General features: G+C 66.0%; 55 protein-coding genes (2 of these 55 only partly in view). 27 read left to right on the top strand and 28 right to left on the bottom strand.

Translation table 11 applies throughout. From position 1 onward, the window contains the following. The 4 genes from thiS to T31B1_RS05005 all read left to right on the top strand — a co-directional run. Nucleotides 1-755: the 3' portion of a sulfur carrier protein ThiS gene (gene thiS, locus T31B1_RS05020; protein ID WP_353248349.1), read on the top strand. The gene continues 244 nt to the left of window position 1, outside the view; the window shows 755 of its 999 coding nt (coding positions 245-999); its start codon lies beyond the left edge, outside the window; its stop codon occupies nt 753-755. Between the two features lie 52 nt (nt 756-807). Beyond that, nucleotides 808-1,491: a tRNA (guanosine(46)-N7)-methyltransferase TrmB gene (gene trmB, locus T31B1_RS05015; RefSeq protein ID WP_353248348.1), complete on the top strand. Its 684-nt coding sequence runs from the start codon at nt 808-810 to the stop codon at nt 1,489-1,491. A 273-nt stretch (nt 1,492-1,764) separates the two neighbouring features. Then, a complete protein-coding gene (locus tag T31B1_RS05010; RefSeq protein ID WP_353248347.1) occupies nt 1,765-2,394 on the top strand; it encodes a TRAP transporter small permease in 630 nt (209 codons plus the stop codon). Nucleotides 2,395-2,433: 39 nt separating this feature from the next. Next, a complete protein-coding gene (locus tag T31B1_RS05005; RefSeq protein ID WP_353248346.1) occupies nt 2,434-3,717 on the top strand; it encodes a TRAP transporter large permease in 1,284 nt (427 codons plus the stop codon). Between the two features lie 704 nt (nt 3,718-4,421). Here the strand turns inward: T31B1_RS05005 and dctP are convergent. The 4 genes from dctP to T31B1_RS04985 form a co-directional block, all read right to left on the bottom strand. Next, on the bottom strand, nt 4,422-5,525 hold the full coding sequence (gene dctP / locus T31B1_RS05000) for a TRAP transporter substrate-binding protein DctP (protein ID WP_353248345.1): 1,104 nt from the start codon (nt 5,523-5,525) through the stop codon (nt 4,422-4,424). A 111-nt stretch (nt 5,526-5,636) separates the two neighbouring features. Then, nucleotides 5,637-5,783: a hypothetical protein gene (locus T31B1_RS04995; RefSeq protein ID WP_353248344.1), complete on the bottom strand. Its 147-nt coding sequence runs from the start codon at nt 5,781-5,783 to the stop codon at nt 5,637-5,639. A 104-nt stretch (nt 5,784-5,887) separates the two neighbouring features. Continuing rightward, nucleotides 5,888-6,301, bottom strand: coding sequence for a M24 family metallopeptidase (locus tag T31B1_RS04990; protein ID WP_353248752.1), 414 nt, complete (start codon nt 6,299-6,301; stop codon nt 5,888-5,890). 99 nt (nt 6,302-6,400) lie between these two features. Further along, nucleotides 6,401-6,619, bottom strand: coding sequence for a hypothetical protein (locus T31B1_RS04985; RefSeq protein WP_353248343.1), 219 nt, complete (start codon nt 6,617-6,619; stop codon nt 6,401-6,403). Between the two features lie 330 nt (nt 6,620-6,949). Between T31B1_RS04985 and T31B1_RS04980 the strand changes: the two genes are divergently transcribed. Both T31B1_RS04980 and T31B1_RS04975 read left to right on the top strand, forming a co-directional pair. Then, the gene (locus tag T31B1_RS04980; RefSeq protein ID WP_353248751.1) at nt 6,950-7,840 is read left to right on the top strand and encodes a phosphoribulokinase; all 891 of its coding nucleotides are present in this window, start codon (nt 6,950-6,952) and stop codon (nt 7,838-7,840) included. A gap of 84 nt (nt 7,841-7,924) precedes the next feature. Continuing rightward, complete coding sequence (locus tag T31B1_RS04975; protein WP_353248342.1) at nt 7,925-8,965, top strand: NADP(H)-dependent aldo-keto reductase; 1,041 nt, start codon at nt 7,925-7,927, stop codon at nt 8,963-8,965. A 44-nt stretch (nt 8,966-9,009) separates the two neighbouring features. On the opposite strand, the gene T31B1_RS04970 is transcribed toward T31B1_RS04975, so the two are convergent. Continuing rightward, on the bottom strand, nt 9,010-10,515 hold the full coding sequence (locus T31B1_RS04970; protein ID WP_353248341.1) for a hydroxymethylglutaryl-CoA synthase: 1,506 nt from the start codon (nt 10,513-10,515) through the stop codon (nt 9,010-9,012). Nucleotides 10,516-10,671: 156 nt separating this feature from the next. On the opposite strand from T31B1_RS04970, the gene mvaD reads away from it, so the two are divergent. From mvaD to idi, 4 genes are all read left to right on the top strand, one after another. Further along, nucleotides 10,672-11,655, top strand: a complete 984-nt coding sequence (mvaD, locus tag T31B1_RS04965) for a diphosphomevalonate decarboxylase (RefSeq protein ID WP_353248340.1) — start codon at nt 10,672-10,674, stop codon at nt 11,653-11,655. A gap of 3 nt (nt 11,656-11,658) precedes the next feature. After that, a complete protein-coding gene (locus T31B1_RS04960) occupies nt 11,659-12,672 on the top strand; it encodes a mevalonate kinase family protein (protein ID WP_353248339.1) in 1,014 nt (337 codons plus the stop codon). A 98-nt stretch (nt 12,673-12,770) separates the two neighbouring features. Then, nucleotides 12,771-15,056 (top strand): hydroxymethylglutaryl-CoA reductase, degradative, encoded by a 2,286-nt coding sequence (locus T31B1_RS04955; protein WP_353248338.1) that lies wholly within the window; start codon nt 12,771-12,773, stop codon nt 15,054-15,056. Nucleotides 15,057-15,081: 25 nt separating this feature from the next. Next, a complete protein-coding gene (gene idi, locus T31B1_RS04950) occupies nt 15,082-15,660 on the top strand; it encodes an isopentenyl-diphosphate Delta-isomerase (protein WP_353248337.1) in 579 nt (192 codons plus the stop codon). 40 nt (nt 15,661-15,700) lie between these two features. Here idi and T31B1_RS04945 read toward each other — a convergent pair whose 3' ends face one another. The 16 genes from T31B1_RS04945 to shc form a co-directional block, all read right to left on the bottom strand. Then, nucleotides 15,701-16,342: an ABC transporter substrate-binding protein gene (locus T31B1_RS04945; protein WP_353248336.1), complete on the bottom strand. Its 642-nt coding sequence runs from the start codon at nt 16,340-16,342 to the stop codon at nt 15,701-15,703. 67 nt (nt 16,343-16,409) lie between these two features. Then, nucleotides 16,410-17,540, bottom strand: coding sequence for a glycosyltransferase (locus T31B1_RS04940; RefSeq protein ID WP_353248335.1), 1,131 nt, complete (start codon nt 17,538-17,540; stop codon nt 16,410-16,412). Nucleotides 17,541-17,603: 63 nt separating this feature from the next. Then, nucleotides 17,604-18,746, bottom strand: a complete 1,143-nt coding sequence (hpnH, locus tag T31B1_RS04935) for an adenosyl-hopene transferase HpnH (RefSeq protein ID WP_353248334.1) — start codon at nt 18,744-18,746, stop codon at nt 17,604-17,606. A gap of 135 nt (nt 18,747-18,881) precedes the next feature. Further along, nucleotides 18,882-19,946: a 2-aminoethylphosphonate aminotransferase gene (locus T31B1_RS04930; protein ID WP_353248750.1), complete on the bottom strand. Its 1,065-nt coding sequence runs from the start codon at nt 19,944-19,946 to the stop codon at nt 18,882-18,884. 11 nt (nt 19,947-19,957) lie between these two features. After that, nucleotides 19,958-21,118 carry a phosphonopyruvate decarboxylase gene (aepY, locus tag T31B1_RS04925; RefSeq protein WP_353248333.1) on the bottom strand — a complete coding sequence of 387 codons (1,161 nt, stop codon included), beginning with the start codon at nt 21,116-21,118 and terminating at the stop codon, nt 19,958-19,960. 111 nt (nt 21,119-21,229) lie between these two features. Beyond that, the gene (aepX, locus tag T31B1_RS04920) at nt 21,230-22,864 is read right to left on the bottom strand and encodes a phosphoenolpyruvate mutase (protein ID WP_353248332.1); all 1,635 of its coding nucleotides are present in this window, start codon (nt 22,862-22,864) and stop codon (nt 21,230-21,232) included. After that, on the bottom strand, nt 22,861-23,622 hold the full coding sequence (locus T31B1_RS04915; protein ID WP_353248331.1) for a phosphocholine cytidylyltransferase family protein: 762 nt from the start codon (nt 23,620-23,622) through the stop codon (nt 22,861-22,863). The genes aepX and T31B1_RS04915 overlap by 4 nt, the downstream gene beginning before the upstream one ends. Beyond that, complete coding sequence (locus tag T31B1_RS04910) at nt 23,623-24,618, bottom strand: lysylphosphatidylglycerol synthase domain-containing protein (RefSeq protein WP_353248330.1); 996 nt, start codon at nt 24,616-24,618, stop codon at nt 23,623-23,625. Next, the gene (locus tag T31B1_RS04905; RefSeq protein ID WP_353248329.1) at nt 24,615-25,385 is read right to left on the bottom strand and encodes a HalD/BesD family halogenase; all 771 of its coding nucleotides are present in this window, start codon (nt 25,383-25,385) and stop codon (nt 24,615-24,617) included. The genes T31B1_RS04910 and T31B1_RS04905 overlap by 4 nt, the downstream gene beginning before the upstream one ends. An 11-nt stretch (nt 25,386-25,396) precedes the next feature. Further along, a complete protein-coding gene (locus T31B1_RS04900) occupies nt 25,397-26,449 on the bottom strand; it encodes a catalase family protein (RefSeq protein ID WP_353248328.1) in 1,053 nt (350 codons plus the stop codon). After that, nucleotides 26,446-26,973, bottom strand: coding sequence for a DUF2147 domain-containing protein (locus T31B1_RS04895; protein WP_353248327.1), 528 nt, complete (start codon nt 26,971-26,973; stop codon nt 26,446-26,448). Before T31B1_RS04895 ends, T31B1_RS04900 begins: the two co-directional genes overlap by 4 nt. Next, nucleotides 26,970-27,977 (bottom strand): hopanoid-associated sugar epimerase, encoded by a 1,008-nt coding sequence (gene hpnA, locus T31B1_RS04890; RefSeq protein WP_353248326.1) that lies wholly within the window; start codon nt 27,975-27,977, stop codon nt 26,970-26,972. Before hpnA ends, T31B1_RS04895 begins: the two co-directional genes overlap by 4 nt. A gap of 2 nt (nt 27,978-27,979) precedes the next feature. Next, nucleotides 27,980-28,624, bottom strand: a complete 645-nt coding sequence (locus T31B1_RS04885; protein ID WP_353248325.1) for a CDP-alcohol phosphatidyltransferase family protein — start codon at nt 28,622-28,624, stop codon at nt 27,980-27,982. 64 nt (nt 28,625-28,688) lie between these two features. Continuing rightward, nucleotides 28,689-31,328 carry an MMPL family transporter gene (locus tag T31B1_RS04880; RefSeq protein WP_353248324.1) on the bottom strand — a complete coding sequence of 880 codons (2,640 nt, stop codon included), beginning with the start codon at nt 31,326-31,328 and terminating at the stop codon, nt 28,689-28,691. Continuing rightward, complete coding sequence (locus T31B1_RS04875) at nt 31,325-32,038, bottom strand: phosphorylase family protein (RefSeq protein ID WP_353248323.1); 714 nt, start codon at nt 32,036-32,038, stop codon at nt 31,325-31,327. The genes T31B1_RS04880 and T31B1_RS04875 overlap by 4 nt, the downstream gene beginning before the upstream one ends. 40 nt (nt 32,039-32,078) lie before the next feature. After that, nucleotides 32,079-35,111, bottom strand: a complete 3,033-nt coding sequence (shc, locus tag T31B1_RS04870; protein WP_353248322.1) for a squalene--hopene cyclase — start codon at nt 35,109-35,111, stop codon at nt 32,079-32,081. 185 nt (nt 35,112-35,296) lie between these two features. On the opposite strand from shc, the gene T31B1_RS04865 reads away from it, so the two are divergent. Beyond that, entirely contained in the window at nt 35,297-36,184 is an 888-nt protein-coding gene (locus T31B1_RS04865) for a polyprenyl synthetase family protein (RefSeq protein WP_353248321.1), read from the top strand. Between the two features lie 9 nt (nt 36,185-36,193). Here the strand turns inward: T31B1_RS04865 and T31B1_RS04860 are convergent, their stop codons facing one another. From T31B1_RS04860 to T31B1_RS04850, 3 genes are read right to left on the bottom strand one after another with little or no spacing between them, the layout of a single operon-like run. After that, complete coding sequence (locus T31B1_RS04860) at nt 36,194-37,579, bottom strand: DUF4139 domain-containing protein (RefSeq protein WP_353248320.1); 1,386 nt, start codon at nt 37,577-37,579, stop codon at nt 36,194-36,196. Between the two features lie 40 nt (nt 37,580-37,619). After that, nucleotides 37,620-39,119, bottom strand: a complete 1,500-nt coding sequence (locus tag T31B1_RS04855) for an AmpG family muropeptide MFS transporter (protein ID WP_353248319.1) — start codon at nt 39,117-39,119, stop codon at nt 37,620-37,622. Further along, the gene (locus T31B1_RS04850; RefSeq protein ID WP_353248318.1) at nt 39,103-39,894 is read right to left on the bottom strand and encodes an exodeoxyribonuclease III; all 792 of its coding nucleotides are present in this window, start codon (nt 39,892-39,894) and stop codon (nt 39,103-39,105) included. The genes T31B1_RS04855 and T31B1_RS04850 overlap by 17 nt, the downstream gene beginning before the upstream one ends. 81 nt (nt 39,895-39,975) lie before the next feature. Here T31B1_RS04850 and pyrE point away from each other — a divergent pair, with 81 nt between their 5' ends. Both pyrE and T31B1_RS04840 read left to right on the top strand, forming a co-directional pair. After that, on the top strand, nt 39,976-40,620 hold the full coding sequence (pyrE, locus tag T31B1_RS04845; protein ID WP_353248317.1) for an orotate phosphoribosyltransferase: 645 nt from the start codon (nt 39,976-39,978) through the stop codon (nt 40,618-40,620). A 180-nt stretch (nt 40,621-40,800) separates the two neighbouring features. After that, a complete protein-coding gene (locus tag T31B1_RS04840) occupies nt 40,801-41,046 on the top strand; it encodes a hypothetical protein (protein ID WP_353248316.1) in 246 nt (81 codons plus the stop codon). Between the two features lie 23 nt (nt 41,047-41,069). On the opposite strand, the gene argB is transcribed toward T31B1_RS04840, so the two are convergent. From argB to coaBC, 3 genes are read right to left on the bottom strand one after another with little or no spacing between them, the layout of a single operon-like run. After that, complete coding sequence (gene argB / locus T31B1_RS04835; RefSeq protein ID WP_353248315.1) at nt 41,070-41,978, bottom strand: acetylglutamate kinase; 909 nt, start codon at nt 41,976-41,978, stop codon at nt 41,070-41,072. 26 nt (nt 41,979-42,004) lie between these two features. Beyond that, nucleotides 42,005-42,460 carry a dUTP diphosphatase gene (dut, locus tag T31B1_RS04830; protein ID WP_353248314.1) on the bottom strand — a complete coding sequence of 152 codons (456 nt, stop codon included), beginning with the start codon at nt 42,458-42,460 and terminating at the stop codon, nt 42,005-42,007. A 43-nt stretch (nt 42,461-42,503) separates the two neighbouring features. Continuing rightward, nucleotides 42,504-43,715: a bifunctional phosphopantothenoylcysteine decarboxylase/phosphopantothenate--cysteine ligase CoaBC gene (gene coaBC / locus T31B1_RS04825; protein ID WP_353248749.1), complete on the bottom strand. Its 1,212-nt coding sequence runs from the start codon at nt 43,713-43,715 to the stop codon at nt 42,504-42,506. A gap of 119 nt (nt 43,716-43,834) precedes the next feature. Between coaBC and radC the strand changes: the two genes are divergently transcribed. The 4 genes from radC to rpmG all read left to right on the top strand — a co-directional run bounded on the left by radC (nt 43,835) and on the right by rpmG (nt 45,917). Then, on the top strand, nt 43,835-44,509 hold the full coding sequence (gene radC, locus T31B1_RS04820; protein ID WP_353248313.1) for a RadC family protein: 675 nt from the start codon (nt 43,835-43,837) through the stop codon (nt 44,507-44,509). A gap of 126 nt (nt 44,510-44,635) precedes the next feature. Beyond that, complete coding sequence (locus T31B1_RS04815; RefSeq protein ID WP_353248312.1) at nt 44,636-45,298, top strand: outer membrane beta-barrel protein; 663 nt, start codon at nt 44,636-44,638, stop codon at nt 45,296-45,298. Between the two features lie 230 nt (nt 45,299-45,528). Next, a complete protein-coding gene (gene rpmB / locus T31B1_RS04810) occupies nt 45,529-45,762 on the top strand; it encodes a 50S ribosomal protein L28 (protein ID WP_353248311.1) in 234 nt (77 codons plus the stop codon). Next, nucleotides 45,762-45,917 carry a 50S ribosomal protein L33 gene (gene rpmG / locus T31B1_RS04805; protein ID WP_293623709.1) on the top strand — a complete coding sequence of 52 codons (156 nt, stop codon included), beginning with the start codon at nt 45,762-45,764 and terminating at the stop codon, nt 45,915-45,917. The genes rpmB and rpmG overlap by 1 nt, the downstream gene beginning before the upstream one ends. A gap of 192 nt (nt 45,918-46,109) precedes the next feature. Here rpmG and T31B1_RS04800 read toward each other — a convergent pair whose 3' ends face one another. Beyond that, the gene (locus T31B1_RS04800; RefSeq protein ID WP_353248310.1) at nt 46,110-48,095 is read right to left on the bottom strand and encodes a hydantoinase/oxoprolinase family protein; all 1,986 of its coding nucleotides are present in this window, start codon (nt 48,093-48,095) and stop codon (nt 46,110-46,112) included. Nucleotides 48,096-48,132: 37 nt separating this feature from the next. Here T31B1_RS04800 and T31B1_RS04795 point away from each other — a divergent pair, with 37 nt between their 5' ends. From T31B1_RS04795 to T31B1_RS04750, 10 genes are all read left to right on the top strand, one after another. Continuing rightward, complete coding sequence (locus T31B1_RS04795) at nt 48,133-49,155, top strand: ABC transporter ATP-binding protein (RefSeq protein WP_353248309.1); 1,023 nt, start codon at nt 48,133-48,135, stop codon at nt 49,153-49,155. Next, on the top strand, nt 49,152-49,925 hold the full coding sequence (locus tag T31B1_RS04790) for an ABC transporter permease (protein ID WP_353248308.1): 774 nt from the start codon (nt 49,152-49,154) through the stop codon (nt 49,923-49,925). The genes T31B1_RS04795 and T31B1_RS04790 overlap by 4 nt, the downstream gene beginning before the upstream one ends. Further along, on the top strand, nt 49,922-51,274 hold the full coding sequence (locus tag T31B1_RS04785; protein ID WP_353248307.1) for a GldG family protein: 1,353 nt from the start codon (nt 49,922-49,924) through the stop codon (nt 51,272-51,274). The genes T31B1_RS04790 and T31B1_RS04785 overlap by 4 nt, the downstream gene beginning before the upstream one ends. A gap of 12 nt (nt 51,275-51,286) precedes the next feature. Continuing rightward, nucleotides 51,287-52,243, top strand: a complete 957-nt coding sequence (locus tag T31B1_RS04780) for a hypothetical protein (protein WP_353248306.1) — start codon at nt 51,287-51,289, stop codon at nt 52,241-52,243. Nucleotides 52,244-52,276: 33 nt separating this feature from the next. Beyond that, nucleotides 52,277-53,092 (top strand): bifunctional DNA-formamidopyrimidine glycosylase/DNA-(apurinic or apyrimidinic site) lyase, encoded by an 816-nt coding sequence (gene mutM, locus T31B1_RS04775; RefSeq protein ID WP_353248305.1) that lies wholly within the window; start codon nt 52,277-52,279, stop codon nt 53,090-53,092. A gap of 90 nt (nt 53,093-53,182) precedes the next feature. Further along, nucleotides 53,183-54,790 (top strand): FMN-binding glutamate synthase family protein, encoded by a 1,608-nt coding sequence (locus tag T31B1_RS04770; protein WP_353248304.1) that lies wholly within the window; start codon nt 53,183-53,185, stop codon nt 54,788-54,790. A gap of 79 nt (nt 54,791-54,869) precedes the next feature. Further along, nucleotides 54,870-55,292, top strand: a complete 423-nt coding sequence (locus tag T31B1_RS04765; protein ID WP_353248303.1) for a YkvA family protein — start codon at nt 54,870-54,872, stop codon at nt 55,290-55,292. Nucleotide 55,293: 1 nt separating this feature from the next. Further along, a complete protein-coding gene (locus tag T31B1_RS04760) occupies nt 55,294-56,103 on the top strand; it encodes an SDR family NAD(P)-dependent oxidoreductase (protein WP_353248302.1) in 810 nt (269 codons plus the stop codon). A 72-nt stretch (nt 56,104-56,175) separates the two neighbouring features. Next, nucleotides 56,176-56,427 (top strand): GlsB/YeaQ/YmgE family stress response membrane protein, encoded by a 252-nt coding sequence (locus tag T31B1_RS04755; protein WP_353248301.1) that lies wholly within the window; start codon nt 56,176-56,178, stop codon nt 56,425-56,427. A gap of 256 nt (nt 56,428-56,683) precedes the next feature. Further along, nucleotides 56,684-56,982, top strand: partial view of a hypothetical protein gene (locus T31B1_RS04750; protein ID WP_353248300.1) — the start only. It continues 355 nt past the right edge of the window; the window shows 299 of its 654 coding nt (coding positions 1-299); its start codon is at nt 56,684-56,686; its stop codon lies off the right edge, out of view.

The raw sequence follows: 56,982 nt of genomic DNA, 5'->3' as shown, positions 1-56,982 counted from the left end.
TCGAATCGCGGCTGCTGGTGGGTACCGGCAAGTACGCCGATCTGGACGAAACCGAAGCCGCTATCGGCGCCTCCGGTGCCGAAATCGTCACGCTGGCCATTCGACGCACCCCGGCACTGACCGATCCCGAAGCGGCCAAGCAGCGCAATCTCCTGGACGTCATTCCGCCGACGAAATACACCCTGCTGCCCAATACCGCCGGTTGTTACACCGCCGACGAGGCAGTGCGCACGTGCCGCATGGCGCGCGAGCTGCTCGACGGCCACAACCTGGTCAAACTCGAGGTGCTCGGCGACAAGAAAACGCTATATCCCGACATGGCCGAAACGCTGGTGGCCGCCCGTCAGCTGGTCGACGACGGCTTCGAGGTGATGGTCTATACCAGCGACGACCCGATTGCCGCGCGGCGGCTCGAGGAAATCGGCTGCGTGGCCATCATGCCCCTGGCCGGGCCGATCGGCTCCGGCCTGGGTATCCAGAATCGCTATAACGTGATCGAGATCGTCGAACACGCCAACGTACCCGTGATCGTGGATGCCGGGGTGGGAACCGCCTCCGATGCGGCCATCGCCATGGAGCTGGGATGCGACGGTGTGCTCATGAATACGGCGATTGCCCAGGCCGGCAAACCGGTACTCATGGCTCAGGCAATGCGCCACGCGGTAATCGCCGGTCGCCAGGCGTTTCTGGCCGGCCGCATGCCTCGCCGCCGCTATGCGTCCGCGTCGTCGCCGATGAGCGGGCTGCCGTTCTGATGCACGGACCCCATATCTTGGCCGCCTCTCACGACACCCCCGGCTGATCGTCATGGCCGAGGCTCACACGCGTCGTATCCGCAGCTTCGTCAAGCGGGAAGGCCGTCTCACTCCCGGACAGCAGAAGAACCTGGATCGGCTGTGGCCGATCTATGGGCTGGAGCTGCCGCCCGCGCCGCTGAACTGGCCCGACGTGTTCGGACGAGACGCACCGCGCACGCTCGAGATCGGTTTCGGTGCCGGCGAGGTGCTGGCCGAACTCGCAGAACGGCATCCTGAGCAAGACTTCATCGGGATCGAGGTCTATCGGGCCGGTGTCGGCCGATTGCTGGGCCGGCTCGACGAGGTCGGTGCAACCAACGCGCGCGTGTTCGATACCGACGCGGTCGACGTGCTGGCACGTGCATTCGGCCCGGCCAGCCTGGATACCGTCCTGTTGTATTTTGCCGATCCCTGGCCCAAGAAGCGTCATCACAAGCGCCGGATCGTCCAGCCGGCGTTTGCAGACGAGATCGCGCGTGTGCTCAAGCCGGGCGGCATCTGGCGACTGGCCACCGACTGGGCCAACTACGGCGACCATATTCGCGAAGTGCTCGATCGGCATCCGAAGTTCGACAACATCGGCGATGACAACGGCTATGTCAGCGCCCCGCCCCGTCCCGGCACACGGTTCGAGCACCGCGGTCTGCGCAGGGGCCACGCCGTGTTCGACATGGCCTACCGCCGCCCTGTCTGAATACCCGTTCCAGCACCCCGCCTGTCCGGGCACCGATCTTGCATCCGCTCTAGACAGCCGTCCGGCGGCGGGTTCGCGGCTGCCGGCATACCACGTAGGTCGAACTGGCGAGCCCAGGGAAAAGGTTGTACGGTCAAAAAAGGGGTTCCGGGCACACCGGTGGCAGGCCGTCGCTGCGACTGACTCGGATTCATCGACGCACGATCAGGGCCGTAAGCCACAGATTCGGGCCAGCGGATCGAGCGCGATCTGACGCCACGCGAGGCTGATCACATGGCAGAACACGATACGACGCATTCCGGCGAAGCACGCCGGCACAGTGCTTTTCTGGGTTTTCTAGGCGCACTCGACCGAGGCCTCGGCTGGATCGAGCGCGTGATCATCGCCGGCAGCGTTCTGATCATGGCCCTGCTCATGAGCGCCCATGTCGTGGGCAATCTGCTCTTCGATCGCGGTATACCCGGTACCTACGAGGTCACCGAGATGCTGATCGTGGTGATGACCTTCATCGGCGTCGGCTACGCCGCCCGCTGTGCGCGTCATATCAGCATGTCGGCAATCTACGACCAGCTCAGCGGCCGGCTGCGCAAGGCGCTGCTGATTGTCATCTGTCTGGGTACGGCGGTGCTGATGTTCTATTTCGCCTACAAATCGGCCGAGTACGTGATTGTCACGCAGAGCCGCGGTCGCGTGAGCTCTTCACTACATGTGCCGATGTGGATGGTCTATGCAGCCGTGCCGATCGGCTTCGGTCTGGCCGGCGTGCAGTACGTGTTGACCACGATACGGAATCTCGTGAGCGAGGATATCTATCGCTCGTTCACCGAGAAGGAAGAGTATTCCGATGTGCCGATCGACGACAGCGGCCAGACGCACGTCGAGGACGAAACCTATGGCGTCTGATCGGATCGAGACGGCAACCATGAACCGGGGGACATGCACATGCTGATGTGGCTTGGAATAACCATGCTCGTGCTGTTGATGCTCGGGTTTCCGATGATGGTGCCGCTGGCGGCCGGCACCTTATACATGATGTTCACGGGGATGACCTTCTTCGGGCCCGATCAGGCTGTCAGCTGGATGATTTCCGGGGTCGGCAGCTGGGTTCTAGCGGCCGTGCCGATGTTCATCTTCGCCGCCGACATCCTCACCAAGGGCCACACCGCCAACCGGCTTCTGGATCTGGTGGATTCATTCACCCGTCATATCCGCGGCGGGCTGCCGATCACGACGGCCGCCTCCTGTGCGCTGTTCGGCGCCGTTTCCGGCTCTACCCAGGCCACCGTGGTAGCGATGGGCGGGCCGATGCGCCCACGGCTGCTGGCCAAGGGCTACCCGGACAAGTTCGCCCTGGCCTTGATCATCAACGCCTCCGATATTGCGCTGCTGATTCCGCCGAGCATCGGTTTCATCGTCTACGGCGTGGTCATGAAGACCTCCATCGGCGATCTGTTCCTGGCCGGCATCCTGCCCGGCTTGCTGATCCTGCTGATGTTTTCGATCTACTGTTATATCGGCGCCCGTATCAAGGGCATAGAACCCGAGCCCAAGGCGCCCTGGAGCGAACGGCTGGTCGCGGTACGCAAGGCCCTGTTGCCACTGGGATTCCCGGTCATCGTCGTGGGCGGGATCTACGGCGGCTATTTCAGCGCGGTCGAAGCCTCGGCGATCGCGGTCGCCTATGCGCTACTGCTCGAAGTGGTGATCTACCGCAAGGTATCCGTTCGCGACCTGGGCAGTCTCGCTCTGTCCACGGGCATGATCACCGCGGTGGTGTTCATCCTGGTGGCGGTCGGCGCGGCATTCTCGCAGGCGCTGGGCACGGCCGGCGTGCCGGAGCAGATTCTCGGCCCGGCCATCGATAGCATCGGCGACAATCAGATCCTGGCGCTGCTGCTCATCGCCGCTGCGTTCTTCGTCGGCTGCATGTTCGTCGACCCGATCGTGGTCATTCTGATCCTGGTGCCGATCTTCAAGCCGCTCGTCCAATCCGCCGGGCTGGATCCGGTTCACGTCGGCGTGATCGTGACCCTGCAGGCGGCCATCGGTTCGGCCACCCCGCCGTTCGGCTGCGATATATTCACCGCCATTGCCGTGTTCCGGCGGCCCTATATGGATGTCATCCGCGGCACTCCGCCGTTCATCGGCATACTGCTGCTGGCCACCTTCATCCTGATTCTGTTTCCGCAGATCTCGCTGTTCCTGCCCTCACTCGGCGCCCAGTAGATCGCCACCCGTCGGTGCGCGTCCATCGCGTATCGACGGTCTCGGTTGCGGTTTCGCATGGGTCGCTTTGCGAACCGATCGAGCACAGCTTGGTCATGCGCTGGTTGATTGCTGTGCGCGCGTTGTGGCCCAGGCGCGATAGGCGCGCGTGTTGGGCCTCGCCAACCGGTTAGTGGGCGCTCGGACAGGTCGTTTCTGGCCCCGGCATGCGCAACGGCGCCGGTGAGCCGGCTCATTTAGTCCGACGGCCTGACTCGCGGCCAGGGACGGGGCCTGCCGCGCCCCATCCTGCGAAACGGTCCGTCGGCCAGGGCGCCGCCTCACCCACTAGCAACGACCTCTAGGGTGTCCGTTGCCGTGAACAGCCTGGCTTGAAACGCCAGCCACGTGTGCAACACGGCGACTGGATGGGGATCACCCATCGGCGCACGTTGGACCGACGCGTACCCGCAGGTGTCCTGCCCGCTGCAAGGCACCCGACTCCGTATCGACGCGCCGATCGGGGGCGCCACAGCGCGACCCGTCTTTCCGGTAGAGACCGTTTTCAGCCCGACAGCGAACGGATCGATGCAAGGGATGGCGGCATCCCGACCGCGGCATACGAGGCGCCCGCCCAAAAAAAACCCGGCGACGGTATGCACACCACATACCGAACGCCGGGCGGTCGCGAAGCGCGGGCGCTTCGTCAGGCCGTCGAAGACGCGCTATTGCGCCTTCTTCTTGTCGTCGCCGCCGCCGGATTCGTCCACGGCCTTGAGCAGGGCATCGAGCGAATTCTTGGCGCCCTCGCCAACGTCGTCGATGAACGTCTGCCGCACGGGCTTGGCCATCTCGCGGAACTGCGCCCGCTGGTCGTCGTTAAGCTCGACGATATTGATATCGCTCTTGGACTTGATGGTGTCCAGGCGCTCGGAGTTGAACTTCTCCTGGATGTCGTAGCCCGTCTTGACCAGCTTGGTGGTGACGTCCTTGACCATCTTCTTCTGGTCATCGGTCAGCCCGTCGAACCAGTCCTTATTGCCCATCAGCGTGGCCACGAACTGCGACTGCTTGGCGAAGATCATGTTCGACTGGACTTCATAGAAGCCCATTTCCTCGTGCGCGAACACCGGCTGGATATTGCCCTCGGCCTGGCCCTGCTGCAGCGCGCTGTAGAGCTCGCCGTAGGCGATGGTGATCGGCGAAGCGCCATAGGCCTTGTAGGTCGAGCGCAGCAGGCTGTTGTCCATGACTCGGATATGAAGATTCTTCATATCGGCCGGGGTTTCGATCGGCTTGTTGGCCGTCCACACCTGATAGCCCTCGGTGAGCTCGGCCAGCGGTACCAGGCCGCGATCGGCGAACGCCTTCTGCCAGGCGTCACTCTGCAGGAACGTATCGGAGTTGAGCGCCTGCGCGGTCTGCCACTGATCGGACGGCATCACGAAATTCAGGCTGAGCAACTGGCTTTCCGGCACGGTACCGCCCAGCGCGCCGGACCCGAACCCGATCTGGATCGCGCCGTTCTGGATCGCGTCGTACAGCGCCGAATAGCTCGAGCCCCACTTGCCGTAGGGCAGCAGTTCGACGGAGATGTTGCCGTCGCTCTGCTTTTCGATCATCTTCTTGAAATCGGCGGCGTACTGATACTGAACGCTGCCTTCGATTTCCTCGAGACCGAATTTCCAGGTCTGCTTCGGCTGGCTTTGATCGCTGTTCTGGGCGCTCTCGGACGCATCCGAACTGTCCGAGGACTGGCCGCAGCCTGCGACCGCCAGTGCCGTGAGCGTCACGGCACAGAACGTAGAGAAGGTTTTCATCAGGCGCATGGTTCCCCCCTGTTGAGTAGCTTTGTGAAAAATGTCACCCCTTTTAAACTGACATAGGCAGCCGGCGTGTCAACCCGCACGCCTATTCCGGCCCGCACCGCAGGCTCGCGATCAGTAGGCCGCACGCGTTAGATCGTTGGCGGTGTTGCGCCGGGCGTCGGCCGACATCACCGGCACCGTTTCACTGAAACCGACAGCAAACTTGCCGGAGGTGCGCAGACAGACCGGCAGGTGAAAGCCCATGTCGTCGGCGACCATGGACTGACAATCGGCCGCGATGAACCTGGGGCTACCCGTGAGGCCGAAAGCTGGACACCTACCGGATCACCGAACGCGCCCGAAAAGAACGCGCGCTCGGCGATCTACGCGCCCGCCGCATGCCCGACCCGTACGGCGCGGGCAAAGGTAGCGCCGCCGCACGCAACATCCATGACTGCTGCCAACGCCGACAGGCAGATGTCATGGCACCGGCGGACTTCATCGCCGGACGCACCGACCACGGCCGTACGCAACATCGGTGCGGCATAGCGTCGGCGCACCGCTTCGAGCCGGTGGAAGACTACATCCCCGACCGCGCTATGGCCGGCGTGCTGGGTGGGGATGATGACGCTGCAAAAGCCGGTGGTCACGATCGGCTGCATGCTCAGGGACCCGCCACGGCGCCCGATCATCGCCGCCGCGCCGGCCTGAATGATGCGGTGACCGATCAGGCGTGCGGCGATGACGTTCGTCGCGGCATCCATACCGGCGCCGGCGAAGACCGCGCTCTGTTCCAGCCAGCCCAGTTCCGTCGACGATTCGACTAGCCGACTTCCCTAGAGCAGATCGCCCAGTTCGACGAAGCCGCCACGCTCGCGCCCGGTTTACCGGACCGATCAGTCGGGCTCGATGGAATTGCTCCACAGATCGAGCGCAACCATCGGCCGCACAGTATCGGCCAGACCGTCGGTACGGCGGCTGGGCAGGGCCGCACCCGGCGCCGGCGATTCCGACAGATCGCCCACGACCTCGTCGGTACGACTCACACAGACCACCAGACCGATCTCGATCACGGGCACGAACAGCGCGGTTGCCTCGGCCGAGACGAACCGCACGCACCGGACGGAGTCTTCGAAAATCGTACAACCGGTCAGATAGCGCGGCGCCGCAGCCTAGCCGAGCATGGGCGCATCGAAGCCGGCCAAGGCCATGCCATGCCGGGCGGTCAACGCGCACGAGTCGTATTCGTTGCCGGAAGAAGCCAGTGCCGGCGCCCCGATGCGTTTTCCAGTGGCATCCGGTCGTCGGCGTAACCCATGGCACTCACCGCGGGCGTACGGGGCACGCCGGGCGCAACGAACCACCAGGAGGCACGTCGGGGCTCGGCGCGTGGAGGCCCGCCGGTCTTGCGCGATCGACACATTACCGCCACATTGGGCGCCATCATGTCCGTGCTCCACCCCATCGTTGCGGTAACCGGTTCCTCCGGCGCCGGCACCTCGACTGCGCGCGTCGCTTTCGAGCATATCTTTCATCGACAGCGCATCCGTGCGGCGTTCATCGACGGCGACGCCTACCATGCCTATAGCCGCCGGGAAATGGCCGACGCGGTTCGTCGTGCGACCATTCGCGGCGAGAACTTCAGCCATTTCGGGCCGGCCGCCAATCGGCTCGACCGCCTCGAGGCGCTGTTCGCCGATTACGGAGAAACCGGCGGCGGTCAGACACGACGCTATCTTCACGACGAAATCGAAGCCGCCGAATTCGGCCGGGAGCCGGGCACCTTCACCGACTGGGCACCGATCGAAGCCCATACCGACGTGTTGCTCTATGAAGGCTTGCACGGCGGTGCGGTCACCGACCAGATCGATCTGGCGCGCCATGTAGACCTCATGGTGGGCGTGGTGCCGACCATCAATCTGGAGTGGATACAGAAGATCCGACGCGATATCGATGTGCGCGGCTACGCGCCCGAAGATGTCGCCAAGGTGATCCTGCGGCGCATGCCGGACTACGTGCGCTATATCACGCCGCAGTTCTCGCGAACCGATGTCAACTTCCAGCGGGTCCCGCTGGTCGATACTTCCAATCCGTTCGTGGCGCGCGATGTGCCCAACGCCGACGAATCCATGGTAGTGATCCGTTTTCGCGATCCCGAGCGCTGGCAGGTGGATTTTCCCTATCTGCTGACCATGATCCACGGCGCTTTCATGTCCCGCCCCAACACGCTGGTCGTACCCGGAACGAAGATGCGCATGGCCATCGAGATTATCGTCGGCCCCCTTGTCCAGCGCCTGGTCGATCGTCGTCGCGACATGATCGGCGGACGCAGCTGAACGGTCGGCCGCCTGAACGACCTCCGATAGAATTCCACCGCCCGACCGGACTCAGGCCGGGCCACCCACAGTACGAGAGCCTGCATGCAGTATCGAAAACTCGGCCGCAGCGATATCGACGTCAGCCGGATCTGTCTCGGCACGATGACCTTCGGCGAGCAGAACAGTGAGGACGAAGCCCACGCACAGCTCGACTATGCACTGGACCATGGCATCAATTTCATCGATACCGCAGAAATGTATCCGGTGCCACCCAAGGCCGATACCCACGGACGTACCGAGGAGTACATCGGCTCCTGGCTGGCGGCTACCGGCAAGCGCGACGACGTGGTGCTGGCCAGCAAGGTAGTCGGCCGCTCGGACATGGATTATCTGCGGGGCGGCTTCGAGACGCGCCTGACGCCGCGCCAGATTCGCGGCGCCCTGGAAGCCAGCCTGGAGCGCCTGCATACCGATTATCTCGATCTGTATCAGCTGCACTGGCCGGACCGACGAACCAATACCTTCGGCAAGCGCGGCTACGTGCACAATCCCGAGGACGATGCCGTACCGATCGAAGATACGCTCGGCGAGCTCGGCCGGCTCGTCACCGAAGGCAAAATCCGCTGTATCGGCCTGTCCAACGAAACACCGTGGGGACTGATGCGTTTTCTGCGTGCGGCGGAATCGATGGATCTGCCGCGGGTCGTCTCGATCCAGAACCCCTATTCCCTGCTCAACCGCACCTTCGAGATCGGGCTGGCCGAATGCGCCGAACGGGAGGATGTGCGTCTGCTGGCGTATTCGCCGCTAGCCTTCGGTGTACTCAGCGGCAAGTATCTGGATGGCGCCCGGCCCGAGGGCGCACGACTGACGCGCTGGGAGCGGTTTTCGCGCTACACCAACGAACGCGGCAGCCAGGCGGCGGCCGAGTATGTGGCACTCGCCCATCGCCATGGCGTGGATCCGGCCCAGATGGCGCTGGCCTACGTGAACAGCCGCAGCTTCGTGACCGCCAACATCATCGGCGCAACCGATCTGACCCAACTGGCCGCCAATATCGACAGCGCCGAAGTCGAGCTGTCAGACGAGCTCATCGGCGCCATCGAGGCGATTCACGCCGACAATCCCAACCCCTGCCCCTGAACGCGGCCGCGGGTACCGCACAACGGCTCGCGGTGCGGGGCCCCTTAGCGGTCGTCGGTGGCGGTCTTGCGGCGAACCAGGCGCACGCCCGGCACGTAGCGATAGTATTCGATACCGATATCGCGAAAGCCGGGGGTGTCCTGACGCCCGATATGATCGACGACGAACTCGTCACGCGCCGGTACCGGATCCAGTGAGGCGGGATGGCCATCGTGGAGTGCAGCGTACTGGTGCGCGTTCAGATCCAGCGGGGTGCCGAGTGCTTGGCTGAAATTGATCCGTTCCGCGGCCGCTTCCCAACCGTCGACTACCGTCATCGGCAAAGCTTCGGCCGCGTCTCCGCTGCCGTAGCCCAGCGCCAGCCAGCGCTGACCGGCCATCGATAGGCCATCGCAGTTGGCCTGGACAAAACCGGCTGCCAACCAGGCTGGCAGCGCGGCGGTATACAGATTGCCCAGATCCCGCATCATTTCGCTGCCCAGCGAGAGTTTTTCGTCGACCAGGCGGCGGTACTCATCGGTATGCCGCATGCGCCGCAGCAGTTCGGCGGCCAGCGGGAAGGCATCCTCGCCGCTGGCCCCGTCCGCCACGCGGGCACGCATATCGGGCGCGGCGCCGGCGATTTCGGCGACCAACGCATCGGCATCGATCTCGGCCCGTGCGCAATGGTCGCGCAGCTCGTCGATCGACGTCTGATCGCCATCGGCGAGCGCGAACAGATAGGCCATCGCCCAGCCGGCGGCGGGCATCCTGTGATACGGCCGATGCATGAACACGGCGTCCACACTGTGGAAATAGTCGACATGGCGGTCGCTCTGCTTGGCCAGCATCGCGTTCATCGCATGACGGGTGGCATCCACGTAGCAGCTGGTCGAATAGCGGCCGTTGAAGACCGGCAGATCCTGCATCTGGCCGTCGTGACGCTGCGGCTGGCCGCGAAAACGCGCAAACGGCTTGCGGAAATCGACCATGCGGTAATCCGAGGCACTGCCCGACCCGGCCAGATCGACCTCCAGCAGCCTCGGCTCGGCTTCGAGCAGCATTGCGACCGCCCCGGCCCCCTGGGTCGGCTCACCGGACGAGCCACGTTCGTACTCGGCAATGTCCGAACACACCACGATCGCCTTGCGCGCACGCCCATCGGTGGCCAGATAACGTAGTGCGCCCTTGAGCGCGTAGACGCCGCCCAGACAGGCATGCTTGTATTCGGGCACTTCGCATTCGCGCGACACGCGCGATTGGCCGTGTACGGCCAGCGCATCGTCGATCATGCCCTTGACGATGACCGCGCCCGCCGAGTTGTCGCTGCTCGATTCGGTCCCCAGTGCCAGATAACCGATGTCGGCGGGATCGATGTCGTAGGCCTGAATGAGTCGCCAGACCGCATTTGCCGCCAGCGTGTAGACACTCTGTTCGGGCCCGCGCATGCGAAAACTGCGCCCGACGACGTTCTTGATCTTGTCCCAGGGCTGATCGTTCCACTTGCACCAATCGGCCAGTTGAACGCGGTAGGGCGGAAGATAAAGGGCCAGTCCACTGATTCCGGGCATCGGCTTTCTCGTCATGTTTGCGGCGCTCACAAAGCGCACCTTGTTTACTCGTATGCTAGCAAATGCTGCACCTTGTCACGTAGACCGTCCATGGGCGCTCCAGCTGCGATCGGGTATCCTTACGCGCACTCACGCCCCCAGGAACGCCGCCGCCGCATGCGCCACGGACCCAATGCAGCCACCGCCCGTGCCTATAGCAACATTGCCCTGATCAAGTACTGGGGCAAACGAGACAGCGCACTGAATCTGCCGGCGGTGGGATCGATATCGATCACGCTGGATGCGTTATACACCGATACCCGTGTGACGTTCGTTTCCGGCCTCGAACAGGACAAGATCGAAATCGGCGGACGCACCACCGATCCGGCCCGTTTCACCGGCTTTCTCGACCGGATTCGCCAGCACGCCGACATCACCGCGCGGGCTCGGGTGGAATCCTGGAACAACTTTCCGACCGGCGCAGGCCTGGCATCGTCGGCGTCGGGCTTTGCAGCCTTGGCGCTGGCCGCTACGCAGGCTGCCGGACTGAATCTCTCGCCGCGCGAGCTGTCGATACTGGCCCGCCAGGGCTCCGGCTCGGCGGCACGCTCGATCTTCGGCGGCTATGCCGAAATGCATCGCGGCGAGCGCGACGACGGCACCGACGCGTTCGCCGAACCGCTGCTCGATGCCGACGCCTGGCCGCTCGACGTGGTCGTAGCGATCACGGCCACCACCAGCAAGTCCGTGAACTCGACGACGGGCATGCAGGATCTTGATCAGCGCTCGGACTACTACGACGCCTGGGTAGGGCACGCCGAGACCGACCTCGCGGCCATGCGCGAGGCCATCGAAGACCGCGATTTCGCGCGACTGGGCGCGCTGTCGGAGATGAGCTGTCTCAAGCTGCACGGGCTGATGCTCTCGACCCGTCCCGGCCTGATCTACTGGAATGCGGCCACCGTTGCGGCCATGCATGCCGTGCGGCAACTGCGTGCCGACGGTGTGGGCGTGTATTTCACGATCGACGCCGGACCGCAGGTCAAGGCCGTATGTCAGCCGGCCGATACCGATCGCGTGGTCGCTGCACTGGAGCAGGTGCCGGGCGTGCTCGAAGCACGCCGCAGCGGTCTGGGGCCGGCGGCACACCGGCTGGACTGAGGCATGCAGCGGATCGAAGTCAGCGCGCCGGGCAAGCTTTTCCTGGTCGGCGAATATGCCGTGATCGATGGCGCACCCGCACTGCTCACCGCCGTGGACCGGCGGGTACGCGTAGGCCTGACGCCGGCCGAGGACGGCCACTGGCGTCTGCACGCGGCCAATCTGGATATCGTCGATCTCGATCTCGGCCCGCACGGTGTGGCCGACGATTCGCTGACCGCCGAACAGGCCCATAAGCTGCGCGTATTTGCTGCGGTTCGCCAGGTGCTGTTCGACCAGCTCGAGACGCCATTGGCCCCCCAGCGGGTGGAGATCGATAGCAGTGATTTCGCCCGCGACGGCTACAAGCTCGGCCTGGGCTCGAGCGCGGCCGTGGCGGCCGCGCTCATGCAGGCGCTGGCGATCGCAGCGAACCTGCCGCTGTCCCGACCGCGCCTGTGCGCACTGGCGATACGTGCACATCGGCAGGCCCAGGACGGGGCCGGCAGCGGCGGCGATGTCGCCGCCTCGGTCTACGGCGGCGTGATCCGCTATGTCCGCGACCATGCCCCGCAACCGTTGACGTGGCCCGGCTCGCTCGAGGGCATGGCCGTAGTCACCGGCACCGGTGCCAGCACGGCCGACCTGGTCGCACGGGTGAAGGCCTACGGTCGGCTCGATCCAAACGGCTATGCGGCGGATCTGGCGCGCCTGGCGTGGCTGGCCGACACGGCGCAGCATGCGCTGAGTCAGACCAGCCGTTTTCTGCAGCTGGCCAAGGAATACTACGAAGCGTTGCTGGCTCTCGACCATCACGCCGGTGCCGGGATCATCGTCCAGCGTCACCGCACGCTGCATGCGCTGGCGGCCCGTCATCGCGGCGTGTTCAAGACCTCCGGGGCTGGGGGCGGCGATGTCGGCCTGGCGTTCGCGCGTCGCGGCACGGATGCGGACCAGCTGCGGGCCGCGCTCGAAAACGCCGGTGCCCACGTCGTGGCGCTCGCGTTCGGCGCAGAAGGCGTACGTTTAGAGTCCTGACTTGCCGTCCGGCCCGCCGACCGGGCGTTTGCGATAAAATAATGCATTTGGCAGCGACCGTATCGTCATCGCTGCCTCTCCAGCCGACACCCTTGCCCATGAGTCATTCCCGGATTCCCGAGTTCTACAAGTTTTCGGTGGCCGATCGGCTGCGTGTGCTGCTCGAGCGCGAAGTCATCGGCGAGAGCGAGTACGAGATGCTGATCGACGGCGGTCAGCTGCTGGATGCCGACAAGGCCGATCGCCTGATCGAGAACGTGATCGGGGCGTTCGGCCTGCCCATGGGCCTGGGGCTGAATTTCCAGGTCAACGGGCGCGATTATCTTGTGCCCATGGTCGTCGAGGAGCCCTCGATCATCGCGGCGGTGAGTTCCGCGGCCAAGCTCATCCGGCACGCCGGCGGCTTCACGGTCACCGCCGAACGCCCCCTGCTGATCGGCCAGATCCAGGTTGTAAACGTGCCGCATGCCGCGCATGCCAAGCAGGCTTTGCTGCAGGCGCGCGAAGAGATCCTCAACCTGGCCAACAGCCTGCACCCGAACATGGTCGCCCGTGGCGGCGGCGCCCGCGATATCGAAGTGATCACTCACGGCACGACCGCCAGCCACGGCGAAATGCTGGTCGTGCATCTGCTGGTCGATACGCGCGATGCGATGGGTGCGAACCTGGTGAACACCATGTGCGAGGGCGCCGCCCCGCTCATAGAGAAGATCTCCGGCGGCCAGGTGTTCCTGCGCATCCTGTCGAACCTGACCGACCGCGCACTGGTTCGTGCCCGAGCCGTGATCCCGACCACGCTGCTGGAGGCCGGCGACTATGCCGGTATCGAGGTGCGCGACGGCATCATCCTGGCGAACGAGTTTGCCGAGATGGATCCTTACCGGGCCACCACGCACAACAAGGGCATCATGAACGGTATCGATGCCGTAGCGATCGCCACCGGCAACGACTGGCGCGCAATCGAGGCGGCCGCCCATGCCTATGCCGCGCGCACCGGGCGCTACGCGTCGCTGACGCGCTGGTATGCCAACGCCGAGGGTGATCTCGTCGGCGAGCTGGATATTCCACTCAAGGTCGGCACGGTCGGCGGTCAGGTCGAGTCCAATCAGGCGGTCAAGATCGCGCATCGCGTGCTGGGGGTAGAATCCGCGCCCGAGCTGGCCGAAGTCATGGGCGCTGTCGGCCTGGCACAGAATTTCGCGGCCATCAAAGCGCTGTCCACCCACGGTATTCAGCGCGGTCACATGACGCTGCATGCGCGCAGTGTCGCCATGGCCGCCGGCGCCAGCGAGGCGATGTTCGACGACGTGGTCGACCGGCTGATCGCCGACGGCGATATCAAGGTCTGGAAGGCGCGCGAGATCATCGCCACTCTGGAAGCCCGCGGCCCGACGGCGCGCGGCCGGGCCGACGATACCCAGGAAGTGATCGAACACGCCGAGGCCGAGGCGGCATCCGGGCATATCGGTTACGGCAAGATCATCCTGCTCGGCGAGCATTCGGTGGTGTACGGCCGCCATGCGATCGCCGCGCCCATTCCGCTGGATATCCGCGCCGAGGTGCGGGCCCAGCGCGAGCATATCGATCTGATGATTCCGCGCTGGGGCGTGGAAATGCGGCTGTCCGAACCCGAACGCAGCATCAGCTCGCTGCATGCCTCGATCACGCTCATCGCCGAACGGCTCGGCGTGGCCGATCGCGGCATGCGGGTCGATGTCGTACCGCGTGTTCCCCGTGCCAACGGCCTGGGCGCCTCGGCAGCGCTGGCGGTGGCGGTGATCCGTGCGATGGCGGACTGTTTCGACGTGGCCATCAGCGAGCGCGAGATCTCCAATCTGGCATTCGATTGCGAAAAGATCGCCCACGGCACGCCCTCGGGCATCGATAATACGCTGGCCACGTTCGGTCGTCCTATCCTGTTCCGAAAGACGGCCCCGACCGCCCGCCCCGAGATTCGCGATCTGGCTACCCCGGAGCCCATTCCGGTGATCATCGGCCTGTCAGGTGTGGCCACACTGACCATGCAGACCGTCGGCCACGTGCGCGCAGCCTGGCAGAAAAACCCGAAGCGGTATGAAACCATCTTCAGCCAGATCGACGAGCTGGCCTTGGCCGGCGTTGACGCACTCAGAAAAGGCGATATCGCCGAGCTGGGCGAGCTGATGAATATCGATCATGGCCTGCTCAACGCGTTACAGGTATCGTCGTGGGAAATCGAGGAACTGGTAGAGATCGCTCGCCGTAACGGCGCGCTCGGTGCCAAGCTCACCGGCGGCGGTGGCGGCGGCGCGATGATCGCGGTGGCCGAGCCCGACCGTACCCAGCCGATCGCATCCGCCATGCGCGCGGCCGGCTACAACACCTTTATCACGGAAGTCCGCTAGTCCGCGGCGCTTCAGGAAACTGTCCATGTCCGACTTCTCCGATGCCGATACCGCACCGGTCGTATCCTTCGACGACGAACCGCTGATCCTGGTCGATTCCGATGACAACGTGCTCGGCTACAAGCCCAAGGCCGAGGCGCATCTCGGCGAGGGCGTGCTGCATCGTGCGTTCTCGATCTTTTTGTTCGACGACGACGATAATATCTGGCTGCAACAGCGCGCCCCGGGCAAGCAGCTCTGGGGCGGTTTCTGGTCCAACAGCTGCTGCAGCCATCCCCGGCGCGGCGAAACCGTGGATGCGGCCGCAAAACGCCGGCTGCATGAAGAGCTGGGCGTCGATGCCGAGCTGACGTTTCTTTATCGTTTCGAGTACCACGCCCGTTTCGGGGACATCGGTTCCGAACACGAGCTGTGCTCGGTCTATGTCGGACGCACGAGCGCGTCGCTATCGGTCAATCCGAACGAGATTTCGGCCTGCCAGACTATGTCGGCCGAGCGGCTGGACGCCGAGTTGGCGGACAATCCGGCGGCCTATACGCCCTGGCTCAAGCTCGAATGGCCGCGTATCCGCAGCCACCACTGGGCCACGGTCGAGAACTGCTGAATCGGGTCCGGCCGCAGCCGGCGACGGTGTGCCCGCGCGCTCAGTCGTCGGCCGGCAGCGCCGGATACTTGGCCAGCTGCCGGTCGAACTGCTGCAGAAATCCGTCAGCGCCCTGGTTGCGGATGGCGGTCGTATACTGGCCACGCTTGAGCGCTAGATCGCTGACGCCACCGGCCACGACATTGACGATGCGCCACTCGCCGTCGGTGCGGGCGAGCACGTAGTTGATCGGCGTACGCTTGCCATCCGCCGATACGATGGCGGTGTCGACCTGGCGCCGGCCACCGGCCACGTCACGCGCATCGACAACTTCGAAGCGCTGGCCGTCATATCCGTCGAAGCGGCTGGCATAGGTCGCGATCGTATCCTGGCGAAACTTGGCCACATAGGCCGCCTGCTGTGTTGCATCCAGCGCGGACCATTCGCTGCCCAACGCCAACCGGGCGATACGCGGCAAATCGAAACTGTCGTCGATGACCGGACGCAGTTTCTTGTAACGGCCGGCAAAGCCGAGCGCGTCAGCCTGTTTCATGGTTGTGAGCAAATGGCCGTCCAGACGCTCGACCACCGCGCGCGCCGGCTCGGCCGCGGCCGCCGACCAGATACCGATACAGCCGACGATAGCCAGGGTGGCGACCACGCAGACCAACGTCTGACGGATGGTCTCACGAAGCTGGGGCATGGGCATTCCTCGTTTCAAGCAGCGATTCTCAGGTTCGACCGCGTCCCGCAGCGGCCGTTCGCAACGTTCAGTCCGACGACTCGCGATGATAGTCGCGGCCCCGCCATGCGGTACGCAGGCCACGCCAGTAGCGCACCGCCGACGACCAGGTCATCAGCAGGTAGAGCGTGGCCGTCACCGGCATCAGCAGCGACCAGATCCATCGCTGGCGATAATAGATCAGCGTGGGTAGATAGCTTGCGATCATCGCTGCGACGGCCAGGGCAGCGATTGCGCGGGTAGCGTCATCGCCTGCCAGAAGCGCGACCGGCGGCGCCCAGAACATGAGGCCCATCACCAGCGTACAGAGCAGGAGCAGGACCACCGAGTAGCGCAGCTGGGTGAAGGCCGAGCGGGCCACCATGGCATGGATCGAGGCCAGGTCGTCGTAACCGCGCAGGCTGATCGCGGCATGAGTCACCCCGACCCACGTCCGCCCGCCGGCTGCACGCACCCGCGCCGCCAGCGTGCAATCGTCGATGACCGCATCGCGGAGACTGGCGAAACCACCGATTCGCTCCAGCATGGCGCGATCAATAAGAACGCACCCGCCCGCGGCGGCGGCGACCCAGCGCGAACCGGCATTGGACAGGGCAAACGGGTACAGCAGCTTGAAGAAATAGATGAACGCCGGCATGAGCAGACGCTCGGCCAGGCTGTCCATACGCAACGCGGCCATCAGCGAGACCAGTTGCCGATCGTCCGCTATCGCGCGCTCACGCAGTCCGGCCAGCGTGCCGGCGGCCAGCTCAATATCGGCATCGAGCAGCACCACGCGTGCCCGGCTCGCGCGGGCAAGGCCCTGTTCCAACGCCCACAGCTTGCCTGTCCAGCCATCCGGCAGCGGGTCGGCGGGAATGACCTGCAAATTTGCCAGGCCGGCGTGGCGTGCTACCTCGGCTGTGTCGTCGCTCGAATGATCGTCGATGACGACGACCTGCAGCCCCTGGCCCTGCGCCTGCAGTGCCGCGAGGGTACGCGGCAGCGTTTGAGCCTCGTCTCGGGCCGGAATCAGAACGGTGATATCCGACAGATCCGCCCATGCCCGGCTCGCTCCTGCCGCGGCCTCGAAACGTTCGCGCATTCGCCACGGCTGCCAGGGCAGGCACAGCAGGCCGAACCATATCAGGGTAGCGATGACGGCAGCGATCGGCAGCATGCGCGGGCCTCATACAAAAAGGCCGCCGGCGTGCCGGCGGCCCGTGACCGGGTGGCCGCTCGCCTAGCGCGCGCTGTCTCGCGCGGCGCCGGTCTCGCGGCGCCCGATCGCCGAGATCGGAATACGCGTGGCCGTGGCCTCGGCGCGGTCACCGTAGACGATCGGCAACTCCTCGGCGAAGTCGCCGCTCAGGCGCGGGCCCTTCAGCATAACCTTCAACGCCTTGAGCGGGTGCGCGAAGGTGTCCTCGACCGCCGTACCTTCATAGCCGCAATGGGCCATGCAGTTGTCGCACTTGGGATTGCGGCCCACACCGTACTTGTCCCACTCGGTGTTCTCCATCAGGCCCTTGAAAGTCTTTTCGTAACCCTCGTCGACGAGCAGGTAGCAGGGTTTCTGCCAGCCGAACACGTTGTAGGTTACATTCGACCAGGGCGTGCACTGGTAGGTCTCATTACCGGCCAGAAAATCCAGGAACAATGACGAATGGTTGAGCTTCCAGTCGCTGCCGCGTTCGCGCCCGGCCCGGAAGATGTTCCGGAACAGGTTCTTGGACGTGCTGCGACCCAGGAATACGTCCTGACGCGGAGCATGCTCGTAAGAATAGCCCGGCGATACCGTAATGCCTTCCACGCCCAGGTCGGTCACGTAGTCGAAGAAATCGGCGACTTCCTCGGGCACTTCGCCATCGAAGAGCGTGCAATTGATGGTCACACGGAAACCGCGGTCGCGCGCCATTTCAATGGCCTCGACCGCTTTCTCGAACACGCCTTCCTGGCAGACGGATTCGTCGTGGCGTTCCTTGAGCCCGTCCAGGTGCACCGACCAGGTGAAATACGGCGAGGGCTCGTACTGGTCCATCTTCTTTTTCATCAACAGGGCGTTGGTGCACAGATAGACGAACTTCTTGCGCGCCACGATGCCCTGGATGATCTGCGGCATCTCCTTGTGGATCAACGGCTCACCGCCGGGGATCGAGACCATCGGCGCGCCGCACTCGTCGACCGCAGCCAGCGCATCGTCGACGGACATGCGCTGTTTGAGCACATCCTTGGGCTGATCGATCTTGCCGCAACCGGCACAGGCCAGGTTGCACTGAAACAGCGGCTCAAGCATCAGCACCAGTGGATACTTTTCCTGCCGCGCAAGCTTCTTACCCATGATGTAACGAGCCACGCGGTACTGTTGAATCAGCGGGACGGCCATAGGAAACCTCTTGGATCTAACCGGATACGCAGGCGATGTTCTGCGTATCGAAAACTGGTGCGGCAGGCTATCAAACCCACCTGCGTAATAGCTTCATTATACAGCCTGTTCGACGAACTTGCTGCAAACAGGCAATCAATTGTGCACGAGACAAGCCACGCTTGCGATCAGTCGTTGGATATCGGCTTCGTCGAGCGCGCCCATGGTCGAAATCCGGAAGATGGAATCGGCCAGGCCGCCTTGCCCGGCATAGATGACGAAGCCCGTTTGCTTGAGATGGTCGTGCAAGGTGGCATAGTCCAGCGCCGCCGGTAATCGATAGGCGCGCAACACACACGAGGACTGGTCGGCATCGAGTACGGCCGTGATCCCGAGTGCCGCAAGGCCGTCAGCCACCTGAGCGGCAAGGCGGCGATACCGGTTGCGACGAGCAAACCAGCCACCCTCGGCGGCATGTTCGTCGAGTGCGGCAGCCAGGGCGTAAAACGCCGGAATGGCGGGCGTGAACGGCGTGCTGCGCGCATCCTGCTTGGCACAGTACTCGGCCAGATCCAGATACAGCGTCCGCGGCTGCCCATGGGCCAGCGCGGTTCGCCGGGCGATCACGAAAGCCAGGCCGGGCGCTCCGTGCAGACATTTGTTCGCCGTGGCCGCCACGGCCGCGATCGGCAGGGCGTCGAAGTCGATCGCCTCGGCGCCGAAACTGCTCACCGCGTCGACCAGCATGGCCACGCCGCGCGCGGTGCACGCTCGACCCAGGGCCTCTAGATCGTTGAGCCGCCCCGTGGTGGTCTCATGATGGACCACGGCGAGATGGCTGAAAGCCCCCGCCTGCAGCCACTCGGCCACGGCCGCGGTATCGATCGCCTGGCCCCAGGCCAGCGTCATGCGCTCGTGGGCAATCCCATGCACCTCGGCCATTCGGGCCATGCGCTCGCCGTAGACGCCGTTTTCCACGATCAGCAGCCGGGCATCGGCGCCGGGCAACGAGCTGACCATGGCCTCCACGGCGGCCGTGCCCGACCCCGACACCAGGACCGGCGCCCACTCGTCGCTCAGACCGTAGACCGCACGCAGACCGGAACGCACGGTCTGTTGCAGATCCGCAAATTCGGGTTCGCGATGACACAGGTCCTCGCTCGCCAGCGCGCCGCGCACCGTGTCGGTGAGGGTAACCGGGCCTGGGTTGAGCAACCGCATCGCCGATGCGCTCATTCGGCGGCTCCGATGTGGGCCATGAACCGTGTGCGCACCTCGGTCGGGCCATGCGCCGGACGCGGCAGCGAAGCGGCGTCGATGCCCGGCTCGATATGCAGATGCGAAAATGCCGGGCCCTGCGAACTACCGGCCAGCAGATCGTCGATCAGGCTCAGGTCATGGCCTTCGTAGGTCGTTCGATACCCACAGGCGGCGGCGATCGAGGCAAACGATAGCCCCGCCGCGACCGTGGCCTGGCCGCCGGTGGACTCATGCATGCCGTTGTCGAGCAGCAGATGAGCGAGATTGGTCGGCCCATAGGCGGCCAGCGTGGCCATGCCGCCCAGCCGCATAAGTGCTGCGCCGTCGCCGTCGATCACGATCACGCGCAGGTCTGGTCTGGCCAGTGCCAGACCGAGCCCCAGCAGCGGCGCACAGCCCATCGAGCCGACCATGTACAGATGGTTGGGTCGATCGGCCACCGCGTACAGCTCGCGTCCGGCATAGCCGGTCGAGGCGATGAGCACGTCGTGTCCGACGTCGGTGGACTCCACCAGCCGCTCGAGCGCCTGGCGCCGGCTCACACCCGGCAGCCGACGGGACCGTGCTGGCGCCGGGCGAAACGTGATCGCCCCCCGGCTCTGGCTCGGCGAACTGCGGTCGACAAGCGGCGCCGGGGCGACCGTATTCTTACGCATGACCAGCGCATACGGACGGCCGGTGGCCTGCATGTGGCGATCGGCGCGTGCCAGCACGTCGTCGATGGCCTGGGCGTTGTCCGGGAACACTTCCCAGTCGATCTCCATCGCCTCTAGCAGCTCCGGCGTGATCCGGCCCATGAGTTCGTGCTGGGGTTCGTCGCCGATCTCGGGTTCGCCGCGCCAGGTCACGATCAGCAGAATCGGCAGCCGAAAGACCCAGTTCAACGAGGTCAGCGGCGAGACGGCGTTGCCCAGCCCGGAGTTCTGCATCATCGCCACGGCCGGCCGGCCGGCCAGCGCGCGCCCGGCGGCGGCGGCTACCGCGTCACCCTCATTGGCCGCCGAGATATAAGTCAGACGGGCGTCGTCGATCACCGTATTGATGAACGGTGTGAGCAGCGAACACGGCACACCGGCATAGAAATCGTAGCCGCGGGCGGCCGCCCGGTCGATGAAATCATTTGCCTGAATCATGGCAAGGTCCTGTTGGCATTCACGAAATCCTCGCGCGGGACGCCCTGGTTGTGCAACATGCAGACGGCCCAGGTCGCCGGCGTGGGCCCGACGTCCGGCCGGTGGCACACGCTAGCCACCATGGGCGAAATCGCTGGCCGCGCGCAGATCGTCGAGGTCGTTCACATCAAGCCAATGGCCGGTGATATACACCACATGGACCGGCACACCGGCGCCAATCAGCACATTCAGCAGATCCGGAATGCCGGCCTGCTCGTAGTCGCCCCGCTGTCGCAGTGTTTCGATCGCTTGGGCAATATGCGTCCGGCCGGCGCCGCGGGCGCGCATCAGGCCGATCCAGCGGCCGCAGCAGGCCGTCTCGGGCGCGCCGTTCCGACCCACGTGCTCGAGGGTGACGCGCTGGGCGAACAGCGACCGATCATCGGGCGCACTGCACCAGGCCGGGTCGCGCAGCGTTTCGCCGGGGCCGGCTGAATCGGAATCCACGACCACCACGATATCGCCGTCGGCATCGAGCAGATCGACCAGCACGTGACGGCGGAAGATCAGGTCCCCGTAGAGCACGATGTTGTCGCTGCCGAAATGTTCGCTCGCCAGACCCAGCGACGCCAGTTCGCCGGTCTGCTCGAAATCCGTGTTCTCGACCACGCGTACGCCGGGCACGTCGATCGTATCGGCCCGGTATCCGGCAACCACGGTGAGTTCGTGAACGCCCTGTGCCTTGAATACATCGACCAGCCGTCGCAGCAGCGGCTTGCCACCGATCTCCAGCATGGCCTTGGGCCGCGTCTCGGTGACCGGCTCCAGTCCCTCGCCGCGTGTGGCGGCGAGCATGACGGCGTGGATCGGCGCGTCGGATCCGGTATAGCGGCGTTCGGCGGCGCGTAGTTCGTCGTCGCCCTGCAGGCGAAAGATTTCGGCGACGGGTGCGATGCGGTCCTCAAGGCCGGCCACGCTCTGCTGCTCGAACACTTCGCGGGCGGTGCGCTGCATGGCGGTGACCGCCGAGCGCACCGTATGGTTGGCCCAGATCGCCAGGCTGATACCGGCCGCACGGAAGACGTCGGTCGGCGTGGAGTAGTACTTGGTCGGCACGATCACCAGCGGACAGCGGTCGTCCCAGCGCTCGGCGAACGCCTGGATATTGTCGAACCGGGGCGCCTTGTCGTGAATGAGGATCGCGTCGGCCCCGGCGGCATGATAGGCCAGCGCCCGCTCGAGGGCTTCGTCCACAGACCAGCCGGCGATCAGTGCCTCGACCCGCGCGACGATACAGAAATCCGGGTCGCGCTGGGCATCCTTGCCGGCGCGGATCTTGCCACAGAATTCATCCACGTCCGCCAGCGCCTGGCGCTCACCGTCGATGAAGCTGTTGGTCTTGGGAAACAGCTTGTCCTCGATACAGACGCCGGCCACGCCGCGCGACTCGAGCTTGGTTACCAGCCGGCGCAGATTGTTGAAGTTGCCATAGCCGGTGTCGCCGTCGAGCAGGATCGGCAGCGATGTAGCATCGGCCATGAACTCGACGGCCTCGAGCACCTGTGTCCAGCTGGCTTCGTTCGAATCCCGAACGCCGAAAGCGGCCGACAACGCCAGCCCCGATGCCCAGACGCCGGCGAATCCGGCCTCCTCGACGATGCGGGCCGACAGACCGTTGTGCGCCTCCATGATGAATTCGAGCTCGTCGGAGGCCAGCAGATCACGTAGCCGGCGTGCACGACTGGGTGCATCGGAGGTCGTACTCATGCCAGCGCCTCGAGCCGAGGCGCGATGATGTCGACCGCGCGGTCGACATCCTCCGGATAGTCGATCTCGATCCACGGCACGCCGGTGACATCGGCCACCTCGAATACGTCCGGCTCGGCGGCCAGCAGATCGCGCAGCGCATGTTCGTGCGGCGTCTCGGCGTCCTGTGCGGCCAGGCGTTCACAGTTCGCGACCAACGCCCGGGCACGGGCAGGCGACAGCCGGAAGAAGCCGACGGATTCGCCCAGGGTGTCGTAGGCCAGACCGGCGGGCAGCTGCTTGTCGAAGCCGACCACCGCCTGATCACGGAGCGCGATCTTGACCGGCTCGTCGTCGTTGGGATCCACGTCGCGATCCATGAGCAGCAGATCGGCGCCGGCCGCGGCGGTCAAGGGCTTAAGCATGCGTGCGTCGTAGAGAACATCGGCGTCCATCAGCAGTGCGTCGTCTTCGGCTTCGAGCACCGCCCGGCCGGCGACCACACTCAGCGCGCTGCCGAGCCGGAAATCCGGATTGACGATGGTATCGACGGTCATCTCGGGCGCCACCCGCGGCACGAGTGCGCCCAGCGCCTGCTCGATCTGCATGGCTTCACAGCCGGTGACCACGGTCAATCGGTGTATGCCGGCGTCGGCCAGCAGCCGCAGGTGACGTTCCAGCAGACTGGCCCCGTCGAACGGCAACAGGCACTTGGGGCCACCGCCGGTGATCTCGGTCAAACGTCGGCCGACGCCGGCGGCCAGTAGAAGTGCGTGCATTCAATGCTCCTGAACGGAATGTTTGGTACGGCGCGGGCGCTGCAAGGCGCGGCCTTCGGCAAGCTGCCAGGCCACCAGGCCGGGAATGCCGAAGGCGAGCTCGCGTACCCGCTTGGACAGTGACAGCGCCAGCGCGGTATCCGGCGACAGGCCGATGAGCGAGCCAAGCAGCACGTAGCCGCCTTCCTGAACACCCAGCGCGCCCGGAATCGCGAACGCCGCGCCGCGGACCGCCTGGCCGAGGGCCTCCAGCATGAGCGCATCGGCCAGACTGACCGGCGCGCCGAGGAAATACAGGGCGAGCCATACCTCGCCGACACCCGCCAGCCAGCCGAACAGACGCCAGGCGGCCGCCCTCAAGGTCAGCATGGGCTGGGCATAGATCGCGCCGATCGCCCGATCCAGTTCGCGGCCGCTGCCGATGAAATCCAGCGCCTGCGTGCCGCCCGTCAGCTTGTGCAGCAAACCAGCCAGACCACCGAACAGCCCGCCGCGTTGCAGACGGTAGAACAGCCCGACCAACGTGGCCATGACCGCGATGCCCGCCACCAGCGCCCAAGCCAGTTCAGGCCGGTCGAGCAAGGCCAGCAGCATGGCCACGCCCATCAACGCGAACACCATCTGGGTGGCCACCGCCAACGTGGTGTCGACCACAACGGTCGCGCCGACCGGTGCGCCGGGCCACCCCCGCAATACCAGCAGGCGCGCCTTGGCGACATCGCCGCCGACCTGGGCGACCGGCAACAGGCCGTTGATCGACTCGCCAATCCAGCGCGCCCAGACGATACGCCAAGGGCCGGGACGCGGGCGCTCGAACAGGATCCGCCAGGCATGGCTGTCGATGATCAGCGGCAGCACATGCCAGGCGGCCACCACCACCAGCCCCCAGCCGGCCGCCGCCAACGCCGAGGCCATATCGGCCGCGCCGCGCCAGACCAGCACCGCCGTGAACAGCGCGATGCCGACCAGCGCCATGATGAGCGCGGTTCGCTTCAACGTGCGCTCTTGCGACCCAGCGCGCGCGAGAAGACCTGACGGAATCCGAAATAGGCGATGGAATCCTTCATGTTCGACACGAACCGCTGCCATCGCCCCATATGCGGATCGGTCACGTATTCGAAGGTCAGCGAGATGCGAGTCTCACCGTCACCCAGCGGGGTGATCCGGTGCCAGACCTTGTCGCCGTTGAAGAAACACATCGCCCCGGGGCGTAGATTGCGCGCATCGCGCAGCGTTTCGCGGGTGTCGTCGTGCTTGAACAGCTCGAACTCGAGCTGGCTGGACGAGTCGTCGACCACACCCAGCAGCAGCGTATAACGTTTGCCGGCGTAGTAGGACGTATCGAAATGCCAGCCGATATGGTCGCCGGCTTCGGTATAGAAATACAGCGCATAGGCATGTGGATCGGAATCCGGGCAGACCTGCAGCGACTCGCCGGTGAGCCGCTCCAGCCAGGCGATGAATTCCGGGTTCCGATACAGCGCCGGTATTTCCGGAGCCAGTTCGTCGAGCGTGTACCGGCTGACGCTGCCGCCCTTCTTGTGCTTGGGAATGAAATTCCGGTGCACGGTCGACTCGAGTGAGGCGATGCGCGCGGCAAACTGCTCGCTGGTCTCGGGCGGAAGGAACCGGTCGATGAACAGGAACTCGTCGTCACCGGCGAACCGCTGAGCAAGGCCGTCCGTGTCGAGATCGGCCAGAAAGCCGGTCGCCGGCGACGCCGACGGATCCGCCGGCCGATCATTGAGGGTGGCTGTCGTCATGGGAGCGTCCTTCAGTCGGGAATCTCGTCGATATGCTCGGGCTCGTGCTCGGCGCGCGCGTTCATGCGGTGGCGGAAAGTCGACGACGCCCGATAGGCCTTGGCCCGCACCCGGTTGATCGAACCCAGCGGGCGCAGATCCGCGCGGCCTGCCCAGGGGTCGAACGACAGTATGTCTTCGCTGTAGACACGCCGCTCGGGCGTGAACGGATCCTGTGCCGGAATATGCAGCCGGGCCACGGTGCGATAGGGACTGGCGCGCTGATCCCAGTCCACCGACGCATCTTCGATCGGCATGGTCCGTGGATCGGTCTGCAACTGCACCCGGAAGTCGAACCCGGCCTCGGCAGCCGCCAGATAATCGCGCAGCCATTCGGTCAGCACGCCGGGCGGGTCGTCCGCATCGATCTCACGCTCGGCGAGCGCACGCTGGGCGTCGGTGTTGGGAAACAGGCCGTACTTGACCACGTAGTCGCCGTAGCGAAACGCCGACTGGCTGTAGTAGGCATTGCCCAGCAGATGAATATTGGGCAGCCGCTCGAACAGCGTCTGCAGCTCGGCGTCGTCGCGGGCGGCGATCGCATCGGCCAGGCCGTCCGGGTCGTCGACATAGTGCGCCCGCAGTGCCTGGATCTCGCGGTAGGTGGTCACCTCGGCCAGCGGCAGTATCGGGCAGTTGTTGAACAGAAAATCGTGGGTCGTGCGGCCATCGCCGGCCATCTTGTCGCCGGGCACGCCGAACACCTTCATCGCCAGCCCGCGGGCTGCGGGCTGGCGGTCGTCGAGCATCGCACCCGGCTCGGTCGCCAGTCGGATGACCACGGGGTAACGGCCGGGGCCGGCGAACAGGCTCTGGGCGAGTTCGGGGGGCAGATCGTCGACGACGGTCAGCGTGCCCTTGACGAAACCCTGGCCCTTGGCGTGGGTGTCGCGCTTGGCATGGCGTACCGACTCGAAGGTCGCGCGGTTGGTCGCGGCCAGCAGCTCGACGATATCGCGGATCTTGGCATCCTCGTCGGGCTGTTCGACCTCGAGATCTTCGGAAAAACGCACATACGCGTTCATGATTCCATCTCTTCGGGTTCGACTCGCGCCGGATCGGCGACCCGTGTCCAGGTGGTGGTCCGGCCCAGCAGACGTACCCCCACATAGCCGTGCAGCTTGAGATGCTCCGCGTCGGCAAGCCACACATAGCAGTCGTAGTGCTTGCCGTTCTCGGTATCGTAGATTCGCCCGGACTGCCATTGCCCGCGGCCGTCGCGTGCCTGCGGGTGATAAGCCAGACCGGTCAGCAGCGTCAGACCCAGCAACGGCCGTGTTCGCCGGTCGGGGTCAGGGTTGTGGCGATCGACCACCCGCTGACCGCCGATCCCGCGTGGGTCGTCCTGCAGGTAGCGCGCTTGGCGCAGCCATACGAGCCGGCCGCTATAGGTCTGCGTGTCCGGATCGGCACGGATCTCGACCACGGCCTCACCCTGCTCGGTCTGCCAGAAACCGCTGATGGCCTGGCCTGGCATAGCGGGCTCGTCGGCCCAGGCGGTCGTCGCCGGCAGCCACAGAACCAGGGCCATGATTAGCGCCCGGCTCATGGCCGGCGCCCGCCCGGCAGATAGCGATGGGCGAAATACCAGGCAATGGCGTCGGCCAGCGCGTCCCGCGCGCTGCGCGGCTCGTAGCCCAGTTCGCGGCTGGCCCGCGCATGCGAGAAAAACATCCGCTTGCGTGCCAGCTTGACCCCGTCGACCGTCACGAACGGTGGCCGGCCGGTCAACCGCGCGACGGCTTCGGCCGCATGCGCAACCGGCAGCACAAGACCATGCGGCAACTTCACCCGCGGCGCCGGGCGATCGGTGAGTTCGGCGACGAGCGTGAGGATCTCGGCCAGCGTCATGTCGTGGCCGCCCAGCACGTAGCGCCGACCCGACCGGCCGTGATGCAACGCCTGGACATGGCCGCGCGCCACGTCATCGACATGGGCGACGTTCAGCCCGGTATCCACGAAGGCCGGCATACGGCCGGCCGCGGCATCCAGCACCATGCGCCCGGTAGGCGTGGGTTTGTGGTCGCGCGGGCCGATCGGCGCCGAGGGGTTGACGATCACCACCGCGGGGCCGGCGTCGTCGGCCGCGAACTCGCGGGCGACCTCCTCGGCCAGAAATTTGGACCGCTTGTAATGGCCGACCATGTCCGCCAGGCCCACCGGCGTGTCCTCGTCGCCGGGCGTACCGTCACCGGGCAATCCCAGGGTGGCCACGCTGCTGGTATAGACCACGCGCGGCACACCCGCCTCGCGCGCAGCCTGGAGCACATGCCGGGTGCCCTCGACGTTGTTGGCATACAGATCGTCCGGCCGGCGTGCCCACAGCCGATAGTCGGCCGCGACATGAAAGACCGTATCGCAGCCGCGCATGGCCGCGGCCAGCGCCGGGCGATCCGCCAGCGTGCCGCCGGCCTGTTCGATATCCAGGCCCGTCAACGCCGCGGTATCGCTGTTCGGACGTACCAGCGCCCGCACCGTCATGCCATCGCGAAGCGCGGCGCGCGCAACCGCACTGCCCACGAAACCGGTTGCTCCGGTGATCAGCGCACGCACGCTCAGACCGCCGATCGACGCTGCAGGCGCATGAAGTAGGCGCCCAGCCACAGAGCAAAAATGGGCGCACCGATCACTGCCATGATCAAAAAGGGCAGGCGAATCTGGAACAGCGTGACCAGCGGGAACAGATAGAGCACATCCTCGATCTCGAAATAGCGCGCCGAGGGCAGACTCGCATCGGCTTTCCCGAGTATCGACTCCATGTGCATATGCAGCCAGAAGATGAAGGCCACCGCCGCGCCCGCCAGCAAGCCGAGCCAGGGCGCCCAGAGACCCAGTGAGCCATCACGCAGGCCATAGCCCAGCGCCGCGAACAACAGGGTATGAATGACCACGTCGCTGATCAGATCGTACCAATGGCCGAAGCGGCTCGACAGGCCGGACAGGCGCGCCAGTTCGCCGTCGGTATGGTCGACGAAGTTCGACAGGGCGAACACGAACGCTCCGATGTTCGCCCAGGCCAGGCTGCCGTGCGCCAGACAGGCCGCGGCGATCAGCCCCAAAACCAGGCGCAGCGTGGTCAGATGATTGGGCGTGGCACGGGTGGCCTCGAGCGGACGCACCAGTCGACGCGCCAGCCGCGCATCCAGCGGCCTCGGGTCGGCAGGCCGATCTGCGGGGGTGTTGTACGAGGATTCATTCATGCCGACGCCCCTCTCCCAGTCGTGCTTCCATTGTGTGCAATCGATCAGTGGCACGCCAGTCCGGTCAGCGATCGCGGCGATCGATCGACGAACCGTTGGCATTACCAACGAGTGACGGCACGACAATAAGGGTGGTTACCAGAATCGCAACCATACCGACGCCCAGCAGTTGTCCCATACTGGCGGTGCCGGCGTGGTGTGAAAAGGCCAGGCTGCCGAAGCCGGCCAGCGTGGTCAGCGACGACAGGACGACGGCACGCGCCGTGCTGCTGGCCAGAAACGCGCCATCGGCAGGTCGGTGCGAGCGCAGGCGGTGGACTACGTGGATGCCGCTGTCCACGCCCACGCCCAGCAGCAGCGGCAAGGCGATGACGTTGGCGAAATTCAGCGGTATGTCCGCCCAGACAGACACCGCGCACAGAATCAGCCCGGTCAGCGCCAACGGGGCAAGTACGCGCAGCGTATCGGCCAGGCTGCGCAGCAACACGACCAGCAGCACGGTAATGAACACCGCGGCATATACGAACGCTGCGGCGAAGGCGTCGGCCACTGTCCGCCCGGCGGCGACCTCCAGCACCGGTGCCCCGGTAATCGACGGCACCACGGCCTGAGCACTGGCCACGAACTGACGCAGCACGGCCGGCTGATTCAGATCGCCGCTGGCGAAGGCTTCGACACGATAAGCGCCGTCTTGGCCGATCCAGCGGCTGCGTATCGCCGCCGGCAGTCCGGCCCGATCAAAGCCTGTCGCATCGAGCGAGGCGGTCAGCGTCTCGATCTGCGGACCGAGCCCGGACAGGAGGCTGGCCCGCAGCTCGGCGAGCACACGGGCCCGTTGGTCCGCCGGGCGTTGTCCCAACCAGACCTGCCAATCGGCGAGCGTGTCGGCCAGGTGGCGGCCCGCCACGCGGGCTTCGTCATCGGGCGCACGATCCAGCCATTGATCGAGTGCAATGGCAAAATCGGCAATCGCGCGCTGCTGGGCGACCGGTTCGGCCGGCTGGCCCATGTCCGGCGGGCCCAGCGCCAGTGTCAGGGCCAGATCGCCGATGATCGCGAGCTTGGCCTTCTGATCGTCCGGTACGAAATCGTTGACGGTCAGCGCTCGCGCAACCTCGGGCAGCGCATCCAGACGGTGGGCGGTATCGTCGGCCGCCGACGGCGTGGCGGCCGTGGTCACGAGCGTCAGCGGCGACTGATCGCTGTCGGCCAGCAGCTCGCGATAGGTCGTGACCGATTCGCTGCTCGGATCCTTGAGGTTGAGCGTGTTGCTATCGAAACGCAGAAACGGCAACGCCGTGGCACAGGCCAGCGCGGTCAGCCCTGCGGCGACCCAGATCACCCGGGCGCCGCGTGGGCCGATGACGGGCACTCGCCGGGCCATGGCCGCTCCGGCCAGGGGGCGCACACCGCGATGCCCGCCCATGATCGCCACCAGGGCGGGCAGCAGCGTCAGGCTGATCACGAGACTGATGAACATGCCGGTGCCTGAGATCAGGCCCAGTTCGGCGACCCCTGAATACGGCGTCGGAATGAAGGCGAAAAACCCGGCGGCGGTGGTGATGGCACACAGCAGCAGCGACAGCCCGACATCGCTGGCCGCCCGTGGCAGCGCGACAAGCGGATGGCCGTCTTCGGCGAGCGCCTCGCGATAGCGCAGACACAGATGGATGGCGTAGTCGATGCCCAAACCGATATAAAGCACTGCAAAGGCGATCGAGATCAGGTTGAGCGTGCCCACAGCGAGTGCGGCAAACGCTGCGGTGCCGACCAGCCCGGCGATCAGACTGGCCAGCGCCGCCGCCATCAGCCGCCAGGAGCGAAGACCGAGGTACAGAATCAGCCCCACCGCGGCCAATGCCAGACCCGCTCCCCACGCAGCCCCGCGCGATACGCTGGCCAGCTCCTCGTCGGAGAGTGCAACCTCGCCGGTCTGGCGCACCTGCATGCCGTGCTCGGCGTCCAGATCCAGCTGAGCGACCAGCGCACGTACGCGCGCCATCGCACCGGCGGCCGGCAGCAGCTGTTCGTAGTTCATGACCGGCGCAGCGATGATGAACCGCTGCGAGGACACCCCCGGCGTCTGCGTACCGCCCATCAGGCGCTGCCACGACAGCCGATGAAACTGTTCGGCCTGGCTGGCGGCGAAGGCCGCGTCCAGTTCGCGCCAGATCGGCGCGAGGTCGAAATCCACCGCCGTATCCGGCGCCATGGCACGGTCAAGCAGATCGAAAAAGGTGACCAGCGTCGGATCGGCCGACAAGCGGCCCAGAAACGGCTGGATTCGCACCAGCCGGTCGGACAGCCTCTCCAGCGCGGGCGTATCCAGATACAGCAGCCCGTTGCGGGCGAAGAAGTCGCCCCCGCCCGGCACATAGACCGATTCGAAATGATCGCGATCGGCACGCATCGCCTTGGCCAGACGTCGGGTACCCGCCGCGGCCAGCTCCGGCGTGGCGCCATCGACAACCACGACGAGGTTGTCGGTATAGACCGGAAATGCCTTCTGGTAGGCGATATAAGTCTGGCGCCAGTCGACCGTCGGGCTGATCAGATCAGCGTTGTCGGTATTCATCGACAGATGCGTCGCCGCATACCAGCCACAGGCCGCCGTCAGGAGAACGCCCGCAATCACCACGGTCGTGGCATGACGCATCATGAACGCCACCCACACCGCGATCCATCGGGCCACGCGCTGGCTCATGCCGCCTTCGACGTATCGACGAGCGCGCCGGCCGCCACGCCCAGAGTGTCCTGGGCCGCCTTGAAGGCGACTGCCAGCTGCTTGAGCGCACGCAGCTGTGCATGCATGGATCGCGGACGGCCGGCCAGCGCCCGCAGCATGGCCAGCGGCCGCAGCGCTCCATCGTCGTCGACCGCGGCATGCGCGGCCGGGGGCAGGATCATTCGGGCATCGTCGGCCACCGCGCGGATGGCCATGAAGCCGATGCCGGCCTCGGCCGCGACCCGCGCGATGGCCGCGCTTTCCATGTCTGCGGCCACCGCACGGCTGCGCTCGTAGAGCACCTGCTTGGCGGCGACGTTGACCAGCACCCCGCTCGCCTCGGCCAGCGGGCCACACTGGATCCGCAGCGTCAACGCCAGCCGGGCCGTCAGCGCCTGGATCATCGCCATGTCACAGGGATAGAGACGCCCGCCTTCGGCCACGATTGCACGGGGCAGCAGCAGATCACCCGGGGTCAGTGCCGGCGCCAGCGCGGCGGCACTGCCCCAGCTGATCAGCCGATCCGCGCCGTCTGCGACCAGCTGGCGTGCAGTCGTTGCCGCCCGCTCGGCACCCAGGCCGGACAGCGCGACCACACTGCCGTCGGCGAGCGTGGCCGTGCCGCGTGCGCGCAGGCGGACGAGTGCCCGGGCCTCGCCGGGCAGCGCGGCTACGATGCCGGCCGGCATGACGATCGGCCGTGCGGATGTTGACCTGAATCCGGCCCGCTCACGGACTTTCGAGCGCTATGCCCGGTGCCGGCTCGCCTGCGTGCGCGTTGCGATATCGGGCCAGCGCCCAGAGCGGGAAATAGCGGGTATAGCCGTGATACTTCAGGTAGAACACGCGCGGAAAACCGGGCGCCGTGTGGTCCGGATCGTGCCAGGCACCGTCGTCGCCCTGATGGGCGATCAGCCAAGCCGCTCCGCGCGCCAGAGCGCCGGTGTGGCGTTCGCCGGCCGCCAGCAAACCAAGCATGGCCCAGGCCGTCTGGAAACTCGTCGTGGCGTCGGCTCGCCCGCGCGGCGGATTCCAGTAGCTGCCGTTGTCCTCGCCCCAGCCGCCATCACGCCGCTGCATGCCCTTGAGATACGTCACCGCACGCTGAATCCAGCCCTGGTTCATATCCTCGCCGATCGCCTCGAGCCCGACCAGCACCGACCAGGTGCCATAGATATAGTTGGTGCCCCAGCGGCCGAACCAGGAGCCGTCGGCCTCCTGCTCGCGCTTGAGATAGGCCACGCCGCGCTGGATGACGTCTTCATCCTCGGGCCGACCCAGACGCCCGAGCAGGGTCAGCACGCGGGCCGTGACGTCGGCGGTCGGCGGGTCGAGCAGCGCGCCATGGTCGGCGAACGGAATCTGGTTGAGATATTCGTGGTTGTTGTCGGAATCGAACGCGGCCACTCCGCCGTTGGCCGACTGCATGCCGCAGAGCCAGTTGGCCGCCCGCGTGATCGCGCGCCCGTAGGTCGCCCCGTCGCCGGCGTTGTACAGCCCCCACGCCACGACGGCGGTGTCGTCGAGATCCGGGTAGTAGTCGTTGGCGTACTGGAATGGCCAACCGCCGCCGGGCAGGTTCGGATGCGCGTCGCGCCAGTCGCCGGGCGCGTCAAGCACCTGGCGTGCCGCCAGCCAGTCGAGAGCGGCGCGCACCGGCGGGGTGTCGCCCGCATTCGCGGCCTCCTGCAGGGCCAGCGTCGCCAGGCCGGTATCCCAGACCGGAGAAACACAGGGTTGTACGTTGGCCATGTCGCCATGTTCGTACACCAGATCGTCGATGGCGCGGCGCGTGGCCGCACGATAGGGATGCTCGGCGGCGTAGCCCAGCTCACCCAGCGCTTCATAGACATTGACCATGGCCGGGAAGATCGCGCCGATGCCGTCGTCGCCGTTGAGCCGCTCCACGATCCAGCGCTCGGCGCGACGGATGGCGTGCTGGCGGACGAACCCCGGAATCAGGGGCTCGACGGATCGACCGACCTGATCCATGGCCTTGAACGCACGCTGGACCATCGACTTCGCCGGAATGAAGTCGCGCTGGTTCTCCGGGGCGACCGTGAACAGCTCACGCACATTCACGCCCTGCGGATTGCGCGCCATTGTGCGCAGGCTGCACAGAATGAACAGCGGCACCATCACGGTGCGCGACCAGTACGAGACCTTGCTCAGATGGAACGGCGAGGCCTTGGGCATGAGCATGACCTCCACCGGAATGAAGGGCACTGCCCGCCAGGGCACCTGGCCGAACTGTGCGAGCGCGATCAAGGTGAACACGTTGGAGGCGGCCGCACCGCCCCGTGCCAGGATCGCCTGACGTGCGTGAACCATATGCGGGGCGTCGATATCGTCGCCGGCGAGCTTGAGCGCGTAGTAAGCCTTGACCGATGCGCTGACGTCGAGATCGCCGCCGTGATAGAGCGGCCAACCGCCGTGTGCGGCCTGTCTGTGACGCAGGAAATTGGCGATACGCGACTGAATGCCCGGCTCGATGTCGTCGACGAAATGCATCATCAGGATGTATTCGGCCGGAATCGTGCAGTCGGCCTCGCATTCGTAGCGCCAGTGACCGTCCGGGTTCTGATCGGTGAGCAGACGCTGATGTGCCGCATCGATGGCCTCGTCCAGCCCGGTCGGGCGCTCGGCCCGGCGGGCGATGGGCACCGCGCCGGGTGGATCCACCTCGGCGCCGGGTACGGCGGCCAGCCGTGGTGTCAGCGCCGGCAGATCGGCGGCCGTCATGTGAAACAGCTGACGCAGGCGGTCGTCGTCGGACAACGCCAGATTGGTCGTCAGCACAGTGGCCTGCACGCTGCGACGCGAGACCTTGACCTGCGCGCTGTCGGTGAACTGCGGGTTCGCCTGAATCTTGCGCAGCGTCAGCAGCGCCAGGCCGATGGCCCACAGACAGAACCGGCGGATGCCCTTCTGCTCGCCAGGGATGGTAAGCGTGAACTCCAGTGCGTTGCGCAGATGGCCGTGTGCCAGACCGATAAGCTCGGACAGGCCGGCAGCGAAGCGCTCATCGCCACCGCGCTCGCGCATCGCGCCGAGCGTGGACAGATCGAACCCGTGGCGGGCGAAGACATCTCGTGGCAGCCAGCATACGCCTCGGTCGTGATCGTCCCAGATATCCTTGAGGATATTGGTCATCTGCAGGCCCTGGCCGAAGGATACGGCCAGCCGCTGGAGCGCGTCGCTGGCGGTGTCGATGGCCGGGTCGCAGTCGCAGAACAGATCGGCCAGCATCTCGCCGACCACGCCGGCCACGAAATAACAGTAGCGATCGAGATGGGCCAGGCTCGCCAGGCCATCGATCGAGGCGTTGCGTTCGAACACCGGCATGCCGTCGCACATGATGCGCACGCAGCGCGCGATCGCTGCGCGCTGGCGCGGCGACAGGCTGTCGGTCACCGCGATCACCTGCTCGGTATGTGCCACGAGCCGGCGTTCGTCGGCCGGCGTACGCGCGGCCAGACGATCGACCAGCGCCGCGCCGAACGCCTGGCCGCCCTGTCGGGACTCGACCACTCGGGTGAACTCGGCGTGCCAGTGCGCCTTGTCGGCGACCGGCAGTTCGGCGTCGTCCTCGATCGTGTCGGCAATCCGGCACAACAGATACGCATTGCCCACCGCCATGCGCAGCGACGCCGGCAGCTCGGGAATGGTCAGCGCGAACGTGCGCGATACACGCGGCAAAATTTCGTCCTGGAACTCGCGGGCATGCGGATCCAGCTGAGACTCGGCGGGGACATAGGACATGAGCGCACAATTTCCTTCTGACTGGACCGGTTCGTATCGGGCGCTGGGCCGTCGCAGGCCCATACGTTACAACAGGCGCTGCGATGCTCGTACGTGCGAGTTGACGTTGCCGGGCTTTAATGGCTAGCTAGCCCGCCGTCGCGGCGCGCAACCCCCGGCGGGATCACGATCAGTCGAGCTGTATCATGGATAGCTGCCTAATACACAATTATAGCCAACGTATCGAATCCGTGCTGGACCGGCTGCTGCCGCCGGCCAATGAACAACCGGGTCGCCTGCACGAGACCATGCGCTACAGTGTACTGGGTGGCGGCAAACGCATCCGCCCCCGGCTGGTCTACGCCACCGGCGAAGTCCTGGGCCTGGACCCGGCTCATCTGGATGCATCTGCCTGCGCGGTCGAGTTCATCCATGCCTATTCGCTGATTCACGACGATCTGCCGGCCATGGACGACGATGCGCTGCGTCGCGGCCAGCCCACCGCGCATATCGCGTTCGGCGAGGCGACCGCTATTCTGGCCGGCGACGCGCTTCAGGCGCTGGCCTTCGAGGTGATCGCCACCGACGACAGCCTGGTCGATGCGCCGGGCGTGCGCGCGGCCCTCATGGCAACCCTCGCCCGGGCCTGTGGGTCGCACGGCATGGTCGGCGGACAGGCGCTGGACATGGACAGCGAAGGCAAGACGATTACCCGCGACCAGCTTGAGCGCCTGCATTCACTCAAGACCGGTGCACTGCTGCACGCCTGCGTCATGATGGCCGCCGACTGCGCACACCGGATCAGCGATGCCCAGCGCACCGGACTGGACACCTTCGCGCGGCGGATCGGGCTGGCGTTCCAGGTTCGCGACGACGTACTGGATATCGAATCCTCCACCGAAACGCTCGGCAAGACCCAGGGCGCCGATCTGGCCCACGATAAGGCCACCTATCCGGCGCTGATGGGCCTGGCCGAGGCCAAGGCCTTTGCCGAGCGTCTGTTCGACCAGGCCATGGAAGCGCTCGACCTATTCGGCGCCGATGCCGATCCGCTGCGAGAGATCGCCGCGGAAATCGTCAAGCGCGACCATTAACACCAGATCCTAGGCGTTGTCCGGCCAGCGCACGGTGTAGATGAGCTGGCGCTGGCTGTCCGCGGCCAGATCGATCGACCACGTCCCCGTATTGGCGGGCGTGTCTTTCTGCTGACCGATCGAGCTCGACACGATGGTCGCGCCCTGCGGCAGCTGTTCGATCACGTCGACCGCCGCGGGTTGGGCGCCGGCGTTGTGCAGCGTGAGCTTGACCGTGCGTTCGTGGGCGCCGTCATTGGCTGCATCGTCGGAGACGATCTGACGACTGCTGGTGATATCGAACGACCGGCCCAGGGTTAGCGTTACCGGCGCCCCGGTCGGGGTGTCGTTGATCTGATCGGATCCCATCAGCCGCGCCTCGGCGGCCCCGTCATAGACCCGGACCACGCCCGCCGGCAACGGCCGATCGCTGTCGTTGTCGAAGCTCAGGCGGATTTCGGCGTGGTCACGCGCACCGTCGCGTCCGTCGTCGTACCAGCCATGGGTGAAGCGATAGCGGCGCGTGGCGTCGAAACCGAGCGGCGCCATTAGCGATACCGCACGTACCCCGCCGGCCGGTACGTCCAGTGGCTCATCGAGCTGATAACGATAGGTGTCACCGGCCGCCTCGGGGGCGCTGTCGGCCATCTTGGCTTCGCTGCGGGCCATCATCATGGGTTGCGGCATCCCGCCACGACCGGCCCGTGCGATATCGCCGGCCACGAGCCAGGCCTTGTCGGCCGCCAGGTGGGCACCGCCGCTATTGTCGATCACCGCCATGCTGACCAGCGACAGATGCCCGGTTGAGGCATCGAAGCGTCCAGTGTAGCTGGCCTGCCAGCTCGGCCCGTCGATCTGGTAGGTCGCGGTGACCGGGGTGCTGCCGGCCTTGTCGGCTTCGAGCTCGAGGTTGAGCCCACCGCTCTGGGTGGTCGAACCATCGACCGGCCAGGTGATCTGCCACGGCGATGCCGCGGTCAAGCGCTCGATACGGCCGTCGACGCGTACATACACCGCTTCGGCCGAGGCGGAGACCAGCGTAGCCTCGCGCTGATCGGCCGGCGACGTTCCGTCGTCGCGTACCAGCGTGACGGACTGGCCGATGCGGGCGGCCAGCGGATCAGCAGCGGCATCGCTCTGGGTGCTCGCAGCAAAACCGGTCAGCCTCACACCCGTGCCCTGCAGCCAGAGCGTGTCGGTGCGCAGCCGGCCGGCGACCGGCCAGCCGATCTGCTGGGCGCCGGCGGCCAGCGACAGCTCACGCGTATCCTGCACCACGGCGGCACCCTGGTTGTAGAGCGCCATGGCATCGACGGGCTCGGAGGCGCCGTCGTTCGGCGCCGCCCAGGCCGCGGCCGGCAGCAGACAGACCAAGGCGGCAGCCAGTGTGGCGTTCGCGGATTGCTTGCAGATCATCAGACATTCCTCTGGGTGTTCAACCCATTCAAAGACAGCGTCAAACGGGTTCGGTTTCAAGCCGGCGCCGACCGTAGAAACGGATCAACCAGCAGACGAGCACGATCGCCGGCAACCCGGCGGCCGCGGTATAGCTAAAGAACCAGACATAACCGTATTGGTCCACCATCCAGCCCGAAAACCCGCCGAGGAACTTGCCGGGCAGGGTCATCAGCGAAGAGAACAGCGCGTATTGCGTGGCCGTGTAGGCGGTATTGGTCAGGCTCGACAGATAAGCGATGAATGCCGCGCCGGCCATGCCGCCGGACAGATTGTCGGCCGAGACGGTCAACGCCAATGCCACGAGACCGGGATTGTCCGGTTGCCATGGCGAATACAGCGACGGCATGAACAGGTAATTCATCGCGCCATGCCGGGCCATATCCGCCACGCCCGCATCGAACAGGCCCAGTACCTGTGGCCCCGGCATCAGAGTCGCAAGCCACGCGAACGCCAGATTGGTGGCCGCGGCAAGGATCGCGCTGGCCAGCAGCGGTTTGAGAATGCCGTAGCGCACCACCAGCACGCCGCCGAGCGTGGCCCCGCCGATGGTCATCAGCACGCCGAATATCTTCGAGACGCTGGCGATCTCGGCGAGGGTGTAGTGCAGGTCGAGATAGAACGGGTTGGCCATGACGCCGAGCGTGATGTCGGTGACCCGGAACACGCTGACGAACAGCAGGATCAGCAACGCCGGCAGCCCGTAACGGGCAAAGAAATCCACCAGAGGGCAGACCACCGCTGCCAGCACCCAGCCGTAGGCATCGCGCAACGCAGCCGGCAGGAAGGCGCACCGTGCCAGATGCGCATCGACCCAGGGTTCACGCGGCTGGCGGCCGGCATTTGCCGAGGCCTCGGGCTCGGCGATCAGCAACACGGTGACCATGCCGACGCCGACCAGCGCGGCCATCACCAGATAGGTGATCGGCCAGGTGGTCGCCGAGGCAATGAAAAAGGCCCCGGCTCCGGCGGTGAGCAGCGCGATCCGGTAACCGGCCTGGTAGGTCGCGGCCATGGCGCCCTGCACGCTGTCGGCCACCGCCTCGATACGCCAGGCATCGATCGCTACATCCTGGGTGGCCGATGAAAACGCCACCAGCAGGCCGAACCAGGCCAGACGCGCCAGATCGGCGGTCGGATCGGTCAGCGCCATGGCGACCAGTCCGCTCGCCAGACCGATCTGGGCGACAAGCATCCAGGCGCGTCGTCGCCCCAGCAGTCGTCCGAGCACGGGCAGTGGCAGGCGATCGATCACGGGCGCCCAGAAGAACTTGATCGAGTACATCATCCCGATCCACGAAAAGAACCCGATCGTGGTCTTGGATACACCCTCCTGGGCCAGCCAGGCCGAGAGCGTGGAAAACACCAGCAAGAACGGCAGACCGGAGGAGAACCCCAGAAACGCCATGCCGATGACCCGTGGCTGGGCATAGATCGCCCACGCTGCCCGCCAGTCGCGCCGGGGGCGGTCTTCGCCCACAGCGTCAGAGTGCGAGGTCATAATCGATCGTCAGGGGCGCATGGTCGGACAACCGCTCGGCCCGGTAGACCGATTCCGCCGTCGCCTTGGCCGCCAGCCCCGGTGTGGCGACCTGGTAATCGATACGCCATCCGACGTTGTTGTCCCAGGCACGACCGCGGTTGGACCACCAGGTGAATTCGTCCTCGTTCGGATTGAGCTGGCGAAACACGTCGACCAGGCCCATGTCGCCGAACAGGCGGTCCATCCATTCTCGCTCGTGTGGCAGAAAACCCGAGTTCTTACGGTTGTTCTTCCAGTTCTTGAGATCGATCTCCTTGTGCGCGATGTTCCAGTCGCCACACACCAGGTACTCGCCCGGCGCGGCGGCGCGCGCGGTCAACAACGATGGGAAATGGGCCAGATAGCGCTCTTTCGAGTCCTGCCGGTGATCACCGGACGAGCCGGACGGTGCATACAGACTGGCAATGGCCAGATCCCCCTCGTCACGCTTGTAGCGGGCCTCGATATAACGGCCTTCGCCGTCGAATTCGTCGTGGCCCATGCCGCGCAGAATCTCGTCCGGTTCGCGCTTCGAGTAGATCGCCACACCGGAATACCCCTTGCGACGGGTGGCCTCTTCATAGAAGCAGTGGTAGCCCGCCGGCCAGAACGCATCGACGCCTTCGAGCTGATGCTGTTGTGCCTTGAGCTCCTGGATACACACCACATCGGCGTTCTGCGCGGCCATCCATTCGAAGAACCCCTTGCGCTGGGCCGCGCGGATACCGTTGGCGTTAAAGGAAATCACCCGCATGAATCGGTCGTGTCGGACAAATGAAGCGCTTATCATACGTGCATCCCCGACACCGCCCGCAACGCAGAGGACCGCTCGCCGATGCACGCTCATAGCCAGGATTTTCTCGACCTCGCCCTCGACTACGATGCCCTGCGCTTCGGCGAGTTCACGCTCAAGTCGGGCCGCGTGAGTCCCTATTTCTTCAACCTCGGCTCGATCGCCAGCGGTGCGGGGATGGCACGCCTGGCCGACGGTTATGCCAGTGCGCTCGAACTGTCCGGCATCGCCTACGACAGCCTGTTCGGGCCGGCCTATAAGGGAATTCCCCTGGTCGCCACACTGGCCTGTGCGCTGGCCGGCCGGCAGCGCGACGTGGCGTTCACCTACAACCGCAAGGAGGCCAAGGATCACGGCGAAGGTGGCGTGCTGGTCGGTGCGCCGTTGGGCAAACGCGTGGTGATCGTGGACGACGTCATCACCGCCGGTACCGCCGTACGCGAAGCCATCGAGCTGATCCGCGGCGCCGGCAGCGAAGTCGCCGGGTTGCTGGTCGCCCTCGATCGACAGGAACGCGGTGCCGATGCGCGCTCGCCCATCCAGGCGCTGGCAGAGGACGAAGGCATTCCCACCGTCGCGGTGGCCACACTCGACGATGTCGTGGCCTTTGCCCGGAACGCACGACTGGACGCCTACACACAGAACGCGATCCAGGCCTACCGGCAGCGCTACGGGATCGCGGGCTAGCCGAGGCGCGGTCGGCGTACCCGGGGCCGGGCCGTCCGAGCGTCGTCCAGCGTCGGAAAAACTGACGAAAGACCACGTCGCGGCATCGGTCGCGTGCGTAACCCGTCAACACTAAAGACTTTCTCCCCGTGGCACGAAACACGCTTGGGTATTGGCGTAATACACGCCACGGGAGCCTCCATGCTTGTCACCCCACGTCGTGCGCCGGCCCTGCTGGGCGGCGTGTTGCTGTTCGGCGCCGTGTTGTGTGTCGCAGCGAACACCACCGCGCCTGGGTCAGCAGCGATGCCGGCGGGCGGACTGCATCAGCCCGCCTCGGCCGATCGCCCCGCGCGTGCCCTGTTCGGGCTGGGCCTGTGCGCGATCGTGCTCGGTCCGGCCCGGGTCGGCCACCGGCGCCGCCCGCGGCCAGATCACGGCTCGTAGCGTGCCGACCCGGCAACGGCGTGTCAGGCAGAGGCCGGACCGTGCGTCGGCGGTTCGACCGCCTGGCTGCGGATGAGCGTGCCCACCCCGGCATCGGTGAACAGTTCCAGCAGGACGGCGTTCTCCACCCGCCCGTCGACGATATGCGCCGCGCGCACGCCGGAGGCCACCGCATCCAGCGCACACTGGATCTTGGGGAGCATGCCACCATGGATGACGCCGGCATCGATGAGCTCGCGTACCTGGGCCGGCGTCAGACCGGTCAACAGATGGCCATCCCCATCGAGCACGCCCGGCGTATTGGTCAGTAGCATCAGCTTTTCGGCTTCGAGCACCGAGGCGATCTTGCCGGCCACCAGATCGGCGTTGATGTTGTAGCTGCGTCCGTCCGCGCCGACGCCGATGGGCGCGATCACGGGGATGAAGTCGTCGGCCTCGAGGCGCCGGACGATGCGCGGGTCGATATGCGAGACCTCGCCGACGAAGCCCAGGTCGGTATCGTCGTCGACCAGCGCCAGCTTGCGCGCATGAATGAGCCCGCCATCCTTGCCGGTCAGCCCCACGGCACGACCGCCGTGCTGGTTGATGAGATTGACGATCTCCTTGTTCACCAGCCCGCCGAGGACCATCTCGACCACGTCCATGGTCTCTTCGTCGGTCACCCGCATGCCCTTGATGAAGCGGGTCTGCTTGCCCACCCGTTCGAGCAGCTGGCCGATCTGGGGCCCGCCACCGTGCACCACCACCGGGTTGAAGCCGACCAGTTTCATCAGGGCGATATCACGGGCGAAACCGGACTTCAGCTGGCGATCGGTCATGGCATTGCCGCCGTACTTGATGACGATGGTCTTACCAGTGAAACGGCGAATGTAGGGTAATGCCTCGCCGAGCACGCGTGCGACGCGCGCGGCGGCTTCCGGATCCAGCGACATGCGTTTTTGTTCCTCCAGCGTCGTCATTACGCGGTGCCGGTGGAGCCAAAACCACCAACGCCCCGCTCGCTGTCGTCGAACCCATCCACGATCTCCAGCTCCGCGGCGACCACAGGCACCAGCACGAACTGGGCGATACGCTCGCCCGGCTCGATAGTGAACGCCCGCGTGCCGCGGTTCCACGCCGAGACCATGAGCGGGCCCTGATAATCGGAATCGATCAGCCCGACCAGATTGCCGAGCACGATGCCATGCTTGTGGCCGAGCCCGGAGCGCGGCAGGATCATGCCGGCCAGCGCCGGATCGGCGATATGGATCGACAGCCCGGTCGGCAGCAGCTCGCAGTCGCCCGGCGCGAGCGTGACCGCCTCGTCGACCATCGCGCGCAGATCAATACCGGCCGAGCCCGCGGTCGCACGCTGGGGCATGTCGAAATCGCGCCCGAGGCGCTCGTCGAGCACCTTCACCTGAAGTCTGGCCATGGCGATGTGTCCGTTCCTGATTGTCTTGGATGTGAGTATTGAATCAGCCGCCGGCCGCCAGGCGCTCGGCGACGAGCTCGACCAGCTGATCGGCCAGATCCCGCTTGCTGGCCCGGGCGAGTTCGCGCTCGCCGGACTCCCAGACCACGAACAACGCGTTGTCCTCGCGGCCGAAGGCATGCTCCGGGCCGACCACGTTGCCGGCAATCATTGATAACCCTTTGCGCTCGCGCTTGGCGCGCGTGCTGGCTTCCATATCGGTGGTCTCGGCTGCAAAACCGAGCGTGAACACATCCGGATACGCGCGCGACACATCGGCAATGATGTCGCGGGTGCGCGTGAGCGCCAGCTGGGTGTCGCCGTCGGCTTTCTTGATCTTGTCGGCTGCGGTCGTGGCCGGACGGTAGTCTGCGACCGCCGCCGCGCCAATGAACAGGTCGGCCCCATCCATGACCGCCATGACCGCGGCATGCATGTCCGCGGCCGACTGAATATCCACCCGCTCCACCCCTGGCGGAGTCGCCAGAGCCGTCGGCCCGGACACCAGCGTCACCGCCGCGCCGGCCGCGCTGCAGGCCTCGGCCAGCGCATAACCCATACGCCCCGACGAATGGTTGGTAATGAACCGGACCGGGTCCAGCGCTTCGCGGGTCGGCCCAGCCGTGACGACTACATGGCGCCCGGCCAGCACCCCGGCCGAACGCGTGTCGTCGAAATAGGCGACGATCGCAGCATGAATCGCCTCGGGCTCGGCCATGCGGCCAGCGCCGGTTTCGCGTTCGGCGAGCGCGCCGTCGACCGGGCCGACGAAGCCCACCTCGCGCGCGGCCAGCCGGGCGACGTTGTCGCACGTGGACGGATGCGCCCACATGACGTGATTCATGGCCGGCGCGACGATCACATCCGCCTCGCTGGCCAGGCACAGCGTGGTCAGCAGGTCGTCGGCGCGTCCGCCGGCCAGGCGAGCCAGGGTGTCAGCCGAGGCGGGCGCGATCACGATGAGATCCGCCCAGCGGGCCAGCTCGATGTGGCCCATGCTCAGTTCGGCCGCCTCGTCCCACAGCGTGTCGCGTACCGCCCGGCCCGACAGGGCCGCCAGCGTCATTGGCGTGATGAAACGCTTGGCCGCGTCCGTCATCACGACCTGGACCTCGGCCCCGGCCTCGACCAGACGCCGGACCAGCATCGCCGCCTTGTAGGCCGCGATGCTGCCGGTGATTCCAAGCACGATTCGACGATGCGCCAGCTGCTGCATGGCGCCATTGTAACCAGACTCGGCCGGCTCGCGCGGCGGATCGCCCCCTCGGGCATGGACGGTGCAGTCCACGCCCCGGCAGGCTGGCAGAAACAACAACGACGATGGGGAGAACGACAATGCGCATATCCGACTGGCCGGCCAGCGAACGACCGCGAGAGAAACTGCTCGAACGCGGCGCCGCGGCCCTGTCCGACGCCGAGCTGCTCGCGATCTTTCTGCGGGTCGGCATCGCCGGCCAGAGCGCGGTCGACATGGCGCGCGCACTGCTCACCGAGTACGGCAGCCTCGGCGCGCTGCTTGCCGCCGATCGACAGACGTTCTGTCATACCCGCGGGCTGGGCACAGCCAAATACGCGCAGCTCCAGGCAGTGCTGGAAATGGCGCGGCGCCATGCCGCGGAGACGCTCGCCGACCAGGACGTGTTAAGCGACCCTCAAGCTACACGCGCCTATCTTTCGATGCGCCTGGGCGACAGGGCGCACGAAATCTTCGCCTGCGTGTTTCTCGACACCCGCAATCGCGTGATCGCTTTCGAGGAACTGTTCCGCGGCACCATCGACGGCGCTGCGGTGTATCCCAGGGAAGTGGTCAAGGCCGCGCTCAGACACAACGCGGCCTCGCTCATCCTCGCGCACAACCACCCGTCCGGGGTGGCCGAGCCGAGCGCGGCCGATCGCGATATCACGCGACGTTTGACCCAGGCACTGGGTCTCGTCGATATCCGCGTACTGGATCATTTAATCCTGACCCGCTCGGGTCACACATCGTTGGCCGAGCGCGGTATGATGTAATATGCATGCTTGAAACTATTATAACGATGAATTAACTTTTTATTGACATTTTTCGCGCGGCTGCCTAAAGTTCGCCTGCGCCGGAACCCTCCCCCTGTTCCGGCAAGCGCTTTTGGAGAACCATTTATGAACAAGACCGCGATCTTCCTAGCTGCCGGCCTGTTGCCGCTGGCCGCTGTCGCCGCTCCGAACGATCAACCCGGTGCGCCGAGCTATACCTATTTCCAGGGCGACTACATCCCCGATGGCTCGCTCGACGGCACCCGCTACGATTACGACGGCTTCGGCGCCGAAGCATCGGCTGCGCTCACCGATCATGTGTTCGTCAACGGACGTTATGACCGTCTGGACATGGATAACAGCGGGCTCGACGTGAACCGCGGAAGCATCGGTGTCGGCCTCAACGATTTCTACGACTATGGCGGCGCCGAAGGCACCGGTCTCGGCTACTATGGCACCGTGTCCTACGAGCGCCTGGGCCTGCGCAACGCCGTGGGTTATCGCGATGCCACCGGCACCGGTTTCGGCGTGGATGCCGGCCTGCGCTGGATGGTCGATCCGCGCGTCGAGATCAACCCGCACGGTGGCTATGTCGACTACGGCAGCATTTCCGGCGACGGCATCAGCTATGGCTCGCCCGACGGCTGGCGCTACGGTGTACGCACGCTGGGCTATCTGACCGACAACTTCGCGCTGTCGGCCGAATACGCCTCGACCGAGTACGACATCGGCAATCAGGGCCTGGACTTCGACAACGAAGTCCGCGTGGGCGCCCGCTACGCGTTCTAGCGCGTCGCCGAGGTCACCAGCAGGCAAGCGGTCGCGCGGGTGCGCGGCCGCGGTCCCGGCACCCCGCTCAGGCGGGGTGTTTTTGTTTGCCTGCCCCATGGGGGGCCGACCGTATGCCGATGGTCGCCACGAACCCGCGTATTTATCGCGATATGCGGTTGTGCCGCACGCCCAATAATGATTAAATACGCGGCTCGCTGACGCGCTGCGCGCGATCCAAGAGGTTAGTGATGTCCCAAATCTGTCAAGTGACGGGCAAGCGCCCGGTCACCGGTAACAACGTTTCGCACGCGCACAACAAGACGCGTCGTCGTTTCGAGCCCAATCTGCACTGGCACCGTTTCTGGGTCGAATCCGAGAAGCGTTATGTTCGTCTGCGGGTGTCCGCCAAGGGCATGCGCATCATCGATCGTCAGGGTATCGATCAGGTGCTGGCCAAGATCCGCAAGCAGGAGAAAGCATAATGCGCGAAAAGGTACGCATGGTCTCGACCGCGGATACCGGGTTCTTCTACACCACGTACAAGAACAAGCGGAACACGCCCGACAAGCTCGAGATGAAGAAATACGATCCCAAGGCCCGCAAGCACGTGATCTTCAAGGAAGCCAAGATCAAGTGATCTGAGCGAGCCGGCACGAGCCGGCATGGATCGCGAAAAAACCGGCCGTGCGCCGGTTTTTTTGTGTTTTGTGTTCGGGCTGGCAACAGCAAGCGCGCGTTGACGGCCGACAGCGCAGCCGCTGCTGACCCGTCGCTCGGGCCGGACGCGACGAATTCCGTCCAGTCGCCAGACCGGGCCGGGCCGGGCCGGTCAGCGTCGGCGCAACAACAGATTACCCTTCGGGTCGACCTCGGCCGACCAGTCGGCTGCGACCCAGGTCGTGGTTACCGTCTCTCGCACAATCGCCGGGCCATCGAACCGTTGGCCGGCGTACAGCGCGTCTCGATCGTAGACGGGTACATCGCTGCCGAAATCGTGTACGGCCACGGTTTCGCTCGGCTGCGGCGCGCCCTCACGCGTGGCGATATCCGGCAACTGCATATCGGGCACGGGCCCGGCCTTGTGCAGTCGCAGATTCACCAGTTCGACAGGTAGATCGAAGCGATGGCCGTAGCGGGCTTCGTGCGCCTGGTGAAACGCATCGACGAGTTCGTTCGGCTCGCGCCAGGCCAGATTGAGCGACGCGCTCTGTCCGGCATAGCGCAGATCGGCGCTCAGCCGCTCGTCGATGTCCCGATCGGCAACGCCTTCGTCGGCGAGTTCGGCGCGCGTGTCTTCGCGCAGCGGCGCGAGCCAGTCGTCGATCGCCGCGGCCTCCACGCTGGCCAGCGGTTGGAGAATGCTCAATGAACGCTCGCGCGAGCGGCGAGCAACCAGCATCCCGAGCGCGGACAACACGCCGGCGAACACCGGTATGAGCACGCGCTGCATGCCCATGCCTTCGGCCAGCGCACAGGCATGCAAGGGCCCGGCCCCGCCGAAGCACAACAGACTGTCCCGGGCGACCGATTCGCCGCGGGCAACCGAGATCACGCGCAGCGCCCCGGTCATGGCTTCGTCGGCCACCCGCAGGATGCCGGCGGCAGCAGCCTCCACGCTCAGCTCGAGGGGTTCGGCGATCTTGGCCATGGCCCGACGGGCCGCGCGTACGTCCAGACCCATATGCCCGCCCAGCCGTGTGGAGGCAGGCAGTCGCCCGAGCACGACATGGGCATCGGTGACGGTCGGCTCGGTTCCACCCTTGCCATAGCAGGCCGGGCCCGGATCGGCGCCGGCCGAGGCCGGGCCCACCTTGAGCAGCCCGCCGGCATCCAGCCAGGCGATCGAGCCACCGCCGGCACCGATGGTGTGCATATCGACCATCGGCACGGCCACCGGGTAATCGGCAATACGGGTCTTGCTGGTCAGCGCCAATTCCTCTCCGACCAACGCGACATCACTGCTGGTGCCGCCCATATCGAGCGTGAGCACGCGCTCGAGCCCGGCGGCCCGGGCGACGAAGCGGGCGCCCAGCAGCCCGCCCGCCGGACCGGACAACAGCAGGTTGACGGCGTTGTCGGCGGCCTGATCGATGCCGACTGTGCCCGCTGCACCGTGCATGATGGCCACCCGCTCGAGTGCGTCCTCGAGCCGGCGCAGATAGCCGCCCACGGCCGGGCCGAGCGCGGCATTCAGCCATGTCGCGATACCGCGCTCGTACTCGCCGTATTCCGGCAACACCCGCGAGCCGCGGGCGATGGTCAGCCCCGGGTCGGCCTCGGCCAACGCCTGCTCGATCGCTCGCTCGTGACGGTCGTCGATGAAGGCGAACAGCAGGTTGATGGCTACCGCCTTCACGCCGGCCGAACGCACCCGCTCGACCAGGCGCTCCAGCATGGCCGATTCCAGCGCGACCAGCGTCTGACCGTCGGCCGCCATGCGCGCCTCGATCTCGAAACAGCGCTCGGCCGGCACCGGTACGGGCGAAGGACGCGGCTCCAGCGCATAGAGATCGCGACGGGCCTGCCGGCCAATGGTCAGCAGATCCGCAAAACCGGCGTTGGTGACATAGCCCGTGTCTGCCAGCTCGTTTTCCAGCAGTGCGTTCGTCGCCACGGTCGAGCCGTGAACGATCCGCCAGTCGGGCGCGGCGTCGCCGGCGAAATGCCGCACGCCGTCGATCACCGCACGTTCCGGCGCGTCCGGCGTCGAGGCGATCTTGTGCACCTGCAACGCTTGGCCGACACGCGCGATCACGTCCGTGAAGGTGCCGCCGGTATCGACACCGAGTTCGCCGTATCGGTCTTTGGTGCTCATATTCGGGGCAGTCGAACCTTCGTGGGGCTTTACGGTCATGAGGTTATCAACCGATGATGCGCGCACGCGAACCGCACCGGTCGCCCGCTTACGCACCACGCGCTGGACACAGATGATGGAACGCGATATCAAGCTATGCGCGCAGGGCCTGGCCCGCGATTATGCCGGACGCCGGGTGGTCGACGGGATCGATATTGAACTGGCCGCGGGCGAGGTACTGGGCATGCTGGGACCCAACGGCGCCGGCAAGAGCACGACCCTGCGCATGCTTGCCGGCACGCTGGCCCCCTCGGCCGGCCGGGTGAGCCTGAACGGGCACGACCTGGCCGAAGACGCCCGCACGGCCAAACAAGGGCTGGGGTATCTGCCCGAGCGCCCGCCCCTGTATCCGGAGCTGACGGTCGATGAATATCTGTCGTTCTGTGCCGCGGTTCACGGCGTGCCGCGGGCCGATCGACGCCGGGCGATCGACGCCGCACGGGCCGACTGCGGCCTCGAGGACACCGGCCGGCGGCCGATCGGTCATCTTTCGAAAGGCTTTCAGCAGCGCGTGGGCATCGCCCAGGCCATCGTGCATCGTCCGGACGTGCTGATCCTCGACGAACCCACGGCCGGTCTGGACCCGAACCAGCTGCGCGGCGTGCGTGCCCTGGTGGCACGCCTGGCGGCCCGCCATAGCGTGATTCTGTCGAGTCACATGCTCTCCGAGATCCAGGCGGTGGCGACCCGCGTGCTGATCGTCCACCAGGGACGCGTGGTCTACGACGCGGCCCTGGCGCGCCATGGCGACGGCGACACCGTCGAGCTGTTGCTGGGCGCGAGTCCGGCGCGCGAGGCGCTGCTGGCAATCACCGGCGTGGTCGACGCCACGGCACTGGGCAGCGGTCGCTGGCGTCTGGCTGTCGCCCCCGGTCACGACGTGCGGGCCACCCTGGTCGATACGGCGGTCGCCCGTGGCTGGCAACTGCTGGAGCTGACACGACGCGCGCCGAGCCTGGAAGAGCGCTTCGCCGCGCTGACCAGCGGCAGTGAACGCCACGCGCCGGAGGCCGCCGCGTGACCGGGTTGTTTGCCATCGCCGGCCATGAACTGCGCCGGCTGTTCGTCTCGCCGTTGGCCTGGACCCTGCTGGCCATCACCCAGCTGCTCACCGGTCTGCTGTTCGTACTGTCGTTGAGCGATATCGCGCTGAATCCGCGCAGCCTCGGGGCCTACGACGGCGTGTCCGAACTGGTCGGCGGTGGCCTGCTGCGGTTCGCCACCCTCGTGATGCTGCTGGTGATACCGCTGCTGACCATGCGCGTCATCGCCGAGGAACGAAAAACCGGCAGCCTGGAATTGATGCTCGCAGCACCCGTCGGCCTCGCGTCCCTGGTGGCCGGCAAGTTCGTCGGGCTGATGAGCTATCTCAGCCTGATGTGGCTGTTGATCGTGGCCATGCCACTGTCGCTGTGGCTGTTCACACCCTTGGATCTGGGGCTGCTGGCGGCGGCGGCGGTCGGGCTGTGGCTGGTCATGGCCGCCTTCACCGCGCTTGGCGTATTCATTTCATCGCTCACACGGGAGCCGACCGTTGCTGCGGTGACCACACTCGGCGCGCTGCTCACGCTGTGGCTGGTCTATGCGGTCTCCACGCTAGACTGGCAGCCCGTGATCTTCGGCACCACCGTACCGCTGGCCGGCCTGGCTCGCACGCTGTCCTTGATCGGTCATCACGACGCGCTGCTGCGCGGAGTGTTCTCCAGCGCTGACGTGCTGTATTTCCTCATCTTCACGCTGTGTTTTCTGGGCCTGACCGTCGTCCGGCTGGACATGGATCGAAGCGCGTGAAGGCCGGCCATCTGTTGAGCATGGTGCTGATCCTGGCGGTGGCGATCGCAGCCGGCGTGGCCAGCCAGCGTTTTGCGATCAGCGCCGACTGGACCTACGGTCACCGCAACACACTCACCGAGGCCAGCCAGCGGGTGCTGGATTCGCTGGGCGACGACCCGGTCACCTTCACGGCCTATATCTATCCCGGCCCCCAGCGGGATACGGTACGGACCCGTCTGGCCCGCTATACCCGAGCGAGCCGCTATGTGAAGCTGACCTTCGCCGACCCGGCCCGCCATCCCGACCGCATGCGGGCTCTGGGTATCGGCACCGACGGCGCCGTCGTGCTCGGCTACCAGGGCCGCACCCAGACCCTCACCGACTACAGCGAATCCAGCGTGACCAACGCATTGCAGCGGCTGTCGGCTGCACATCGACAATGGATCGTGTTTCTCACCGGCCACGGCGAACGCGCGCCGGACGACGACGCCAGCGGCGGCTACAGCGCACTGGCCGGCGTGCTCGATGCCCAGGGCATGACCACACGCACGCTCAATCTCGCCCAGGCCGCGGCGATCCCGGACAATGCCGCGGTGCTGGTGATCGCCAGTCCGCAGCAGACCCTGCTGCCCGGCGAAATACGCATGATCCGCGACTACGTTGCACGCGGCGGCGCCCTGCTATGGGTGGACGATCCCGGCCAGCGCTACGGCCTGGCTGCACTGGCCGACGATCTGGGCGTCCGCTGGCGCCCCGGCACTCTGGTGTACCCGGATTACCAGACGCTGGGGACGGGCCACCCGGCCATGGCACTGGTCGCCAACTACCCGGATACGCCGATCACCGAACATCTCACCCAACTGAGCCTGTTCCCCTTTGCCGGCGGCCTGGCTGCTACCGAGACTCATGGCTGGAAGCCTGCCGTGTTCCTGCGTTCGACCACGCGCAGCTGGCTGGAGACCGGCGCACTCGACCGCGCCAGCCTGGTGTTCGAGCCTGGCAAGGGCGATACCCGAGGGCCGGTGGACATGGCCCTGGCCCTGACCCGAGCCATGCCCGCCGACCAAACCGCACCCAGCGCTGCCGCGACGCCGGATCAACAGCGGGTCGCGGTAATCGCCGATAGCGACTTCATGGCCAACGGGCATCTGGGCAATCTGGGCAATCGCGCCCTGGCGCTGGCTGTTTTCCAGTGGCTGGCTCACCGCGATGCGCAGATTGCCGTCGACGTGCCCAAGGCTCCCGATGCGACCCTGCAGATGGCCCCCGCCCGCATTCGCCTGATGTGGTGGGTGTTCGTGATCGGCCTGCCCATGGCACTGATCGCCATCGGCCTGGGCCGCTGGTGGCTGCGCCGCCGACGTTGACCCGTTACGCCCATGAATCGCAAGCGAATCGTGTTCAATCTGCTGCTGTTCGCCGGGCTGGTCGCCCTGTGCAGTGCCCTGTGGCTCATGCGTGCCCCGAAGCCGTCGCCCCCGCCGAGCGTGACCGGATTGGCATCGGCCGCCATTACCGACATCACGGTCAACACGCCCGACGACGTGATCGCGCTGGCGCGCGACCGGGACGGTGCTCGCTGGCGGCTGAGCGCACCGGTCCGGGCACGCGTGGATGCCAACCGCGTGGCGGCTCTGCTGGCGTTCGCCGACGCCGTCCCCGAACGCCGCATGGCCCGCGATGCCGTGGCGGAGACGGTCAGCGGCATGGACGACCCGTCGCTGGTACTGCGGTTCAACGATCAGGCGCCGATCGCCATCGGCGCCGAGGGCCCCCGCCCCGGGACGCGCTATGTGCGCACCGCGCATGCGTTGCTGCTGGTTGCGGTGGGCGAGCTGGCCGATCAGCCGCTGGGCTGGACCCATTGGCTGGCGCCGGGGCTGATCGGGCGTGATGAACAGCTGACCCGCCTGATCCTGCCGCGACTGACGCTGATCCGCAGCGGCACCGGCGGCTGGCAGGTTGCCCCTGCCGATGTCGACCGCGGCGCCGACTACGCGCAGGCCACGATCGATGCCTGGCACCACAGCCGTGCGCTGGGCGTCGAACCGATGGACGCCTCGCGCGAGCGTATTGCGCGGATCACGCTGAATTTCGCCGATCGGCCGGCCCGATATCTCGACCTGATCGAACGCCGGCCCGAGCTGATTCTGCGCGATGCCGATCTGGGCGTGGATTATCATCTGGCTGCGGTCCAGGCCGGTCCGCTGCTGGATATGGACCATCCCGATCTGTTGCGGCAAGGCCGGGCCACCGACCTTGCGCCCTCGGCCATTCCGTTGACGCCTGGCGGTGGCGCCGGCCCGACCGAGACGCACCCGCCGGCAGACAACTAGGGCCAATGTTCGGCGCCGTGACAAAATAGAGCGATGCCCGAGCTCCCCGAAGTCGAGACCACGCGTGCCGGTATCGCCCCCCATGTGCACGACCAGACCGTGCGTACGGTGATCGTGCGCCAAGCGCAACTGCGCTGGCCCGTCTCGCCCGCTCTGGCCGAGGTTTTGCCCGGTCAGCGTCTGCACGCGGTCCATCGGCGGGCCAAGTATCTGTTGTTCGAGGCGGATCTCGGCCATGTCTGTCTGCACTTGGGCATGTCCGGCCGACTGCGGCTGGTTCCGGCCGATACGCCCGTTGCGCGCCACGATCATGTCGATATCGTGCTCGACAACGACATGACCATGCGCTTCAACGACGCACGCCGTTTCGGTTCGATGTTCTGGCTGACCGGAGATCCGTACGCGTTCTCGCTGCTGGCCCATCTAGGCCCGGAACCGTTGTCGGCCGAGTTCGACGGCGCGTGGCTGCATGCCCGTTCCCGACAGCGGCGCGCGCCGGTCAAGACCTTCATCATGGACAGCGCGACCGTGGTCGGGGTCGGCAACATCTATGCCTGCGAGGCGCTGCATGCCGCACGCATCCATCCGCGGTGCGCCGCCGGGCGCATCGGCCGGGCCCGCTACGATCGACTCGCCGAGGCGATCAAGCACGTGCTCGCCCGGGCGATCGCTGTCGGCGGCACCACCCTGCGCGACTACATCGGCGTCGACGGCGATACCGGCTATTTTCAGCTGGATCTGGCTGCCTATGGCCGTACCGACCAACCCTGCCCACGCGGTTGCGGGCCGATCCGGCGCGAGATCATCGGACAACGCAGTACGTTCTACTGTCCCGTCTGCCAGCGCTAGGAGCTGGTCTTCCCGGCGCGCGTGCCGGCATGGCGCGGGTGATAAAACGGCCTCGCCTAGCGAACAACCCGGACAGCCACGCCTGGCCGGATGCCGTACCATGCCTGCATGCGTTATCTGGCTTTAATCGTCGCGCTCGCGGCCACCCTGGGGTTCGGCTTCCTGAGCATCGGGATGCCACGTTATTTCGGGCTGTTCCTGGCAATCAGCGCGGTGTTCCTGGTCGTCGGTCTGCGCGATCTGTTCCAGCGCGAGCACGCGTTGCTGCGCAACTATCCGCTGCTGGCGCATTTCCGCTGGGCGATCGAGGCGATACGTCCGGAGATTCGTCAGTATCTACTGGAATCCGATACCGAGGCCACGCCGTTTTCGCGCGAGCAGCGCTCGCAGGTCTACCAGCGTGCAAAGAACGTCAACGATGCCGATGCGTTCGGCACCGAACAGAACGTCTATGCCGAAGGCCATGAATGGCTGGCGCATTCGATGGCGGCCAAGACGCCCAAGGAGACGCCGCCGTCGGTGCGTATCGGCGGGCCGCAGTGCAGTCGGCCCTACGAGGCATCGACGCTCAATATCTCGGCGATGAGCTTCGGTTCGCTATCGGCCAACGCGATCCGCGCGCTTAACAAGGGCGCGGCGATGGGCGGGTTTGCCCACGATACCGGCGAAGGCTCGATTTCGCGTCACCACAAGGAGTTTGGCGGCGATCTGATCTGGGAGCTGGGCAGCGGCTATTTCGGCTGCCGACGCGACGACGGCGGATTCGATCGCGAGCAGTTCGCCGAGCGCGCGGTCGACGACCAGGTCAAGATGATCGAGATCAAACTCTCGCAGGGCGCCAAACCCGGCCACGGCGGTGTGCTGCCCGGCTCGAAGGTCACCCCGGAAATTGCCGAGGCACGGGGTATCGAAGTCGGTCAGACCTGTGTCTCGCCGGCGGCTCACAGCGCGTTCTCCACGCCGATCGAGATGATGGAGTTCATCGCCACCCTGCGGGATTCGGCCGACGGCAAGCCGGTCGGAATCAAGCTTTGTATCGGCCACGGCTGGCAATTCATGGCGCTGGCCAAGGCCATGATCGAGACCGGCATCATGCCCGATTTCGTGGTCGTCGACGGTGCCGAAGGCGGCACCGGCGCCGCGCCCCTGGAACTGGCCGACAACGTCGGCACACCGCTGCGGGAAGGCCTGGTGTGGGCTCACAATACGCTGGTGGGCGCTGGGCTGCGCGAGCACATCAAGATCGGCGCGTCAGGCAAGATCACCTCGGGCTTTCGTATGGCGGCCAACATGGCGCTGGGCGCGGACTGGTGCAACTCGGCCCGCGCGTTCATGTTCGCGGTCGGCTGTGTCCAGTCGGAGTCCTGTCATACCGATCGCTGCCCCACGGGCGTGGCGACCCAGAACAAATGGCGCCAGCGTGCGGTAGTGGTGCCGGACAAGGCCGAACGAGTCTACAACTTCCATCGCCGCACGGTCGCGGCCATGCAGGAAGTCGTGGCCACGGTCGGACTGGATCACCCGGGCCAGCTGCGCCCCGAGCATCTGTGCCGGCGCACCACCGATTCGGAAATTCATACCGCCGACGATGTCTATCGTTTTCTGGATACCGGGGAGCTGCTCAGCGGCACCGGCGACGGCCATTATGAAAAAGCCTGGCGACGGGCGCAGGCGCACAGTTTTCTGCCGATCCGATGAAGCCGCGCGATCCATTGCTCGGCCGCGGGTCAGAGCCTAATCTGGATCGTGTCACGCGCGTTCGCGCCAGGAGATCATCATGGACTTGACCCGTTTCCGCCGCCCGAGCCAGCCGCCCCGATCGGTCGAACAGATTCGCAGCTACGAAGGCCAGTACTCGAACACACGCTTCTGGAGCAAGGTCTCGCGGGTCGCGCGCCGGGCCGGCTACGAGCTGCTCGAAAAGGCGCTGTGGCTGCATTACGCGGCCCAACGCCCGAGCACGCCCGCCTGGGCCCGGGCAACTGCCTACGGCGCGCTCGGCTATTTCATCCTGCCGTTCGACGCGATCCCCGACTGGCTGTTCGGCCTGGGCCTGACCGACGACCTCGGCGCGCTCACGCTGGCGGTGATCACGCTGTCGCAATATATCGATAGCGATGTCCGGCGGCGAACGTCGCAGAAGCTCGATACCTGGTTCGACCGCCCGGCCCATCGCCAGACGGTCCGCCCGGTGGACTGATATGGCCCGGGATGTCTTCACGGGCCGCGTGGTACTGGTCACCGGCGGCTCTGCCGGGGTCGGCCTGGCCTCGGCCCGGGCGTTCGCGTCCGCCGGTGCGCGCGTGATCGTCGCCGCGCGAAATGCCGGGCGCCTAAAGCGAGTTGCAGACGCAATCGGCGCCACGCCGATTACGGCCGATCTGTCGACGGTGGACGGCTGCCGACGGCTGATCGCATCGGCGGTCGCGGTACACGGCCGGCTGGATATCCTCATCAACAATGCCGGCGCTCATCATCGCGGCCCGCTGATCGATCGCAGCGACGACGAACTGGCGGCCATGGTGGATGTCAATCTGCGAGCTCCGGTAGTACTGACCCGGCTAGCGCTGGACCACCTGCGCGCGGCCGAGCATGGCGCGATCGTCAACGTTGCCTCGATCGCCGGCCAGATGCCGCTGGCGGGCAGCGCGACGTATTCGGCCACCAAGTTCGGCCTGCGCGCGCTCACCTATGCTCTGGCCGAGGAACTGTCGGATACCGGCATCCGCGTGAGCGTGGTTTCGCCGGGCCCCGTTGCGACCGATTTCATCCTGTCGGATATCGATGCAGTCTCGGATATCACCTTCTCGCAGGCCATGAGCAGCCCTGAACAGATCGCCGACCTGGTGCTCGCCTGTGCCGCTGACGGGCGCATCGAACGCAGCCGCCCGGCCACCGCACGCCTGATGGCAACCGTCGGATATCTGATACCAGCGCTACCGCGGCTGCTGCGCCCGTGGCTGAGCGCGCGCGGGCGTCGGGCCAAGGCTCGATATCGCCGCGCCCCGTGAATACGCCGCTTGCACCTCACCTGTACGAGGCGCACGATAAGCCTGAGTTATACAAGGAAATAAGGAAACAGTATGGGCATTATCGCGTGGATCGTGTTCGGCCTCATCGCAGGCGCCCTCGCCAAGCTGATCATGCCCGGCGACGACCCGGGCGGCATCATCGTCACTATCGTCATCGGCATACTCGGGGCGTTGGTGGGTGGCTTCATCGCCACGGCACTGGGCTTCGGCGCGGTGTCCGGTTTCAATATCGGCAGCTTCATCGTAGCCATTCTCGGCGCAATCCTGCTGCTGTGGCTGTATCGCGTGGTCAAATCACGCTGATCGGACCGCCGATCGTTTGGGGGCCGGCGCACGCAGGTGCGCCGGCCTTTTTTATGTCTGCTATCGGCCCGATGCGCCGTCTGCCGATAATGACGAACACCCTGCCCAACCCCTCCGAGCCCGTTCGAGCAGTTGCCCCCAGCCCACGACGGGCCGACCGGCCGGCTGAGCGTGGCGTAATTCGCGCGCTGGTGTTCAGGCACCTCGGCATGGACAAGGCGCGATCGAGCGCCCCTCGGCCGGCCGGGTTCGGCCCATGACCGTACTGTTCGTGGTCTGCGGGTTGGCCGGCACGATCGGTCTGGTACTGCTGGTTCGCGCCGCTGGGCGGCTGCGCCGACGTCGCGTACTGGCCGCCGGGCGCAGCGGCATCGGCGCAGGTCTGTGTCTGGCGCTGGCCGGACTGGCGGTCGCGATCGGCATCAATGTTCATTCGTATGCCCGCCTGACCCATGAACAGCCGCTGGCCCATCTGCACCTGACACAGACGGGCATTCAGCAATACCGCGGCATGCTGGTCACCGCCGACGAGCGGCTGCGCATCGTGGATCTGAC

It is taken from the genome of Salinisphaera sp. T31B1, assembly GCF_040361275.1.
Classification (GTDB): domain Bacteria; phylum Pseudomonadota; class Gammaproteobacteria; order Nevskiales; family Salinisphaeraceae; genus Salinisphaera.
The sequence above is the reverse complement of the archived record's forward strand: the minus strand, read 5'-3'. Positions and strand labels throughout refer to the sequence as shown.

Coding starts and splice junctions, on each gene's coding strand:
- T31B1_RS04885 (WP_353248325.1), bottom strand. CDS start 28,624: ATGAATGAATCCTCGTACAACACCCCCGCAGATCGGCCTGCCGACCCG.
- hpnH (WP_353248334.1), bottom strand. CDS start 18,746: ATGGCCGTCCCGCTGATTCAACAGTACCGCGTGGCTCGTTACATCATG.
- T31B1_RS04915 (WP_353248331.1), bottom strand. CDS start 23,622: ATGCACGCACTTCTACTGGCCGCCGGCGTCGGCCGACGTTTGACCGAG.
- shc (WP_353248322.1), bottom strand. CDS start 35,111: ATGTCCTATGTCCCCGCCGAGTCTCAGCTGGATCCGCATGCCCGCGAG.
- T31B1_RS04795 (WP_353248309.1), top strand. CDS start 48,133: ATGAGGTTATCAACCGATGATGCGCGCACGCGAACCGCACCGGTCGCC.
- T31B1_RS04815 (WP_353248312.1), top strand. CDS start 44,636: ATGAACAAGACCGCGATCTTCCTAGCTGCCGGCCTGTTGCCGCTGGCC.
- T31B1_RS04955 (WP_353248338.1), top strand. CDS start 12,771: ATGAGTCATTCCCGGATTCCCGAGTTCTACAAGTTTTCGGTGGCCGAT.
- T31B1_RS04760 (WP_353248302.1), top strand. CDS start 55,294: ATGGCCCGGGATGTCTTCACGGGCCGCGTGGTACTGGTCACCGGCGGC.
- T31B1_RS04755 (WP_353248301.1), top strand. CDS start 56,176: ATGGGCATTATCGCGTGGATCGTGTTCGGCCTCATCGCAGGCGCCCTC.
- mutM (WP_353248305.1), top strand. CDS start 52,277: ATGCCCGAGCTCCCCGAAGTCGAGACCACGCGTGCCGGTATCGCCCCC.
- argB (WP_353248315.1), bottom strand. CDS start 41,978: ATGTCGCTGGATCCGGAAGCCGCCGCGCGCGTCGCACGCGTGCTCGGC.
- T31B1_RS04765 (WP_353248303.1), top strand. CDS start 54,870: ATGGACTTGACCCGTTTCCGCCGCCCGAGCCAGCCGCCCCGATCGGTC.
- T31B1_RS04860 (WP_353248320.1), bottom strand. CDS start 37,579: ATGATCTGCAAGCAATCCGCGAACGCCACACTGGCTGCCGCCTTGGTC.
- trmB (WP_353248348.1), top strand. CDS start 808: ATGGCCGAGGCTCACACGCGTCGTATCCGCAGCTTCGTCAAGCGGGAA.
- T31B1_RS04960 (WP_353248339.1), top strand. CDS start 11,659: ATGCAGCGGATCGAAGTCAGCGCGCCGGGCAAGCTTTTCCTGGTCGGC.
- T31B1_RS05005 (WP_353248346.1), top strand. CDS start 2,434: ATGCTGATGTGGCTTGGAATAACCATGCTCGTGCTGTTGATGCTCGGG.
- radC (WP_353248313.1), top strand. CDS start 43,835: ATGCGCATATCCGACTGGCCGGCCAGCGAACGACCGCGAGAGAAACTG.
- aepY (WP_353248333.1), bottom strand. CDS start 21,118: ATGATTCAGGCAAATGATTTCATCGACCGGGCGGCCGCCCGCGGCTAC.
- rpmG (WP_293623709.1), top strand. CDS start 45,762: ATGCGCGAAAAGGTACGCATGGTCTCGACCGCGGATACCGGGTTCTTC.
- T31B1_RS04865 (WP_353248321.1), top strand. CDS start 35,297: ATGGATAGCTGCCTAATACACAATTATAGCCAACGTATCGAATCCGTG.
- T31B1_RS04995 (WP_353248344.1), bottom strand. CDS start 5,783: ATGGTCGCCGACGACATGGGCTTTCACCTGCCGGTCTGTCTGCGCACC.
- T31B1_RS04980 (WP_353248751.1), top strand. CDS start 6,950: ATGTCCGTGCTCCACCCCATCGTTGCGGTAACCGGTTCCTCCGGCGCC.
- T31B1_RS04900 (WP_353248328.1), bottom strand. CDS start 26,449: ATGAACGCGTATGTGCGTTTTTCCGAAGATCTCGAGGTCGAACAGCCC.
- T31B1_RS04780 (WP_353248306.1), top strand. CDS start 51,287: ATGAATCGCAAGCGAATCGTGTTCAATCTGCTGCTGTTCGCCGGGCTG.
- T31B1_RS04855 (WP_353248319.1), bottom strand. CDS start 39,119: ATGACCTCGCACTCTGACGCTGTGGGCGAAGACCGCCCCCGGCGCGAC.
- dut (WP_353248314.1), bottom strand. CDS start 42,460: ATGGCCAGACTTCAGGTGAAGGTGCTCGACGAGCGCCTCGGGCGCGAT.
- pyrE (WP_353248317.1), top strand. CDS start 39,976: ATGCACGCTCATAGCCAGGATTTTCTCGACCTCGCCCTCGACTACGAT.
- mvaD (WP_353248340.1), top strand. CDS start 10,672: ATGCGCCACGGACCCAATGCAGCCACCGCCCGTGCCTATAGCAACATT.
- T31B1_RS04975 (WP_353248342.1), top strand. CDS start 7,925: ATGCAGTATCGAAAACTCGGCCGCAGCGATATCGACGTCAGCCGGATC.
- T31B1_RS04945 (WP_353248336.1), bottom strand. CDS start 16,342: ATGCCCCAGCTTCGTGAGACCATCCGTCAGACGTTGGTCTGCGTGGTC.
- T31B1_RS04905 (WP_353248329.1), bottom strand. CDS start 25,385: ATGACGACAGCCACCCTCAATGATCGGCCGGCGGATCCGTCGGCGTCG.
- T31B1_RS05010 (WP_353248347.1), top strand. CDS start 1,765: ATGGCAGAACACGATACGACGCATTCCGGCGAAGCACGCCGGCACAGT.
- T31B1_RS04940 (WP_353248335.1), bottom strand. CDS start 17,540: ATGCTGCCGATCGCTGCCGTCATCGCTACCCTGATATGGTTCGGCCTG.
- T31B1_RS04970 (WP_353248341.1), bottom strand. CDS start 10,515: ATGCCCGGAATCAGTGGACTGGCCCTTTATCTTCCGCCCTACCGCGTT.
- T31B1_RS04800 (WP_353248310.1), bottom strand. CDS start 48,095: ATGAGCACCAAAGACCGATACGGCGAACTCGGTGTCGATACCGGCGGC.
- T31B1_RS04880 (WP_353248324.1), bottom strand. CDS start 31,328: ATGAGCCAGCGCGTGGCCCGATGGATCGCGGTGTGGGTGGCGTTCATG.
- T31B1_RS04770 (WP_353248304.1), top strand. CDS start 53,183: ATGCCGTACCATGCCTGCATGCGTTATCTGGCTTTAATCGTCGCGCTC.
- T31B1_RS04930 (WP_353248750.1), bottom strand. CDS start 19,946: ATGCGGTTGCTCAACCCAGGCCCGGTTACCCTCACCGACACGGTGCGC.
- rpmB (WP_353248311.1), top strand. CDS start 45,529: ATGTCCCAAATCTGTCAAGTGACGGGCAAGCGCCCGGTCACCGGTAAC.
- coaBC (WP_353248749.1), bottom strand. CDS start 43,715: ATGCAGCAGCTGGCGCATCGTCGAATCGTGCTTGGAATCACCGGCAGC.
- dctP (WP_353248345.1), bottom strand. CDS start 5,525: ATGCGCCTGATGAAAACCTTCTCTACGTTCTGTGCCGTGACGCTCACG.
- T31B1_RS04875 (WP_353248323.1), bottom strand. CDS start 32,038: ATGCCGGCCGGCATCGTAGCCGCGCTGCCCGGCGAGGCCCGGGCACTC.
- idi (WP_353248337.1), top strand. CDS start 15,082: ATGTCCGACTTCTCCGATGCCGATACCGCACCGGTCGTATCCTTCGAC.
- T31B1_RS04850 (WP_353248318.1), bottom strand. CDS start 39,894: ATGCGGGTGATTTCCTTTAACGCCAACGGTATCCGCGCGGCCCAGCGC.
- T31B1_RS04840 (WP_353248316.1), top strand. CDS start 40,801: ATGCTTGTCACCCCACGTCGTGCGCCGGCCCTGCTGGGCGGCGTGTTG.
- T31B1_RS04895 (WP_353248327.1), bottom strand. CDS start 26,973: ATGAGCCGGGCGCTAATCATGGCCCTGGTTCTGTGGCTGCCGGCGACG.
- aepX (WP_353248332.1), bottom strand. CDS start 22,864: ATGAGTACGACCTCCGATGCACCCAGTCGTGCACGCCGGCTACGTGAT.